This is a genomic window from Roseivivax sediminis (assembly GCF_900112685.1).
In the GTDB taxonomy this organism is placed as follows: domain Bacteria; phylum Pseudomonadota; class Alphaproteobacteria; order Rhodobacterales; family Rhodobacteraceae; genus Roseivivax; species Roseivivax sediminis.
In genome coordinates this window covers 1-52,616 of record NZ_FOMS01000020.1, presented here as the reverse complement: position 1 = coordinate 52,616, position 52,616 = coordinate 1, and the positions used below count along the sequence as shown (strand labels likewise).

56 protein-coding genes and 1 pseudogene are annotated in these 52,616 nt (G+C 61.4%); 25 read left to right on the top strand and 32 right to left on the bottom strand.

Annotated elements, in window-relative coordinates; translation table 11 throughout:
* Nucleotides 1-89: 89 nt before the first annotated feature.
* From F3H57_RS20975 to F3H57_RS20960, 4 genes are all read left to right on the top strand, one after another.
* The gene (locus F3H57_RS20975) at nt 90-971 is read left to right on the top strand and encodes an ArdC family protein (RefSeq protein ID WP_149758718.1); all 882 of its coding nucleotides are present in this window, start codon (nt 90-92) and stop codon (nt 969-971) included.
* A gap of 615 nt (nt 972-1,586) precedes the next feature.
* Nucleotides 1,587-3,185 (top strand): RcgA family putative transporter, encoded by a 1,599-nt coding sequence (locus F3H57_RS20970; RefSeq protein ID WP_394349848.1) that lies wholly within the window; start codon nt 1,587-1,589, stop codon nt 3,183-3,185.
* The gene (locus F3H57_RS23020) at nt 3,169-4,119 is read left to right on the top strand and encodes an alpha/beta hydrolase (RefSeq protein ID WP_149758714.1); all 951 of its coding nucleotides are present in this window, start codon (nt 3,169-3,171) and stop codon (nt 4,117-4,119) included. Before F3H57_RS20970 ends, F3H57_RS23020 begins: the two co-directional genes overlap by 17 nt.
* Nucleotides 4,120-4,364: 245 nt before the next feature.
* On the top strand, nt 4,365-4,844 hold the full coding sequence (locus F3H57_RS20960) for a hypothetical protein (RefSeq protein WP_149758712.1): 480 nt from the start codon (nt 4,365-4,367) through the stop codon (nt 4,842-4,844).
* 28 nt (nt 4,845-4,872) lie between these two features.
* Here F3H57_RS20960 and F3H57_RS20955 read toward each other — a convergent pair whose 3' ends face one another.
* Both F3H57_RS20955 and F3H57_RS20950 read right to left on the bottom strand, forming a co-directional pair.
* Complete coding sequence (locus F3H57_RS20955; protein ID WP_149758710.1) at nt 4,873-5,577, bottom strand: hypothetical protein; 705 nt, start codon at nt 5,575-5,577, stop codon at nt 4,873-4,875.
* Entirely contained in the window at nt 5,577-6,356 is a 780-nt protein-coding gene (locus F3H57_RS20950) for a ParA family protein (protein WP_149758708.1), read from the bottom strand. Before F3H57_RS20950 ends, F3H57_RS20955 begins: the two co-directional genes overlap by 1 nt.
* Nucleotides 6,357-7,060: 704 nt before the next feature.
* Here F3H57_RS20950 and F3H57_RS20945 point away from each other — a divergent pair.
* On the top strand, nt 7,061-7,663 hold the full coding sequence (locus F3H57_RS20945) for a plasmid mobilization protein (RefSeq protein ID WP_149758706.1): 603 nt from the start codon (nt 7,061-7,063) through the stop codon (nt 7,661-7,663).
* Nucleotides 7,660-9,534 (top strand): relaxase/mobilization nuclease domain-containing protein, encoded by a 1,875-nt coding sequence (locus tag F3H57_RS20940; RefSeq protein WP_149758704.1) that lies wholly within the window; start codon nt 7,660-7,662, stop codon nt 9,532-9,534. The genes F3H57_RS20945 and F3H57_RS20940 overlap by 4 nt, the downstream gene beginning before the upstream one ends.
* A gap of 68 nt (nt 9,535-9,602) precedes the next feature.
* On the opposite strand, the gene F3H57_RS20935 is transcribed toward F3H57_RS20940, so the two are convergent.
* The 14 genes from F3H57_RS20935 to F3H57_RS20870 are packed head-to-tail and all read right to left on the bottom strand — an operon-like array spanning nt 9,603 to nt 23,065.
* Nucleotides 9,603-11,696: a type IV secretory system conjugative DNA transfer family protein gene (locus tag F3H57_RS20935; protein ID WP_149758702.1), complete on the bottom strand. Its 2,094-nt coding sequence runs from the start codon at nt 11,694-11,696 to the stop codon at nt 9,603-9,605.
* A gap of 14 nt (nt 11,697-11,710) precedes the next feature.
* Complete coding sequence (locus tag F3H57_RS20930) at nt 11,711-12,706, bottom strand: ATPase, T2SS/T4P/T4SS family (RefSeq protein ID WP_188129787.1); 996 nt, start codon at nt 12,704-12,706, stop codon at nt 11,711-11,713.
* Nucleotides 12,706-14,238 (bottom strand): TrbI/VirB10 family protein, encoded by a 1,533-nt coding sequence (locus F3H57_RS20925; protein WP_149758700.1) that lies wholly within the window; start codon nt 14,236-14,238, stop codon nt 12,706-12,708. Before F3H57_RS20925 ends, F3H57_RS20930 begins: the two co-directional genes overlap by 1 nt.
* Before the next feature lies 1 nt (nt 14,239).
* Nucleotides 14,240-14,974: a TrbG/VirB9 family P-type conjugative transfer protein gene (locus tag F3H57_RS20920; protein WP_149758698.1), complete on the bottom strand. Its 735-nt coding sequence runs from the start codon at nt 14,972-14,974 to the stop codon at nt 14,240-14,242.
* Between the two features lies 1 nt (nt 14,975).
* Nucleotides 14,976-15,629, bottom strand: coding sequence for a virB8 family protein (locus tag F3H57_RS20915; protein ID WP_149758696.1), 654 nt, complete (start codon nt 15,627-15,629; stop codon nt 14,976-14,978).
* Between the two features lie 22 nt (nt 15,630-15,651).
* Entirely contained in the window at nt 15,652-16,671 is a 1,020-nt protein-coding gene (locus tag F3H57_RS20910) for a type IV secretion system protein (RefSeq protein ID WP_149758694.1), read from the bottom strand.
* Nucleotides 16,671-17,153 carry a hypothetical protein gene (locus F3H57_RS20905; RefSeq protein WP_149758692.1) on the bottom strand — a complete coding sequence of 161 codons (483 nt, stop codon included), beginning with the start codon at nt 17,151-17,153 and terminating at the stop codon, nt 16,671-16,673. Before F3H57_RS20905 ends, F3H57_RS20910 begins: the two co-directional genes overlap by 1 nt.
* Nucleotides 17,154-17,211: 58 nt before the next feature.
* The gene (locus tag F3H57_RS20900) at nt 17,212-18,033 is read right to left on the bottom strand and encodes a type IV secretion system protein (protein ID WP_149758690.1); all 822 of its coding nucleotides are present in this window, start codon (nt 18,031-18,033) and stop codon (nt 17,212-17,214) included.
* Nucleotides 18,026-19,180: a lytic transglycosylase domain-containing protein gene (locus tag F3H57_RS22910; RefSeq protein WP_316633890.1), complete on the bottom strand. Its 1,155-nt coding sequence runs from the start codon at nt 19,178-19,180 to the stop codon at nt 18,026-18,028. Before F3H57_RS22910 ends, F3H57_RS20900 begins: the two co-directional genes overlap by 8 nt.
* Nucleotides 19,155-19,388, bottom strand: coding sequence for a hypothetical protein (locus tag F3H57_RS20890; RefSeq protein ID WP_149758688.1), 234 nt, complete (start codon nt 19,386-19,388; stop codon nt 19,155-19,157). Before F3H57_RS20890 ends, F3H57_RS22910 begins: the two co-directional genes overlap by 26 nt.
* Nucleotides 19,385-21,700 (bottom strand): VirB4 family type IV secretion/conjugal transfer ATPase, encoded by a 2,316-nt coding sequence (locus tag F3H57_RS20885; RefSeq protein WP_188129786.1) that lies wholly within the window; start codon nt 21,698-21,700, stop codon nt 19,385-19,387. The genes F3H57_RS20890 and F3H57_RS20885 overlap by 4 nt, the downstream gene beginning before the upstream one ends.
* A 46-nt stretch (nt 21,701-21,746) precedes the next feature.
* A complete protein-coding gene (locus F3H57_RS20880) occupies nt 21,747-22,022 on the bottom strand; it encodes a type IV secretion system protein VirB3 (RefSeq protein ID WP_223163181.1) in 276 nt (91 codons plus the stop codon).
* A 57-nt stretch (nt 22,023-22,079) separates the two neighbouring features.
* Nucleotides 22,080-22,403, bottom strand: a complete 324-nt coding sequence (locus tag F3H57_RS20875; protein WP_149758682.1) for a TrbC/VirB2 family protein — start codon at nt 22,401-22,403, stop codon at nt 22,080-22,082.
* A complete protein-coding gene (locus F3H57_RS20870) occupies nt 22,400-23,065 on the bottom strand; it encodes a lytic transglycosylase domain-containing protein (protein ID WP_149758680.1) in 666 nt (221 codons plus the stop codon). Before F3H57_RS20870 ends, F3H57_RS20875 begins: the two co-directional genes overlap by 4 nt.
* Before the next feature lie 597 nt (nt 23,066-23,662).
* Between F3H57_RS20870 and F3H57_RS20865 the strand changes: the two genes are divergently transcribed.
* From F3H57_RS20865 to F3H57_RS22385, 5 genes are all read left to right on the top strand, one after another.
* A complete protein-coding gene (locus F3H57_RS20865; protein ID WP_149758678.1) occupies nt 23,663-24,226 on the top strand; it encodes a recombinase family protein in 564 nt (187 codons plus the stop codon).
* 104 nt (nt 24,227-24,330) lie between these two features.
* The gene (locus F3H57_RS22390; RefSeq protein ID WP_188129785.1) at nt 24,331-24,492 is read left to right on the top strand and encodes a hypothetical protein; all 162 of its coding nucleotides are present in this window, start codon (nt 24,331-24,333) and stop codon (nt 24,490-24,492) included.
* Nucleotides 24,493-24,587: 95 nt separating this feature from the next.
* The gene (locus F3H57_RS20860; RefSeq protein WP_149758676.1) at nt 24,588-25,346 is read left to right on the top strand and encodes a hypothetical protein; all 759 of its coding nucleotides are present in this window, start codon (nt 24,588-24,590) and stop codon (nt 25,344-25,346) included.
* 320 nt (nt 25,347-25,666) lie between these two features.
* The gene (gene repC / locus F3H57_RS20855) at nt 25,667-26,899 is read left to right on the top strand and encodes a replication initiation protein RepC (protein ID WP_149758673.1); all 1,233 of its coding nucleotides are present in this window, start codon (nt 25,667-25,669) and stop codon (nt 26,897-26,899) included.
* A gap of 487 nt (nt 26,900-27,386) precedes the next feature.
* Complete coding sequence (locus F3H57_RS22385; protein WP_188129784.1) at nt 27,387-27,542, top strand: hypothetical protein; 156 nt, start codon at nt 27,387-27,389, stop codon at nt 27,540-27,542.
* Between the two features lie 91 nt (nt 27,543-27,633).
* Here the strand turns inward: F3H57_RS22385 and F3H57_RS20850 are convergent, their stop codons facing one another.
* The 5 genes from F3H57_RS20850 to F3H57_RS20835 all read right to left on the bottom strand — a co-directional run bounded on the left by F3H57_RS20850 (nt 27,634) and on the right by F3H57_RS20835 (nt 31,969).
* Nucleotides 27,634-28,608: a cytochrome c oxidase assembly protein gene (locus F3H57_RS20850; protein ID WP_223163180.1), complete on the bottom strand. Its 975-nt coding sequence runs from the start codon at nt 28,606-28,608 to the stop codon at nt 27,634-27,636.
* Nucleotides 28,609-28,945: 337 nt separating this feature from the next.
* The gene (locus F3H57_RS22380) at nt 28,946-29,113 is read right to left on the bottom strand and encodes a hypothetical protein (RefSeq protein ID WP_188129783.1); all 168 of its coding nucleotides are present in this window, start codon (nt 29,111-29,113) and stop codon (nt 28,946-28,948) included.
* Nucleotides 29,110-30,684, bottom strand: coding sequence for an apolipoprotein N-acyltransferase (gene lnt, locus F3H57_RS20845; RefSeq protein ID WP_149758720.1), 1,575 nt, complete (start codon nt 30,682-30,684; stop codon nt 29,110-29,112). The genes F3H57_RS22380 and lnt overlap by 4 nt, the downstream gene beginning before the upstream one ends.
* 11 nt (nt 30,685-30,695) lie before the next feature.
* On the bottom strand, nt 30,696-31,181 hold the full coding sequence (gene lspA / locus F3H57_RS20840; protein ID WP_149758669.1) for a signal peptidase II: 486 nt from the start codon (nt 31,179-31,181) through the stop codon (nt 30,696-30,698).
* 5 nt (nt 31,182-31,186) lie between these two features.
* Nucleotides 31,187-31,969 (bottom strand): ZIP family metal transporter, encoded by a 783-nt coding sequence (locus tag F3H57_RS20835; RefSeq protein ID WP_043843764.1) that lies wholly within the window; start codon nt 31,967-31,969, stop codon nt 31,187-31,189.
* 230 nt (nt 31,970-32,199) lie between these two features.
* On the opposite strand from F3H57_RS20835, the gene F3H57_RS20830 reads away from it, so the two are divergent.
* Nucleotides 32,200-32,871 (top strand): L,D-transpeptidase, encoded by a 672-nt coding sequence (locus F3H57_RS20830; RefSeq protein ID WP_043843762.1) that lies wholly within the window; start codon nt 32,200-32,202, stop codon nt 32,869-32,871.
* Nucleotides 32,872-33,301: 430 nt separating this feature from the next.
* On the opposite strand, the gene F3H57_RS20820 is transcribed toward F3H57_RS20830, so the two are convergent.
* The 7 genes from F3H57_RS20820 to F3H57_RS20790 form a co-directional block, all read right to left on the bottom strand.
* Nucleotides 33,302-33,757 (bottom strand): DUF411 domain-containing protein, encoded by a 456-nt coding sequence (locus F3H57_RS20820; RefSeq protein ID WP_149758667.1) that lies wholly within the window; start codon nt 33,755-33,757, stop codon nt 33,302-33,304.
* Nucleotides 33,758-33,760: 3 nt separating this feature from the next.
* Complete coding sequence (locus F3H57_RS20815) at nt 33,761-35,134, bottom strand: M23 family metallopeptidase (protein ID WP_149758665.1); 1,374 nt, start codon at nt 35,132-35,134, stop codon at nt 33,761-33,763.
* On the bottom strand, nt 35,131-35,760 hold the full coding sequence (locus F3H57_RS20810; RefSeq protein ID WP_149758663.1) for an SCO family protein: 630 nt from the start codon (nt 35,758-35,760) through the stop codon (nt 35,131-35,133). Before F3H57_RS20810 ends, F3H57_RS20815 begins: the two co-directional genes overlap by 4 nt.
* Nucleotides 35,760-36,188 carry a copper chaperone PCu(A)C gene (locus F3H57_RS20805; protein ID WP_223163182.1) on the bottom strand — a complete coding sequence of 143 codons (429 nt, stop codon included), beginning with the start codon at nt 36,186-36,188 and terminating at the stop codon, nt 35,760-35,762. Before F3H57_RS20805 ends, F3H57_RS20810 begins: the two co-directional genes overlap by 1 nt.
* 75 nt (nt 36,189-36,263) lie before the next feature.
* Nucleotides 36,264-36,923, bottom strand: coding sequence for a DsbA family protein (locus F3H57_RS20800; RefSeq protein ID WP_092696155.1), 660 nt, complete (start codon nt 36,921-36,923; stop codon nt 36,264-36,266).
* Complete coding sequence (locus F3H57_RS20795; protein ID WP_092696156.1) at nt 36,920-37,345, bottom strand: disulfide bond formation protein B; 426 nt, start codon at nt 37,343-37,345, stop codon at nt 36,920-36,922. Before F3H57_RS20795 ends, F3H57_RS20800 begins: the two co-directional genes overlap by 4 nt.
* Complete coding sequence (locus F3H57_RS20790; RefSeq protein WP_149758659.1) at nt 37,342-37,950, bottom strand: SCO family protein; 609 nt, start codon at nt 37,948-37,950, stop codon at nt 37,342-37,344. Before F3H57_RS20790 ends, F3H57_RS20795 begins: the two co-directional genes overlap by 4 nt.
* A 175-nt stretch (nt 37,951-38,125) precedes the next feature.
* On the opposite strand from F3H57_RS20790, the gene F3H57_RS20785 reads away from it, so the two are divergent.
* The 4 genes from F3H57_RS20785 (at nt 38,126) to F3H57_RS20770 (ending at nt 40,738) form a co-directional block, all read left to right on the top strand.
* A complete protein-coding gene (locus F3H57_RS20785) occupies nt 38,126-38,554 on the top strand; it encodes a MerR family transcriptional regulator (protein WP_149758657.1) in 429 nt (142 codons plus the stop codon).
* Between the two features lie 3 nt (nt 38,555-38,557).
* Entirely contained in the window at nt 38,558-38,884 is a 327-nt protein-coding gene (locus tag F3H57_RS20780) for a YnfA family protein (protein ID WP_092696159.1), read from the top strand.
* Nucleotides 38,885-38,960: 76 nt separating this feature from the next.
* A complete protein-coding gene (locus tag F3H57_RS20775; RefSeq protein ID WP_149758655.1) occupies nt 38,961-39,695 on the top strand; it encodes a cytochrome c biogenesis CcdA family protein in 735 nt (244 codons plus the stop codon).
* Nucleotides 39,696-39,793: 98 nt separating this feature from the next.
* Nucleotides 39,794-40,738 carry a cation diffusion facilitator family transporter gene (locus F3H57_RS20770; protein ID WP_149758653.1) on the top strand — a complete coding sequence of 315 codons (945 nt, stop codon included), beginning with the start codon at nt 39,794-39,796 and terminating at the stop codon, nt 40,736-40,738.
* Nucleotides 40,739-40,824: 86 nt separating this feature from the next.
* On the opposite strand, the pseudogene F3H57_RS22660 reads toward F3H57_RS20770, so the two are convergent.
* Nucleotides 40,825-41,026, bottom strand: a pseudogene (locus F3H57_RS22660) (YnfA family protein); the annotation flags it as partial.
* Between the two features lie 110 nt (nt 41,027-41,136).
* Here F3H57_RS22660 and F3H57_RS20760 point away from each other — a divergent pair.
* The 9 genes from F3H57_RS20760 to F3H57_RS20725 all read left to right on the top strand — a co-directional run bounded on the left by F3H57_RS20760 (nt 41,137) and on the right by F3H57_RS20725 (nt 49,330).
* On the top strand, nt 41,137-43,425 hold the full coding sequence (locus F3H57_RS20760; RefSeq protein ID WP_149758651.1) for a heavy metal translocating P-type ATPase: 2,289 nt from the start codon (nt 41,137-41,139) through the stop codon (nt 43,423-43,425).
* A 530-nt stretch (nt 43,426-43,955) separates the two neighbouring features.
* On the top strand, nt 43,956-45,401 hold the full coding sequence (locus F3H57_RS20755; RefSeq protein WP_092696162.1) for a multicopper oxidase family protein: 1,446 nt from the start codon (nt 43,956-43,958) through the stop codon (nt 45,399-45,401).
* A gap of 30 nt (nt 45,402-45,431) precedes the next feature.
* Nucleotides 45,432-45,893, top strand: a complete 462-nt coding sequence (locus tag F3H57_RS20750; RefSeq protein WP_092696163.1) for a DUF411 domain-containing protein — start codon at nt 45,432-45,434, stop codon at nt 45,891-45,893.
* 72 nt (nt 45,894-45,965) lie between these two features.
* On the top strand, nt 45,966-46,088 hold the full coding sequence (locus tag F3H57_RS22840; RefSeq protein WP_262504529.1) for a hypothetical protein: 123 nt from the start codon (nt 45,966-45,968) through the stop codon (nt 46,086-46,088).
* A gap of 198 nt (nt 46,089-46,286) precedes the next feature.
* Entirely contained in the window at nt 46,287-46,862 is a 576-nt protein-coding gene (locus F3H57_RS20745; protein ID WP_092696165.1) for a DsbE family thiol:disulfide interchange protein, read from the top strand.
* Nucleotide 46,863: 1 nt separating this feature from the next.
* A complete protein-coding gene (locus F3H57_RS20740; protein WP_092696166.1) occupies nt 46,864-47,379 on the top strand; it encodes a TlpA family protein disulfide reductase in 516 nt (171 codons plus the stop codon).
* Between the two features lie 35 nt (nt 47,380-47,414).
* A complete protein-coding gene (locus tag F3H57_RS20735; RefSeq protein WP_149758649.1) occupies nt 47,415-48,113 on the top strand; it encodes an SCO family protein in 699 nt (232 codons plus the stop codon).
* Nucleotides 48,110-48,589, top strand: coding sequence for a hypothetical protein (locus F3H57_RS20730; protein ID WP_092696168.1), 480 nt, complete (start codon nt 48,110-48,112; stop codon nt 48,587-48,589). Before F3H57_RS20735 ends, F3H57_RS20730 begins: the two co-directional genes overlap by 4 nt.
* Nucleotides 48,590-49,330: a cytochrome c biogenesis CcdA family protein gene (locus F3H57_RS20725; protein WP_177190537.1), complete on the top strand. Its 741-nt coding sequence runs from the start codon at nt 48,590-48,592 to the stop codon at nt 49,328-49,330. It begins immediately after the preceding gene.
* 499 nt (nt 49,331-49,829) lie between these two features.
* On the opposite strand, the gene F3H57_RS20720 is transcribed toward F3H57_RS20725, so the two are convergent.
* The 3 genes from F3H57_RS20720 to F3H57_RS20710 form a co-directional block, all read right to left on the bottom strand.
* Nucleotides 49,830-50,285: a hypothetical protein gene (locus tag F3H57_RS20720; protein WP_149758648.1), complete on the bottom strand. Its 456-nt coding sequence runs from the start codon at nt 50,283-50,285 to the stop codon at nt 49,830-49,832.
* A gap of 195 nt (nt 50,286-50,480) precedes the next feature.
* The gene (locus F3H57_RS23015; protein ID WP_149758646.1) at nt 50,481-51,011 is read right to left on the bottom strand and encodes a thermonuclease family protein; all 531 of its coding nucleotides are present in this window, start codon (nt 51,009-51,011) and stop codon (nt 50,481-50,483) included.
* A gap of 65 nt (nt 51,012-51,076) precedes the next feature.
* Nucleotides 51,077-51,874 carry a hypothetical protein gene (locus tag F3H57_RS20710; RefSeq protein ID WP_188129781.1) on the bottom strand — a complete coding sequence of 266 codons (798 nt, stop codon included), beginning with the start codon at nt 51,872-51,874 and terminating at the stop codon, nt 51,077-51,079.
* Between the last annotated feature and the right edge of the window lie 742 nt (nt 51,875-52,616).

The window sequence follows — 52,616 nt, the reverse complement described above, 5'->3', positions numbered from 1 at the left end:
TTTTCGGTCGGATCAGGTGGCCGAGGCGCAGCCCATCGGCGGAACGAGGGCACCTAGACCCCGCCGCCTCACCACGAAGGAGGCCACAAATGGCTAAATCAAAATTCGATGTTTACCAGCACGTTACCAACGAAATCATTGCGCAGATCGAGGCAGGCACGCCGCCGTGGCGCAAGCCGTGGACCGGCGGCGGTGGTGGCGCGCATATGCCCTTGCGGTTCAACGCCGAGGAATATCGCGGCATCAATGTCCTGATGTTGTGGGCGACCGCTTCCGCGAAGGGCTACACGTCCGCGCGCTGGATGACCTACCGGCAGGCGCAGGAGCTTGGCGGGCAGGTCCGCAAGGGCGAGAAATCCGCAACGGTGGTCAAATATGGGACCATTGAGAAGGAGAACGAGGACGGCGACGAGCAGCGCATCCCCTATTGCCGCGCTTACCGCGTTTTCAACGCCGACCAGATCGAAGGCTTGGCCGATGAGTTCTATATCCGGCCCGAGCCGCCGCGCGACCTTGGCACCGAGGCCGACCCCGAGCTTGAGGCTTTCTTTGCCCGCTCCGGTGCGGCCATCGAGACGAGCGACCAGCCGCGCGCCTTCTACGACCTCCGCCGCGACGTGATCCACATGCCGCCAATTGCAACCTTCCACGCCGCGCAAGGCTACTACGGGACGCTAGCCCATGAGCTGACCCACTGGACCGGCGCCGACAAGCGGCTGGAACGCTTCAAGCGGTTCAATGACCGGAAAGCCTACGCCTTCGAGGAATTGGTCGCAGAGATCGGCGCTTGCATGTTGGGCGTGCAGATCGGTGTTGAACCCGAGTTCGACCAGTCCGCCGCGTATGTCGAAGGCTGGCTGCAAGCCATGAAGGACGATAAGCGCGCGATCTTCCGAGCCGCGTCCGAGGCTCAGAAGGCCGTGGATTTCATCATGTCCAAAGGCGAGGTTGAAACCAAGGAGGCCGCGTAAGCGGCCCCCTCTCCCTGTCCCTACAGGAGCCCCGCTTTCGGCGGGGCTCATTTTTTCGCGGGTTGGGGTCAGCGTCTACGCCGCCGACCCCAACCCGCGAGGGCCGGGCTCATGCCCGGCCGGGGCGGCTGGGATCGGCTCTTCCGCGATCGTCCCCGCCTTGAATGAATCCGGCCGTTCCCACGCCACTTCGGACTGTCCGGTGTTCCATTGGAACCTAGTTCCCAGGAATGTCCTTTCGCCCGTCCGATGCAGCTCGAACACTTTCGAGACCGGAAAGGCGTACATCTTTGGTGGCAGCATCATTGACGTCCCTTAGTCGAAGCCTCAGCGCCCGGCGGCTCCGGCGCTCCTGACGGTGCGCCGGGGCCGCTCAGGCACTAGGATCGGTAGGGGGTGCGGTCTGAGGACCATCGGCCGAGCCTAAAGCCCGGACTTCCTACGCTGACCGCGCGCGGGCACTTGGTTGCCATGCAACCTTTCGCGGCCGCCGGCCGTACTAAGCGGACCACCGCCACTACCTTTCCTGCGCGATGGATGCCTTGTGACACGTTGCTAGATCACGTAACACAACGAAGGGTTGCGAATTAGAACGAAATACCGTCGTGCAAAGCCTTGATAGTAAACGGTAAATATTATGTAGCTCCGCCTACCGATGACCCGGACATCAAGGAGCTTTTGAGGCGTTTGGCCGCCGCGGGAGCGGGGCGCGACGTTGATGCCGAAGGTTTGCCACCAGGACCGTGGACACCAGAGCAACTTGCGGGCGCCATATCCCAGATTGGAAAGAACCGCTCAGGCATTGAGCTGCGAACAGTACAGCTTTGGTTTCAAGACAACCAAAAAGGTATAAGCGCCCAAAACATCCGATGGCTCGCTAGAATTTTCGGTTGCGGCGACACTCATGCGACCAGCGAATGGCAGGTTGCTCTTTCCGCCGCTCAATCGAGAACGACGTCCAAGCGCCGGGAGAAACGCGCTGCCAGCCCGACCCCGGAAACCGTTGTTGATCGTGAGAACAGACAGACACCAGATGCGATCAATGATGTGGAAACGCCCCGTGGCGAAGCAAAAAACCTCGCTTTAATAACGGACGAGCTTTTTAAAGGACCTTCACTAACATTACCTATCATCGTTTGGGTGTGCTGTGGAACACTATGGTTCGTAGCATATGCCGTGGGCACTCATGATATTACATATAGAGTATCTGATAGTTTCCCTAAGCAAGTTGGTTTCTTTTGGTCGCCTTCTTGGATCATTGGAGAAATGATCCTCCTTCCGATGGTCTTGATGAGCGTCAGTGATACGCTAAAGAGTTGGACAGGACCATCGCGAAATAGTTTGCTGAGCGCTATAAACAGTTCGCCACAGTCCTGGGGACGTCGACTTGTAGAACACTCTCTAGCCTTCAAGCTAATTCTCGTGGTCTGCACCGTCGGTATTTTCTTCTTGCAGTGGGCGGGTGTTTACCTGCTCCCCTTGCTCGATGGCGAGACTGACTCGTCAATGATAGACTGGTTGCTGGTCGCAATAAAGCGTCCGGATGTGATATCAACACCTGCAGCGATCATGGTATCCTTTCTAGCCTTCTTGTACTCTGGCTTACTATATTGGCTATACTTTTCTTCGCTCCTGCTCTTGTATGTTGTTGTGAGCGACTTTTCCGATATCGTTGCTCTAAGAAGTTATCGCGAACTGGCGACTGTATCGGATTATGAAATTGGCGAGCACATACTATTAAGCCTATTTCGGTGTGCGGCCTTGGGATCGTTAATTGCACTAACAATCAAGGTTAATGCAGCATATCTACTAACTGATGCTGCGACAATCACGAAGTGGTTTGTCCATGACGCACAATACGCACTCGGATGGCATGAAGAGCCTTGGCGTTTCATTCACGACGATGCTTCGCCATTTTTTACAAGCTTTCTACTTTTAGTTCTAACCTGTAGTGTTTTTATGATATGTGCGAAACGGCTGCTAAAATCATTCGTGGCAGCGGATATTACAGGTGCTTATAATGCTTTAATGCGACGACAGCTTAGTTCGACGCTAATCAAGATGGCTTGCGTTCTTGGAGTATTAGCGCTTGGCTTCGGCAGCGCTGGCAGGTTCTATGGGTTCTCCATAGTCGTCTGTATAAGTGTAGTAACAGGTTTGTGGAGCTTGTCATGGAAACCTCGAATATCGGCAGAGGATGCGTATGGTGACTAAAGAAGCTCCGCTACATAGTGAGCTATCGGAGGCCCCGAATGACGGTCGTGCTTCCTGGTTGCAATCTGGCGATGGCGTGCACTTAAGGTTCGCCACGTGGAGTAACATTTCCAGTACCCTCGGCACCGTTTTTATATTCCCCGGTCGGTCAGACTATATCGAGATGTTCGGAGCTGCGGTCTCCGATTTTGTCGAGGAGGGCTATGCAGTTGCAGTTGTCGATTGGCGTGGGCATGGGTTGTCCCAACGTGTCGCTGAGGATCCATATGTTGGACATGTTAGCTGCTTCTTAGATTATCAAACTGACGTTTCTGCGGTTGTGTCATCGGCAAAGGAGCTAGGCCTCCCCGAGCCGTGGTACTTGATCGGTCATTCAATGGGTGCAGCTATTGCGCTCCGATCACTTAGTAGCGGCATGCCTGTAGCGGCAAGCGTTTTTACTGCTCCAATGTGGGGAATTAATCTTCCTTGGTATGAGAGGCTTGTTGCCAAGCCCGCTAGTTGGTTTGCAAAGCAGCTTGGTAAGGGAGAGGCTTATGCCCCCGGCGTTTCTAGACAAAGCTATGTTCAGAGAAATCCCTTTGAGGGCAACAAGCTGACGACGTCCTTAGACAATTATAACAGATGGGCCGCTCAAGGCGAGTTAGCATCTGAGCTGCATACCGGAGGCCCGAGTTTCGGATGGCTATATGCCGCACTCGGCGAGACACGCAAGTTGTCAAAGATCGCGTCACCATCTGTTCCTTCCATTGCGTTCTATGGTGACGAGGAGGCGTTTGTTAGTGTGCAAGCGATTCATGACCGCATGGCACGTTGGCCGAACGGTAAACTAGTACCGTTGGCCAACTGTAGGCATGAAATACTGTTAGAAACGCGGGAAGTGCGACAGGAAGTAGTACGTCAAGCCTGCGGCCTTTTTGCGGAGCATCGATAGTGCTCGTCTATGCCGCCGAGACGATGGACGGCGCACGACCGTGCTTAGACGACGCTGGTGTATATTAGACGACGCTGGTGTATAGGAGCAGCGGGACTAAAGGTGGCACGGTTTTGCGAGCACAGACCCTATAGTGGTCGCGGCTGGCAGCCAGGTCTCTCTCGCCCCTGCCCTGCTCTATTTCTTTTCTAGCCGTGATGCCCTAATGTCGGAAACATATGTTTCGTGTCATAAAGGGACGCCCAATGTGTAAAGCATCATTCTTGTCCCTCGCTCTTTGTTCTCTGCCGCTGGTCGCCACCGCCCAGCAGAACGGGTCAGACAGCGGGGACAAATCGACATCCAGCGGCCCGTTCGTCATAGAAGACGCCGCGTGGTCCGATAGTGTTGAACGGGGTCTTTCCGTTCATGATCTTGAAGCTTCCGGAGCTGCTGTGCAGCTCGTCTGTGATCCGGATAGAGTTTTCGGGCCGAAGTCCAATGGATCATTCGCGGTCGCCCTGCCCTCTGGGGCTCAGCCGACACAGATCGTCGTTCTGGCTCAGAACGGAGAGCAAGCTGCCCTTCAACTGACTGAGAACCGGGCTGCGCAAATGGATACCAACCCGGATCAGTGGTCCGCGCTGGTTGCCATCCTCCAAGAGAACACCGAGTTCGCGGTTGTCAGCTCGGACGACGCCGTGACTTGGCAGGTTGAAGCACCGATCAGCGGTCCATGCGAGTAAGGACCAGTGCGCTGCTAAAGAGGCGGCGCTACGACGCCGCCTCTTTCTCCCATTCTTTCAACGCTTCAAGCGCCAAGTGCCGGAACACGGCCGACACAATACGGTAGTCCGAGATCAGATTTAGCCGGTCGTTCATCCCGGTTCGGATGGCAGCGAAAACGGCCTCCGATGCGAAGGCGTTCGCTCTGATACCAGAAGCGCCCTCCCCTTTTGTTGCATCCAGTTGATGCTTGCTTTCTGACCCCAGCGTCTCGGCTTGCTGCACGGTCATCCCGTTGAAGCGGTCTCTTGCATTCTTCAACAGAGCTTTCTCGACGTCCTGCCACGGTACTTCGAGCCGATCCGCAACGGCTTGAAGCTGCGCCCGCTCGGCTGGCAACCATTGCACCAACCCGTTGCGCTTCTTCTTGGGCCCAAGCTCCGTAGCCCGCTGTGCGCCGCGCCGCGAAGGCCCAGGATTCTCGACGGCCTCGGGTTTTGTCTCTGCCTCGGGTGTCTGCGCTACCTCTGTCGATCCTTGTCGTTTGGGCTTTCGGTTCACCGCCGGCGCTTGGCTCTCGGCGGCCTCCGACGTTTTCGTTGGCTCGGCGTTCTGTGCCGCTGCTTTCTCATCCCTTCCGGCCTCCGACGATATATAAGCGCGTGCACTCTCTTGCCGACTCTTCACCGCGGAGAGTTCCGATTGGTTCTTTGCTGCATAGCTGACACGCCGAACGGGCTTGGTCTTAGCCATTATGCTTCCTCCGGCTCCGGAACCGTCGCAAGAAGCTCGTCCAGAAGAGCTTCGGCAGCGGCGATTTGATCTCGCATGTTTCGAGCGGTCAGTTTTCCGCTCGACTGAGCTGCTGCTGCATCGGCCGCGATACTTAGCGGGCCCCAAGCGGCAATCTCGATCCAATACTTCGAGTAAGGAATGATGGTGGACGCATGAGGAAGCGACGCAATGGCGTCCAAGACCTCTCTGTCTCGGGGGTTGAGGGCGGAAATATCGAGATCGCCGGTTAGCACGGCCATCATCTTCGACTGTACGGCCGTCAGCACCGTTCGCATTTGTGGGGCATCCGCCGCGTTCTCAAGCGTGTCCACAATCGCCGCGAACCATTCGACCGTCTGTTCCGCCTTCTTGAAATCGGCCTGCTCTGGCCGGGTCGGGATAAGAACCAGATCGGTTGCCAGGATCAGGTCTTCCGTATCCTGATGCGCGCCGGGTCTGGTGTCGATGAGGAAGAGATCGCATCCCTCCCCTTCTTTCTGTGCGATGATTTCATACAGTTCTTCGATGGTCGTCGGCGGACCTGCCACGGTCAACTTGTCAGACGGCCATTCTGGTTTCTCCAAGTTGCCCCAGGGGGCGGTACGGAACCGCTCGGGCCAGTCCGACGCCTGCGGGTCGGTGTCCATGTCGATCAAGTGCACCTTCATGTTCTTCGCCAACGCCGCAGACGCCAGAACACGGATCAGTGTGGTCTTTCCCGATCCGCCCTTCATCATCATGGTTGAGATACTTTTCATGCTCGATCCCTCTTAGCGGTTTCCGATGCCTGCTTTCCGCTGTTCGGCTGTTCTGGGCGTCCGTCGTTCCGGTTCCGTGCGGGTCCGCCCTTCCGCTAATACGAGTATCAGTTATTCGGCGTGTCCGCTAGTCAGTAAGTCAGCTTTTACGCGGTTCCGTGTATCCGTGTATCCGTGTATCCGTGTATCCGTGTTTCCGCCGTTCCGCTAGTCCGTGCTTCCGCATGTCCGTTACTGCGCTCGTCCGCTTATCCGCGTCTCCGCGTATCGTGCATTCCGATATTCCGTTGTTCCGTTGTTCCGCGTATCCGCTGTTCCGTGAAGTTGTCGGTCGGGTTGTCCGCGTGGCCGTGGTTCCGCGCTTCCGCTAGTCCGCAGTTCTGTTGTTCCGCCGTTTTACCTCTCAGAATTGCCCGTGTGGCGACTAAAATGACGCTGCGCGCCCTTGTGGCGCGGAGCAGCCGTAATGACCCTCATGGCGTCTCTGCGGCGCTCTCGCGCCCCAATCCGCCATATAGGGGCAGTGTGGTCCGCTGACGGCCCCGGTCGCAGCTCTCGCGGTGCGAGATTGCGACCTCCTGGCCTGCGGACCACCGCGCCCTGTCTAAGTGCCCTCAAGAGGGCACCGGGCGCGAAACGGAGACCATGAAGGCTATCCGGTTTTCGCAAGCGAAATCCCCCCGAAGGGGCGAAAACCGGCCTTTATGGTCGGTTGGCTGGAACGGTATTGTGTAATACAAGTTTATAGCACATTCCTTAAACGCTTCGACATGCCCAAAAAGCCACGCCTCACCGCTAAGGAAATTGCCGAGATCCAACGCCTCGTTTCCGAGGGTTGGAAAGATGGCGAGATCGCCAAACGGCTTGGCCGATCCCGCCAAGCGGTGTCGCGCATTCGGCACCAGGCCGTGCCAAGGCACACCACGACAGATGGCGAAGTCATCCACGTTCGGGTCACGAAGGAGGAACACGAAGCGTTCCGCGCGCTCGTAGACGCCGAAGGTTTAACCCCGTCCGATGGCGTTCGGCGGCTGATGAGGCACGCTGTGGGAGCCCTCGATCTTCGCTCCGAAGAGATTGATGCTCTTGCTCAGACCCGCCGAGAGCTTGTCGCCGCCGGTCGCAATCTGAACCAGCTCACTCAACTCGCCAATTCCGGGCGGCTCAAATGGAACGCTCGGGATGCAAAGACCGTGCACAGGCTTGATGAGCGCGTGAGCGATACGGTCGAGGCGCTGACCACCTTTATCAACGTGGCTCGCCGCCGGACGCTGGCGAATGCGGCTTTTCCGGGGGATGACACGTGAGCGATCGGCCGCTTTCCGTCCAAGACGCACTGATCGGCTACCCGCTCGATGAGCTTGGTCGCCGCAGCCGCAGCGGCGATGACGGCACGCGTATTCGACAGGATAAGAGCATTCAGTCCCGCGCGATCCGCGCTTTCTCTGGAAACGCTCGCCGCTCGCCTCAGTCGGTCGTGAAGCGGATCAAGGCTGGCGGCTGCAACAACAAGAAGGAGCTGACGCGCCAGCTTCAGTATATCACTCGCGAGGATGCCGCTCACGCCACCTGGACGAACTTCGCAGGCGTAGATCGAGACCTACGAGGAAACACCATCGAGCGCGCCGCCGAAGACTGGTCCTCCGCGTGGCGTGGTGCCCCAAAGCGCGGCCATACCGACCACATCATCCTGAGCTTCCCAAAGGGCACGAACATCGAGCAGGCCGAGGCGGTCGCGCGCGAGTGGGGGCAGGCCATGTTCGCGAGTGGCGATTATGGCGACCAGTGGCGCTATGTGGCGGCGGTTCATAAAGACCCCGACCACATTCATGCACACTTCGTGGTCGATAAGGTTGGATGCGATTGGGGTGATTTCCTCAGCATCAGCATGAAGTCCGAGCTGAACTATGACGTGATGCGGGAGCGTCACGCTGAGATCGCTCGATCCCACGGCATCGACATGGTGGCGTCCAACCGGCTTTCGCGAGGCATCGTCGAACACGCGCCAAGAGAGACCGAATACCGCGCGGTCCATGCCGAAAAGGGCAGGGGGGATGACGCCTCGATTCCCCCAATGTCCGACAGCGAACGCGAGCGGCGCGAAAGCATCGTTCAGGGCTTTGCCCGCCAATACGCCAGCCTTGGTCAACTCGCGGCAATGTCCAGTTACGGCAACTCCTTCATGGAGAAGCTGTCCGAGGCGTTTTTCAGATCGTCAGACACCCTAGAGAAAGGAGGAAGCCTCATGGCTGAACCGGATACACTTGCCCCACCGGATAACTTCGACCCAGCCGTCGCAATGACGGAAGCCCACGACCAGATGGTCTCTGACGCGCGGCAGGCATGGGACAACATTCAAGCGATGGACGCCGGCCCCGAGCGGGCACAGATGGAAGCTGAGTTCTCCCGAACCAGCACCGAGCTTCTTGAGGCCACGCAAGCCGAACCATTCTTTCAGGACCACGCCGCGACGGCCGACGCTTCGAACGATATGTTCTCGAGCCTCGCACTCGCATCCGCGCAGCATGTGCGCTCCGACCTGGACCCCGAAGACCCACGCGCAAGCCAGATCGACAGTTACCTGGGCGATGTCCGCGACGCCCTGACGGCCGAGTTTGCCAAAGACCCGGACCTCATGGTTCAGATGAACACGACGCCGGAGGAAATGGCCGAGTATGCCGTCCAAGGTGAGCATTCGGTCGCTCAGGCCGAAGCGTGGCAGGATCGAGCCGAGGCTCTGGATGAGGCCGGTTCCGAGCGTCTGAGTGCGCTGATGGACGAGGGCCACCGGATCGTTGATGACACATGGGTTCCGCGTGATCTCGAAGAGCAAATGGCGCTCGATCAGATCATGACCGCTGATAAACACCACCAGCTATCCGACGTTCCGGCCATCGAAAGTCTTGTAGACCGCATGGAGGAAGAGCTGTCCGACGACGAGGTGCAGAAGGTCATCGACGGCGACAGTACGCCGCTACAGGATGAAATCAGCGACCCCGCTGTTCGTGCTGCCGTTGCTTCGGAAATGCGCAACGAAGCGGATCTATCGCCAGAGGCATCGGCCGAGCGGGAAACCGTCGAGGCATACAAAGATATGGCGCGGGAGCATCAGGCCGAAGTGTCCCATGACCATGCCGTCGAGCGCACAGCCGACCTTGAGGACGGCCACGAGCTGTAACGCGATGAAAGCCGCCCAACGAAAAAGGCCCCGGCGTCAGAGCGCCGGGGCCTTTTTCGTTGTGTACCTCACGAAGATCGACGGCGAGGCCCGCGACGACTGCTCTTCTGCATCGGCGCTGCATCCACCGCAACTTTTGTAGGCGCGGTTCTCGGAGGCCGTCGGTCCGAGCCCTTGCTGCGTGATGCCTGTCCAGCCTCAGTCGACTTTTCCGCAATGGCGTTCGACGCCTCATCCTCCTCGTGGAATCGGGAAAGATCAGTTTGAGCGGAGCGGGCAGGGCGACTGCGAGATTTTTTGGCGGCAGCTCCGTCTCCCGAGGAGCCGGCGTTCTTGGCACGTTCGGCCAGGTCCGCATAACGCGCGCCGAAGCGTTCGTACTGCTGCGTCTTCTTCTGCGCCTCCGTGACCTGCGCCAGCGTCGCGATCTTAGGCCCTTCGTCTTCCGGCAAAGGAGGGTAGGGCAGATCGTGCCCGGTTTTGGCTGCGTCGATTTTGCGGAAATGGTGATCTTCGTAATAGCGTATGTGATGCGCTTGGATGGGGTGCTGTCCTTCCGGGAGGATCAGCACCCGGTCGAGGGGGTAGCGAAGCAGTTTACTTGGCGAAATCAACGGCCGTTCTTCGCTACGGCGGCTGATATTCGCACTGTCGTCCAGCTCCCGGATGCGGCTCTGGCTCTCCGTCTTGGAAACGACCGTGTGCTTCCCGAGCATGTCCGAGAGAACGGTCGCAGTGCGGTCCTCTTGAGGCGTCATGAAGACCTTCACCCCAGCCCCGGCCATGAGCGCGCGGCGGCCAGCTTCGCCGTAGAGCGACGGCGCATCAAGCCCGGCAATCGACTGAGTGATGATGAAGAACCGTCCGCCGAAGGAGCGGATCGTTTTGATGCTGTTCTCGACCAACGGCTGACGGCCGAGCTGGTCAAATTCGTCCATCAGGAACATGACCGTGTAGGGTTCGTCCGATCCAGGTTCGGCACGTTGAAGCGATGCGATGGCCTCCGCGAACAAGAGCCGGACCAGCGGTGCCAGGGTCTTTAGGTGCTCCGCTTGCATCGTGACATAAAGCGATTGAGCCGAGCGGCGGAACGACGTGAGATCGAAGTCGCTAGCGGTCGTCGCACGTACAACGGATGGATCATCCCACAGCTCGAACCCCGCGCCGTTGATGACAGAGCGGTAGCTGTCAACGATTTTCTGGCTATACCCAGCCATCTCGGTGAAGGCCGAGGCGACGGTAGGAATGTCCGTCGTCTCGGCATACTGCCGATAGTTCTCTTCGGCATTTCCGCTTCCCCCGAACACTTCTTTCGCAAAGCCCAGGTTGGGATGACCTTGCTCAATGGCATACAGCGCCGAAGCGACGAACAGCCGCTTCCCGGCTTGGTAGAAGCCTTTGGCCTCGTTGCCTTCCACAACGAGAAACTGGTCGGCAAGCGTGTTCAATGCCGTGTATTGCTGCTCATGCGATGACATGGCGGCAATGCGAGCAAGCGGATTGAAACGGTGCGTTCGGGTTGTTGGTCCGTCCGACGTCTCGATGTAGTCGAACGGCGAGAAGTACCAGATCGCGTTGCCGAGCCCCTTTTGCCGGTGAACGGCGGTCTGCTCGAAGTTCTCGCCCTTCACGTCGAGAATGATCGCGCTGCCGTTGTGATGCAGCAGGTTCGGTATCACGAAGCCGACGCCTTTACCCCGGCCGGTCGGAGCGATCATCATCGCATGCGGAAAGCGGTCGGGTGTTGCCGAAACATACAACCCTTTCCGTCCTGGGCGAGTGGTCTTGCCGAAGACGAAGCCGTTCTCCGAGATCGGGGCGACCATGCGGTTCTTCCGCAGCTCGCGCCGGGTCTGGAAATGGGCGTCGTCATAGCTCGTTAGTCTGCCGCGATAGACACCTGCCACACCAACCGCGACCAGCGCGAAGGCGACGCTTCCGTTGATGAGGTAGATCACGTTCAGCGCATCGGGATTGCGGGCAAGAAGCGACCACGACCACCGAAGGAACCACGGCTCAAGCGGTCCAATGCTGTTCAAACTCTCTTGGAAAACGATCGCGCCATAAATCGTTGCAAGCATGGCCCCAATGTAACCGCCGGCCATGAGGCCGGCGATCACTGCCAAAGGGTAGCGCCATACAGTATCTAGGTTCTGTATCATGGACTAGCCCTCCCTCACTCGGATGCGCCCGGCAGAAAAATCTCTGCGATTCCGCGTTTCCCATCCGCGCGACCCAGCTGGATCACAGCGTCGATGCTGTTTGCGCAGTAGCGACGGACTTCCTCGAAATCCATGTTCAGGCCGGTCCCAAGAACCATCATCGCCAAGCGGTCAATCGCCTTCAGAGCCGTGTCCGCGTGGATCGTCGTAAAGCTCCCGCCGTGTCCGGTGTTGATTGCCTCTAAGAAAGTCGTGGCCTCACCGCCTCGCAGCTCGCCCACGATGATCCGATCCGGTCGCATCCGCAGGCTCGACTCCAAGAGCTTCGCCGGTGATTTTTCCGAACCCGGTATCCGCTCCGACTTCATCGAGACGGTGTTGGCATGGCTGGGGAACAGCTCGAACGCATCCTCGATGGTCACGATTCGCTCGCGCGGATCGACCATATCCAGCAGGGCGCGCGCGAAGGTAGTCTTCCCGGTCGATGTGCCGCCCGAGACGACCACGTTCAGCCTGTCCTCGATGCAGAGCTGCATCGCCTCGGACACCTTACCTTCTCCGGTCAGCTCACGAACGGCTTTGGCCCGTTCGCGCCGCCTCTGGTCGAGATCCACCAGTCCGTCATGAAGAAGGCCGATGTTTTCAATCGCCAGCTTCGATTGAGAGTAGCGGCGGAAGGTGATCGAGGGCTCCCCCTCGATCACCGGATGAGCAACAACCTGGGCGCGCAGAGGATCGCCAGCCAACTCGATCTTGCCGGAGACGATGGGCTTTTTCGCGCTCAGTGGAACGTCCACATCGCTCGCGATGGACTTGGCAAGGTCAGCCGCGTGGTTCGGCCGAAACCGCGGCGGTTCGACCTCTTCCATGTGACTGTCGCCTTGCCTCTCAACCCAGACTCGGCCATCCGGATTGATCGCGACTTCGACCATGTTCGGGTCGGCAAGGTACTCCTGCAACGGCGCAAGGTAGCTCGCCAGAAACGAGGCTTTGGGAGTAGGGCGGTTCATCAGAAGAACTCCAAGTCTCGGTCCACCATGACCGTGATCGAGCTGCCCTGTTCCACCGAGATTGTCGGGGGTAGGGTGGCATACTGAGCGGCGGCTGAAGTCGTGGCATCCGAAAGGTCGTTGCCAATATCGTTCGCGACTTGAGCCGACGCTTCATCATCAACCTGAGCGGCGGCAATGCTCGGACCTGCGCCGATCAGAGAGATGAGCGCCGCATTTCCAAACCGCGTCCCGAACCTCGTATCAACGTTTCCCGTGATGCCTGACCTCCCCATTTGGTCGCCACCGAACGCCGACAGCTCGACCGACTGACCGTCGGGCGTGACCAGCCGGTTCCACCCCACGAGGATGCGGCCCTGGCCGATCTGAACATCCGAGCTGTAGGACCCGAAGAGGCGCGAGCCGGACGGGATCAGAACCTGAGAATGATCGAAGGACCATACCGGGTAGTTGACCACCGCCGACACGTTGCCTGGCAGGCTTGAGTCCACGGCATTTTCCAGTGTGGCTTGTATCATGGTGCCTTGGAGGACCGTGTTTTCCGGATTGGCAATCTGTTGCGCTTGCTCGGTGCTGACGGGCCCGCCGCCACCGCCGTTGCTCACAAAGTCGCGCAAAATCCCGTCACGAGATTGCCCACGCGGATTCAACTGCGCCACGGCCTCGCTAGCACCGCTGGCAGCGCCGTCGCTACTGCCCGAGTTGCTTGCGCCACCGCCGGAGCCGTTGTCGAAGATCACCGCCTCGGAGTTGACGCGGGCCTCAAGCTCTTCCTGTCGCTGCCGCCGACGCTCAGCCAGCTCGGCTTCGCGCTGCTGCTGTCGCCGACGCTCAGCCTCAGCATCGCGAGCTTCTTGGGCAGCGTCTTCGGTGGCAGTCGTGATCTCCGTCTGGAGAGCTTCGTTTTCGCGACGCAACGCTTCCAAGCGTTGCTCCTGCTGGTTCATCCGGTTTTCGTTCTCCGCTTGCAGCGATTGGAGCTGATTGCTGAACTCGTCGCGCATCTGCGCCACCAATTCGGCATTCTGCTCCTGCGTCTCTTCGAGAGCTTGCGATAGCTCTGTGACGAGATCGTTGTCTTCGCTCCCCGCGCGGTCGGTCAGATCGGCCAGGTTGCCTTGGAGCTGTCGAACCTGCTGTTGCAGGTTCTCGTTGCGCTCTTCGAGCGCCGTGCGCTGGTCCTCTAGCTGATCCTGAATGGGGCCGAAGTCGAACCCTTCGTCTTCCTCCGGCTCCGAGGACCGAGGCATACCTATATCGCCAAAACCACCGCCGTTCGTCCCACTCTGGAACTCTCGCGCGTCCGACGTTTCTACCGAGCCGCCGGTCTCGTCTTGGGCGACCATGGCATACCCCATCATCGCAAGGATGCCGACGACCACGATCCCGAAGACGACCTTGATGCCCGTGGAGCTATTGCCACTCACGAACCGCCGAGAGTGTCCTTCGACAACATACTCTTTTTCCTCCGAACCGTTCTCGAGCCCGCTTTCATCGGCTTGGTTCCCATCAGCTTGATGCTTGTCGGCCATGTCAAAACTCCTTCTGAGCGAGGCTGCGGACGATGGTTTGTTGAGAGGTGCGCCCGCCCTGGGTTCGACGGATGCAAATCACTTCGTCTCCAATCCGGACGGTGAACTCGTCAGCCACCCCCGAGACGCGGACCACGTTGTTACGGGTCTGCGAATTGACCGTCATTTCGTAGCCGTTGCTGTCGATTGCGAAGATGCTCGGCCGGACCCCTTGCCGGAACTCGAAGTATGTGGCGGTGCCGTCGTTCCAGACCGCCAAGGGCCGCGCTTGACCGGCGCCCGAATACTCGTAGCCGGTATCGCGCACGCCGGAATCTCTCTGCACGGTCTTCGTGGGTTTGCTGTCATCGGGATACTGCACCGCCACACGATATGTCGGCGTCTGGCTACGCCCTTCCGTGAGCAGAAAGGCGATGACCCGGCGCGAGGTGTAGATCGTCATGTTGCTGTGTGCGCCGTCGATCACCGGTTTCACCGAAACCGTGTGACGGTTCGACAGGACCTCAACATCGAATGCCTCGGAGTCACCGAGCAACACTTGCTCGATGCGTTCTCCACGACCCAACTCGACCGCAGTATTGGTCCGAAGGTTCGTATCCACTCGGATCACGTCAGATGGATTATACCAAACCGAGCGAACACGGGCGTCTTGACCCATCGTCTGAGGCGCGCGCTCTGCAACAGCAGGCAGTGCGAGGAAGGAGGCGGATAGGATGATTGCGAAGGTGGTTTTCATGTCAGTCTCCCAGCGTCTCGGCGGACACGTTGAACGAGGTCACGGTGAAGCCGAGCGGGTTTTCCCAGACACGTTCGAGCGACCGTTCTTCACGGGGCTCGAACTCGAAGCCGATGACGGCGACGAACGGGCGGGTGACGGTATCCTGGCGTGGTAGTCGAAGGGTCTTCTCGTAGCGCACCTGCGCGACGTTCGGCTCAAGGAACGTGATCGTCTTAACTCTGACCGTCACTTCGGCGCCTTGACCGTAGACGCGCGGAGGATACCGCTCGTTATCGCTGTCGTCGTTCCAGACTCTCATTAAAGAGCGGCGCGCAGCGCCGGCGGACCGGCGTTGAACGCTTTCCAGCCGTTCCTGAATACCGGCCCTGATGAACGACTCCCGGTCGGACAGGTAGGAAACCAGAAGGCTTTCCTTGACCGCCTGCTCGTCATCAATGCCGGTCGGTTCGACCTGCATGACCCGCTCAGCCTCGCCGGTGTCCCGATCTACAAGAACCGTGAACACTTCCGTGGTCTTGAGCGGCATCATCATGGCGATGGATAGCGCCATCACGACTGAGAGCCCCGCGGCGACGCTCGCCACAATCCACGCCCTCTTTTCGCTACGACGCGGTGCCATGATGACATCCGTATCGAAGTGATCTTCTCTCAATGAACGCTCCTTCCTTTGCTACTCACTTGCCGCCTTTGCCGACGGATTTCTGAGCCAGCGACACGGCCATCTTCGCGGCCGAAAGAGAGCCCGCCCCAACAGCGTGTCCGGCCCGCCGACTTGTCGAGCTGGTGATCCGGTTCGGCGCGGCTTTTCCGGCCGCCCCTTCGAGCGCGCCACGACCGCCCGCAGCCGCGCCGTAGGCTCCACTTTTCGCTTGCTGGTATGTACCTGCCGCCGCCGCCCCGAGACCGATGGACGTGGCCGCGAGCGACTGTGCCAGTGTCGGAACCATGAACATCAACCCGGTCCCGAGCATCATCACGACCACGAAGCCAATAATGTCCCCGATGGTCTCCGCCGCGTCCGGATCGGGGGCGAGCATTTCGCTCGTCGCGATGGTGAACCCCGCCATTGCCGCCGTCAGGAGAGGCACAAAGGCAAAGCCCATCGCCATCTTCACCCATGCCTCGAAGACGGATGCCGATTGCTTGAACATCGTGCAGGCAATCGCCAGCGGCCCCAGGACTATGAGGACTGCGATCATCAGTTTCGCCGCGCAGATGACGATGATCGAGACCGTCGCCATTAGTGCCGCGATCACAAACATCACGAGGCTAGCCATAGCTCCGCTGATGTAGCCGCCGTTCTCGGAAACCGCCTGGCCGAGATCGAGAGCTTGACCGTAAAGCTCATCTAGGCCGCCGTAGAGATCGGTGACTGTAGCCCCGGTGGCGGCTTCAAGGACCGTTCCCCCGAGCTGGCTCGGCGTCTCCGCGAGTACACCATAAATCGCGTCGAAATTCGCGTAGGAGGACAGGAAGATCCAGACGAGCGCGATCCGGGTTATCAGGCTCAAGCCATTGCGGAGCGTCATCGGCACCGCCTGAATGGCGAGATTGATACCAGTCATCGCGACCAGCAGGACGGCTCCGACCCGGAACACGGGAATGACGGCTGCCGCAACATCGTTGTAGGCCGTTGAGCCGACCGACGACGCCGTGGCATCCACTGCCGTCAGCACATCCGCGATGATTGCCATCAGTATTCTTCCCGGCAACTGGTGTTGCGGAAGGTCCGATAGGCGTCTGCCACCGTGTTTTTCCGATCTTGGTTGTATTCCCGCAGCTTCGCCATGTGCGCTTCGGTCATGCGCTCCGGCGTGACCCCGAGAAACTGCACCGAGAACTCCTGAAAGGACCGCGCGGCCTGCGGACAGGTGCAATCCTGATCTTCCACCCGCTGTGCCTTGTTGAAGGTCTGATACGCCGTGCGCGCGGTCCCGTAGTTGAAACCGGGTTTCGCCAGGACGCCGACCTTCGGCGGCTCTCTTCGGCACAGAACTTCATCGCCCTCGAAGAAGAACATGCGGCGGCGCTGCATTTCCTTCATGATCGCCAGCAGCTCGCCGCCTTGTCCGGCCTCGACGGCGGATTTGGCTCTTTCGGTCAACTCTGCGGCTGTCGCGCTACCATATTCGTTCGCATGTGCGCCGCTGGCCGCCGCGACGATCGCCAGTACCATTATCACCCTAGAGAGCATGTGATCCTCCGTGTTCTGACTCAGCGGCGACACGCGCCGCTCACTCGACGCCCGAGTAGTCGAAGAAGCTGCGTTCCTTGGCCTGCTCGGCGGCCCAATTTACGCCCGACTGGCCCTGCGCGAGACCGGCCGCTGCATTCATCCGCCACATCTGGCCGAGCATGAAATTCGTCTCAGCCGCCATACGGGTGTTGAGATCGACGCTTGCCTTGAGCGTTTCCTGATTGGCGATCTCGTCGACCAGCCCGTTGACACGTTCGAGGCTGGACGCGGCCTCCTCGTAGGAGAGTTGTGCGGCAGCTACCGCCGTGGCGCTGGACCCGGCCGTTTGTGCAATCGTCTTCTCTTGGGGGTTTTCCGAAGAAGACAGCTCGGACAGGCGCTCGGACGTGAAACCCGCTGTTTCCAACGTGTCCTGCATCTGTTCTGCGGCGTGCTTGTCGCCCATCGTGACTTCACTATCGAGCAGGCTGTCTAGCAACGCATCGAAGTCACCCATCGCCAAGGCGTCGGAGAACCCGGAAAGGTCCGTGATCTTTGCAGCACGGTCGCGAAGATCCTCGGCATCATTGTAGAGCGTCGCAATGTCGTTCAGCCCGGAGAGTGAGTCTCCGATGAACTCCAAGTTGGTGATCTGCTCCATCTGGAGCTCGATCTGCTCCCGCAACCTGTTGATCTGCTCGATCTGATTTTCAGCATCTTGCAACGCCTGTTGAAGCTGTTCGACGTTCTTCGCGAGGTTTGACCCGTCGATAACAGGGACACCTTGAGCGGTTGCCCCTGTGGCGTTGAGCGACACCACGGCGACGGTCGCCATCATACCAAGGCGGCGGAGCATAGCTCCGGAGGTCCATTTAATCATCGCTGTAATCCCAGAAGTCAGTGTTTTGGAGGTCTTGAGCTGCGTCGTTCAGACCGCGAGCGGCTTCCACCTTCACGTGCGCCGCTCGCAGGCGAACGGTCAGAGCCATGAGGCGAGCGCGCTCCGCCATCATGTACGTGTTGTGATCGACGGCTTCTTTTTGAGTGGCCGGCTCGGCCTGTTGCAGAAGGCCGTAGACCCGCTCCATCGCTTGATCGATCTGACCGTTGACCCGGCCGCTGTAATCCATCGAAGCGTCGGCCCATTCGCCCCATTGGGCCGAGGCACCATCAACGCCTGCCAACGTTCCGGTCTGATCTTTCCCGGTGATGATGCTCAGATACTCATCGAAGTATCCCCTGATCCGCCGCACGTAGTTCTGAGTTTCCTCGAACGGCGGCACGCCCCCGTAGTCGTCCACGTTGCCGGGGCCCGCATTGTAGGCCGCAAGTGCATGGTCGATGCGCCCGTACTTGTTGAGCTGCGTCAGGATATACCGTGCGCCGCCGTCAAGGTTTTCCCAAGGATCGCGAGGATTTACGCCCAGGTCCGAGGCGGTCCCCGGCATGAGCTGGCAAAACCCCATAGCCCCGACATGCGAGACTGCCGCGTTGTTGAACCGGCTTTCCTGCTTAATAAGCGACTGAAATAGGATGCGCCATGTAAGCGGCGTGAGTCCTGCGGCTGAGACGCCTGCGTGGCCCTCATACTTCGCTGCCGTCTCGATAATCATACGCTCGACGCCGGCATCTTCTCCGAAGAGCCTTTGGGCCTCCGCGCTGTCATCCTCGGTGACAGGATACGTCTCGTCAGCCGAGGGAAGCCCTGTTGCGCCGCTCTCGAAGCCGGAAATGTCAGTCGAGCCTGTGGTCTGATCCAGGAACCGCTCGAAGGCTTCAAGCTGCTCTTGGTGAAGGTCGCGCTGCTCTTCCCGCTGTTCGAGCTTTTCCTGCTGGTTTTCGTAATCCCGCTCACCCTCTGCGATGCGCGAGATCGCGTTTGCGAGGTTCGACCCGTCGATTATCGGGACGCCCTGCGCTTGCACCGAACAGGTCATCACGGCCGCGACGCCTATCGCCCCGACGAGCCGCGAGGCCATCGGATGCCGAACCACGCGACCCTTAGAAAGAGGTGAATTGGCAATCATCACTGGCTCCCGCTGCGAAGCTCATCCGGTTGGGCGAGGAGCTGTTTCGGCTGACAACCCCGCCGCTTGCGGTGGTCTGGGAGGCGACGGCGTAGCTTCCGTCGGCACTCGACTTGCCAGCGCAAGGCGATTTACGACCTGTCGAAACCCCACCGGCGCAGCCAGCGACGGTCGCGGTCAGCACGATCATGCAGACGATCTTTTTCATGCGATTTCCTTCCAGAAGTTGGGGTTGTGCCGCCAATCGAACGGCGCGGCGTCCTCGCCCTTCGCGCCACCGCCGAGAACCGTCACCAGCTCCCGTCCAAGGCCCGACAGGTCGAAGTTTGCAAAAAGGCTGTCGCCAGCGGACCGCACGAGGGCGAGGCGCATGCCTCCCGTGCTTTGCGACACAAACTCCGCCTCCTGCTGGTTGAGCCGCAGGATGCGGTAATCCTCCGGATGGGCGGACGGATTTGGGAACAGGATTTGTGTCGAGACCATTTCCGAAATGATCGACCCAACGCTGGACTCCGCGAGGTGGCCCGGCGTCTGGGTCAGCATCATCACCACGCAGTTCTTTTTCCGCATGGTGACGAGCCATTCGTGGAGCCGCTTCACGAACATCTCGTCGTTCAGCATCTTCCACGCTTCATCAATGACCAGGATCGTCGGCCTGCGATCCTCGATCACACGCTCGATCCGCCGGAAGAGGTATGCCAGAAGGGCTGTTCGTTCGGTTCCAAGGTCGAGGATTTCGCTCATGTCGATCCCGACAACATCCTCGCCAACCTCGATGCCGTGCTCGGCCTCTTCATCGAAGAGCCACCCAAACCGTCCGCCCGAAGTCCACTCGCGCACTCTCGAGACGAGATCCCCGTCGTCATCGGTCTGGTTCACTGCCGACGCCAAAGCGGAGAAGCTACGCAGCTCCGGCTCGGCCGACACCACGCGGCGGATCGCGTCATTCAGTGCGACGGTCTGATAGGTCTCTAATGGGCGATTGTTCCTCGATAGTATGTCGGCCACCCAATCGGTGAGCCACGCCGCGCCGCGATTGTCCGTCTCGGTCAGAAACGGGTTGAACCCTGTCGGCTGACCGATCCGAACGGAGCTATATGTCCCCCCCATTGCCCGCACGGCCATTTCGAGGCCCAAATCTTTGTCGAACACCACGACGCGCGCGCCCACGCGGCGCGCTTGGGTCACAAGAAACGCTGTCCCAAGCGTTTTGCCCGAGCCTGGCCGTCCCACAAAAAGGGTGTGCCCGGATGTGGGTTCCGCAGTGCGCGATCCGGGCTCATGGAAGTTGAACCGGTACTGGCACGACGAGACGGTAGGCAGCACCGTGATATTCTCGCCCCATGGACTTCTTGTCTTATCACGCCCCGCGCTGGCCGCATGAAAGGCGGCAAACTCAGAGAAGTTCTGCGACGTGATGAGCGACGCCCGAATGCGGTAGTTCCAGTTTCCCGGTGCCTGACTGTAGAACATCGGTCGGCAGGCAAAGCTCTCGCGCGTCAGCGTTGCACCGGAGTCCTGCCCCGCACGCCAAACCTCGGAAGCAGCCTCTTCCAGCTCTTTTTCAGAGTCCGCCGTCACCATGATGGTAAGCTGGTGCTTACCCAGAACGCTCCTGCCGGACGCCACATCATCGCGAAGCTCGTAAAGACCCTCGCGCAGTGACTGAGCTGCGTCTTCGGTCGCCCCCATCTGCCGGGCGACTCGACCTATCTTTTCTTCTGCCTCGTTGTTCCGAACCGGCGTGAAGCTGTTCGTGATGACGATATCGTAGGGAAGTTCGAGTGCGTCGAGGACGTTCGCCATCGTCTTGCTCGGATAGGCTTTCACCCCGAACATGGCGCCGAACCGGCGCTTCATCCCGTTGTCGATGACGAAGCTCTTCCGCCGAAACAGGTATTGCGTGTTGGTCATGGATGCTGACAGGAATTGCCCCGGCATCGCGTGCATGGGCTGGTATTCCTGCCCCTGGATGGTCCCGAAATACCCCAGCCAATCACCGTCCGACACGCGGAGCCGCCGGAAGCCGACGCTGTGGTACATGGCTTGCAAAAGGCCCATCGCTTCACCGATGCGCTCTTTACGCTCCGCCAGGTCTTGCTCGAACGCCGACCTGACTGCCTTCCCAAGTCCTAGCTTTTGCGTCGCGCTCGGACGAATAGCGACGGTCAGGATCAGCACCCGCCGCTTCAAGTCCTTTTCTTCGATGGCCTCGCGCCAGCGCCGATCCACATTGGCCGCGAAACCGTCATCATCAAACTTCGCAAGTTCGATAGAGGCAGGGATAGTGACCTTGTTCACGTAGAAGCCGAACCGCTCACCGAGTTGCCCGACGAGGCGAGCAAAGCCGTTCGTCAGCGCCTCGATCTCCGAGGTTTCAGCCGTGAAGCTGTCGATGCCACCGATCACCGCTGAGGCAAGCAGATCGCCCTGCCGGGTCAGGATCAGATCGTCTTCGCGCGCGGAGAGGTAGGGCAGATGCCGCGCCACTGCTTCTTCACCGAACAGGCTGTCAGGCACCACGGACCGTAGGATGGGATTGTCCTGAAACAGAGCGGCAACGCGATTACGCGACATAGCGATTGCCCCCATTTATCTTGAAGTTTTTCGTGCGCGGAGTGGTCGAGAAAACACCTGCGACCACCTCGAACAGATGCGGGTTGCGGTCAGCTACGAGCCACAATGGCGGGTAGGCGATGATCCCGATTGCGAGAAACCGCGGATCATCAAGGCCGACAAACGGAATTACCGTCCCAAGGGCTAGTCCAATGAAATAGCCCACGGGCAGACCGAAAAACTTGGGAGGCCGAGTAAGACCGAGGAAAAGCGGTGTCTCTTGCATTGGCATGTCCCTTAAAGACAAAGCCCCCCGGTCCTCGGACCGAGGGGCCTTTCTGGATCAGGTTGCAGTTGCGAAGCCGTCGATGATCGTCGCCGCCGAGAACACCAGAACCACGCCGAAGAATATCGCGAGGAATAGCGGCCAATTCAGCCGCCCGGTGAACATCATGTAGCCAGCCGCGACGACAGCGAGGATCGCGATCAATCGACCGATCGGACCTGTGAGTGCGTCCACGACCGTTTGCAGCATGTTTTCGAGTGGATCGAGGTCTTGAGCCAGCGCCGGCTCAGCCATCACCGCGAAGACCGGGAGCAGATAGACCAGACCTTTCCAGTTGATGCTCCCCAGCCGTTTCGACAGCTCTGCTTGGAGGTATTTCATGTGCTTTCCTTACCGGTGGTTGCGAAGTAGACTTCGAGCACTTTGCGAACGTGCCCTTGAGTCTCCCGGTACGGTGGGATGCCCCGATACCGGGAGACGGCATCTGGACCGGCGTTATAGGCGGCCAGCGCCAACTTGACCGATCCAAATTTTTGAAGCTGTGTAAGGAGATACCGCGCGGACCCTTCTAGGTTTTCCCGAGGGTCATGCGGATCGACACCGAGAACTTTCGCAGTCCCAGGCATGAGCTGCCCCAACCCAATCGCACCGACATGCGATCTGGCGGACTGCCGAAAATTGCTCTCGATGGCGATATTGGCGCGGAACAGGGCAACCCACTCGACAGGGGAAATGCCTGCCCGCCGAAGACCGGGATGCCGCGCATACTCTTGGGCGACGGTCGAGATCAGACGCTCGACTTGAGGCGTCCCGTGCCGACCACCTAGCCCCGACCGCGACGGCGCAACCGAGGCCGGTGCGACCGCCGCTGGTTCCGCCTCTTGAGGCGTTTCCCGAGGTTTTCCGAAATCAAGAACCGAGGACGTAACCCGTCCCGAGTTATTCGACCCGCCAAGGTCAATTACTTCTGCATTGCTCGCGCTCGCATGAAAGACGAGGGCAGCAATTGAGAAGAGCGTACTAGTCTTTTTCAGTGTCCTCATAGACTTTCCATACCGCGCGCTCATCAGCGTGACGCGGAACGGAAATCGGGGAGATTCCTAGATCAGCAGCGAACGAATACAGGCCAGTAAGCGTTCGGACGATCTTCGGTTTTATATCCCTGCCATGCACCAGAAGAAGTCGATGTTGAGTGCCCTTAACGTCAGCCAGAACATAGAATTTCCAGCTACCGCGATACTGATTACTCAGCCTCTCAGGCTTTTCTATACATTCGACTTCAATCGTTCCTCCGGCTTCTAGGGCTTCCCGCAATCCCGCAAGCGTTATCACTGGTGAAACTTCTCTCATTTGCTTGCCTCGCCCCTAGAGCCTTCGATTTGTCGAAACGACGGGGGGCAGGCTTACACAACTTCGGGGTAGCGAGAAATATGCCTCGGTTCAATACATAACTTTCAAACACGTAAGATATTTCGCGCTCCTAGAGCGTATGGCCCGTGTATGATACATATGTTACGTGCAGTTCAAGGCCGCTTAAGCAAAAACCTCCGTTTGAGGGACGCGCCGAAAATTGTTGCAAAACCCGTCGCTACCAGCCCTTTTGGGACGAATCTCAAAACCCGTAAGAAGTGAGACTCCCTGTGACTACCTACGGCTATGCCCGCGTCTCGACGCGGGACCAGAACCTGCAAGGCCAGCGCGACGCCCTCACGCAAGCCGGATGCGATCTCATCTTCGAGGACGTGATTTCCGGTGCGAAGGACGAGCGGCCTCAGCTCGCGCGCTTGGACGCCCTGGCCGGGCAAGGCGACACTATCGTTGTTGTAAGGATCGACCGGCTCGGCCGCTCTGTCCCAGACCTTGTTCTACGGGTGGCAGGCTACCGAGAGCGCGGGGTTGGTTTTCGCTCCCTGCGCGAAGCCATCGACACCAGCACCGCCGAAGGCCGCTTTGCTCTGAATCTGTTCGCCACCTTGGCCGAGTTCGAGCGCGATCTTATCCGAGACCGCACCGCCTCCGGCCTAGCCGCAGCACGCGCTCAAGGCCGTATTGGAGGACGGCCGACCGTCCTGACGCCGGCGAAGCTCGCCCAAGCCGAGACAGCTATTGCAAATGGATACTCTACGACAGCCGCTGCGCGCCTTGTCGGAGTGTCCCGGTCCACTCTCTACAGGAGGCTCAACAAATCGCCCGCATCTTCTTAGCGTCTGCCGTCAGCGCCGTGGTTTCAGCCAGCCCAGGTCTCCCCCAAACGACGGCTCTCGACTGCGTGCCCCCTCCGGCATCAGACCCCAACCTTCCTGATGACGTGATCGAGGAATATCGAGACGAGCTGGGTATGGAGTTCTCGGACTATTTCACCGACGCACAACGCTACCTCCAATGTTTGCAAGCCGCCGAAGAAACCGTGCGCGATGAGATCGACAGCGCGCTGGAAGACTACGAGCGCCTACGCTCTGGGAATAACTAGGTCGTTCAAAAGTTATGTTTTGAGCATGATAGTGACTGGACGTTTCCGCTAATGATGTGATTAGTTGACCCCGAACGTCAGCGGGAGCTTGACCAATGCAACATCGTTTCAGCACTGCCGCAACCGTTGCAGCGAGCGTCACAGCAGGCCTCGCACTGACAGCGCCGCCGGCCCGCGCATATCAGATCGACTGCGCGATCCTTCTTTGCCTGTCTGGCGGCTGGCCCACATCAGCACCTTGCACGGCCGCTCGGGCAGAGTTCATCCGGCGCATCACGCCTTGGCCCATTGAACCCCCGCTCCAAATCTGGCGCTGTCCGATGGGCGTTGCCTTCCGTCCTGACGATACGAAGGCACCATCACAACGGCTCTATGAGATCGCCTTTGACGCGGATGCTGCCCCCCTTCAATCACGTCCAATGCGGGCACCCAGCCATGAGCCACTTCCGGCCATCCTGACCCGTGCTACCGAAGGGGACTTCGACGGCGACGCGCTCCTGCACCGGATCGCGGATGACTACACCTCCGACAACGGCATAGCTGACATCGACATCAGCGACCCGGCCTTCGACTTTGTGCGCTCCATCACGGTCTACAGTGTCGAACGCCTCCACCAGCGCGAAGCCGGTGGGGATGACGACGAATATTGCCTTCGCTACGAAGACGTTCGTATCGGACGCTACGGCTTGCAGGGCGATTTCTACTGGCAGAGTGGCGAGCCTTCGGACCTGCCCGACGCTTACGTCGGTGACGAACGCTGGGGCGATCACTGCCCGACCGTCAACAACCGTGCTGTCTTCGTGGAATGGTCCGACTACCAGGGCAACTTCGGCTATGAGCAGGTGAATTACTAATCGTTGTACCGCGCGCGTGGCGTGCCACCAGAATTGCGAGGTGCATCGAAACCCTGTATGTCTCAAACATAACAATGCGACCACAGAGTCGCGAGCAGAACGAGAGGAGCAGGCACACCCCCAGAAAAGCGAAACCCCGCGAAGGCGGCAACCTTCAACGGGGAGCTTTTAAGAACCTAGGGTCGGCAAACCCGAAGGACTGTGCTGTTACAGTTGGTTCTATCAGCTTCCCAACAGAGCAGGCAAGCAAAAAACGCACTCGTGCGAACGGGTGAAATACGCCTGCGGCCGCCTCGCCTTCACCATGCGAGGAAGAACCAATGCACGTTACCGACGCCCTGCCGGACACCCGGCAACGCGGGCTCAAACCTACCCTCCCCAAAGGCATGGAGCGTGACGGCTTCATCGCCCTCATCGACGCCGTAGCCCCAGTCTTAGGGGTTGGGAATGCCGCCCTCGCGACGTTCCGGGCAATGGTCAGCACAACACGCCCCTCGGCATTCAAGAGCGCCCAGGACGAGCCCTGCTGCTACAAAAGCCAGACTGAAATCGCCAAGGAGCTTCACAAAACTGCTGCCCGCATCCGCGAGCATGAGCGTGAGCTTCAACGCGCCGGGCTGATCGAGCTTCGTACCATGGCGAACGGCGCCCGCTCCGGATACGCTAATTGCGGTGTTTTCTTTTCCGTAGCAATTGCCCGCGTCGAAGAGTTCATCGCCATGCGTCACGAGATCGAGGCTCGCCGCCGAGAACATGGTCGGCTTCGTGGTCTGCGCAGCTCCCACCTACGTCATATCAAGAGCTGCTTGGCCGAGCTGATCGAGAGGTACGGGCAGTGCGCCGAGGTCACAGCGATTATGCAGTCTTTCGAAGACTGGCCCTCTCACGACCGACTGCACCGGATGCCGCTCGAAGATCTGGCGGACCATGAAGCTGACGCCGATGCTCTATGCGCTGCGGCCTTGGATCTTCTTCAATCAGGCCCAGAATCGAGCGCCGAACCGCATGAAAACGAGCGGTCCTATATACAAGATACAACCCAAGATTCTATTAACGTAGTCTGTAACGCGAGCGATAAGACGAGTGCGGACAAGTCCGCACACTCTACATCAAGTGACGATCCGCCTAACGGCGTCTCGTCCTGCAAAGAAAAAGATGATGAAGGCGTCGAGCGAGCGCACAACTCCGAAATCCTCTCCAAGATACCCCTACAGCATTTTCTACCTCTCGCCTCAGAAGATATGAGGATGCACCTGGACATACGCCGTCAGGGTCGATCGACGTTGCACCTGCACGACTTCACTGTTGCGGCACAGCATCGACTTCCTGAGCTTGGTATTAGTTCGTCCGCATGGACCGACGCCGTAGCAACAATGGGCGAAGAGACTGCCACTTGGTGCGTCCTCATCACTGACGCGAAATCAACCGGCCCAGCACCCGAAGTCAGCTCACCCGGCGGGTATCTGCGCGGGATGACGAAGAAGTACCGCGAAGGACACCTGAACATCGTCGGTAGCTTGATCGGCCTGTCCGAGCGAAGCGCGTGTCACTAGCAATCGCCCGAGGCTCAGAAGCAGATCGGCCGGAACCCTTACGGGCCCCGGCCTCACCTTCGCAGCCATCGGCATCCCTGCCTGTGCTGCTCTACGGAGCCTAGCGCACTCGAATAATCGGTCGCAATGTCGTCGCCAGCTTTTTTTCAAGGCGCACCGGTAGCCCGGAGAGGAACAGGATCGCTTCTCACCTTCGAGAAATATCTACCGTGTGGTGTTGGTCAACGTCCTAGCCGGACGTTAGCAAGGGCATCGAGCGTGGAGACACTAAATATCGGAACGCTCGATGCCCTTGCGGATCACAAAGAGCTGCCGTTCAGGCTTGGCGCAGCGAAGGTCGGTAGCGAGCCCGTTGCGGAAGTGCCAAGTTCTCGCTGTGTGCGTTGGCGGAAGCATGCATGCTGTGCTGCGGCATCTTTCCACGCCGCGCCACACTCACAAATGCGGTCGTTCGTGATTAGCGCAGTGAAGTCTTCGGATCGCCTTGATGTGTGGCGCGATCGCGGCCGATGTGGGCGTTTCGCTGCTGGTCGTCGCCAATGCCTTGCGGCTGCTACGCGCGACGTCGGAGGCCCCGACACCGAAAGATGGCAAAAGAGTGGGCGATCGAATGGCCGAGGGCGTGCTGGCGCATGGCCACTGACGTCGGCGAATGTGTAGCGGACGCGCCGGCATTCCATCATCCGGGGGGCAAGTGACGGTTGGCTCGCGAGGCGCGGCAAGCCTTCATGCCTTCACCCAAGTGACACCACGGTGATAGCCGTCACCATGACGACGACGAACATCGAAAGCGCCGCCACGGCCAGCGTACGGCCTAGGTCACGGTTGGGCCGCGTGACCTTGAGCCGAAGTTCTTGGGCAGTTTCGGGAAATTCGAGAGCGGCCGAGTTCGACTGCTGCATCAACGTATGACGCGCGTTCCAGCGGCGTTCCTCGGCCCGGTTCCAGCCGTTGAACACCAGAACGATGGCGGCGATCATGATCATCGAGGACGGCACCCAGATTGTGTAGCCCCCGATGGTCTCATCTGTCAGCGGTGTGAAGCCGGCGCCCGGGTCTGTCGCGCCGTAGAGCACGACTTCTTTCAGTGTCATCAGCGACCCCAGCAGGATATTCGAGACGATGACGACGATCCCGCAGAGCAGTCGCGCGCCACGTCGCATCCCCTCGGGGGGATCGCGCGGATCGAGCAGCAACGTGAAGAACCAGAGCCCCGCCGCGGCCATGCCGAGATGCGCCGTCAACTCGACGGACGGGACCCGCTGCGCAAGACCGAATACAACCGGCACTTGCCAGACGTAGAGGGTAGCGACGAGCAGAGCGGCTGCGCTCCATGGGCTTCGCAAGGCGCGCACGAGCGGTTGGCGCGACAGAGCGTCGATCTGCTGTCGCAAATTCCGCGGCACTCCCGCAGTCCAGACGCCCCATGGCTGCGCGACAACGATCAGCAGAGGCCCGAGAAGGCGCACAAGAAGGTGATTGATCTGATGGACGGAAAAGAGCGAGTGACCGAGTGGCGAAAGCGGCGCATTGAAGGCCAGCAGCAGGCACCCGAGACCGGCGAAGAAGAGCCCGGCTTGCCAGGGAGCAGTTTGCGGGCGAAGGCGCCTCGGCCGCGCGAGACCTCGCATGTAGAGCCCAGCCAGCGCGGCGATCACGAGAAGCGATGCCGGAGAAAGCTGCGCCCCGAGGGGATCGAAGGAGAGCATGTTCGTCATCTACGCATCACCGGAGCCTTGTCGTTCCTGCGCGACACCATCGGCGCACCGGCACGGCTCGAGTCACTGCGACGGAGCGCCTCGGACATAGGCCTGGATTTAGCCTTGCCGATTGGTGGCAGGCGGTCGAGCTTGGAACAGTGACCATCGACGCGCCATAGCTGACGGGCGGACCGCTGCGCGCGGCATTGGCATGTTATCGGGCTCGGTCTCAGGCATTGTCGAAAGTCGCCCTTTTTAGTCGATGGTGTGGCACCACGACGGGCCACGCCTTGCAAGGCAAGCCGTCCGCGACAAATGATGGCGGCATCGGTCAGGCGTCGCGCGCTCATGCCGCGATACGCTCGAGAAAGATAATTACGAAGAGCGACAGCAGCCCGAAGGCCACGGCGAAACCCGTGGCGTAGTGTGCGATGTCCAGCCGGTTTCCACCACGTTTCTTTGCCAGTCGGGCGCCCAATCCGGCACCACCGACGAATGCTGCGATCATGATCATTCTGACCTCCTTGAGATGAGACGGCGAAAATCGTTTCGGCGTGACGCACGCCGATCCAGTCCGAGCGCAAGCAGCCACACGGCGATGCCGAGAGGCGGAAGCACCCAGTCACCCGCGCGGGCGTAGAGCGTCGCAGGCAAAGCCGCAGGCAAGCTGGCATCGATGATCTCCGTCTTTTCCAGCCCGAGCGCCCGGATGATGCTCCCGTTCGCGTCGATCACCGCCGAGATGCCTGTATTCGCCGCGCGGATCACCGGCAGCCCTTCCTCGACGGCGCGCATCCGAGCCGACGCGAGGTGCTGCTCGGGGCCGATGGACGTCCCGAACCAGGCATCGTTGGTGGCGTTGAAGATCCAGTCCGGCCGGATCTCATCATCGACGACATGGCCGGGAAAGATGATTTCGTAGCAGATTGCAGCAGCCAAGACCGGCAAACCCGGGACCGCGAGTGTTCGCGGCCCGGGTCCGGGCGTGAAGTCACCAAGCCCCGCGGTCAGGCGGTCCATCGACAACCAGTCCCCGAACGGAACATATTCGCCAAAGGGCACGAGGTGATGTTTGGCGTAGCCTGTGAGGATTGTGGCAGACCCGTCGTAAGCCTGGATCGTGTTGAAGTAGCGCGGCTCCGCCCCCCGTGCGGTCCGGTCGGGGGCGCCGGTGAGCAGAACCCTTCCGCCTCGAAGAGCTTCTGCTATGCGGCGTTTCGCATCCTCGTTCTCGTCCAGAAAACCCGGATAGGCCGTCTCCGGCCATAGCAGGACGTCGACGGGGTCGCCTTGCGCGGAAAGCCGGAGGTATCGCGTAAGCGTGGCAGGGGCGCTCCCCGGCACCCACTTGGCTCTCTGCGGCACGTTGCCCTGCACGATGCGCAGCGAGATGCCGGTGGATTCCGGCATCGGCCGAGAAATGCGAGCCTGACCCGAGACCCAGAGGCCACCGACGACGAGCGCGAAGAACAGGAGCGTCAGCCAGCGGGATGCACCTCTCGCGAGGATCGCGTGTGCCGGAAGCACGCTGGCGAGGATAACGAGGAAGCTCAGACCATAGCTGCCAAGCCACGCGGCGGGTTGGCGGAGCGCATCGAAATCCGCCAGCGCATAGGCTGCAAGGTTCCACGGAAAGCCCGTCAAGACGTGCCCGCGTAGCCATTCCGCACCGGCCCAGCACGCCGCAAACAGGAATGCCGCGACCACACCGCCAACAAGCCGACGTCGACGTAGAAGCACGAAGAGGGTCATAGCTAGGGCTGGAAAGAGCGCAAGGAGCGCGCTGAGCCCGGCAACGGCGGGGATCGCGAGCGCGCCGAAACGCTCGGCTTCTATCTGGAAGCTTTCGGCGATCCACGACAGCCCGAAGCCGAAATAGCCCAGGCCGAAAAGCCATCCAATCGCACCGGCTACCAACGGGATGCGGTCCCGCACTAGCAAAAACAATGCGCCGTAGGCGGCGGGACCGAGTGCGAGGATCGAAAAGGGAGGTAGCGTCAAAACCGCTGCAGCACCCGCTATGAAAGCCCCGACGCCATGTAGCAGAACCGAATGACGGATGATGTGTTGTGAACCAATCCGCATGAGACGTTTGATCAAGTGGCCTCGTTCTGTCCCCGGAGGTGGAGACGGGGCCAGAACAGAAGCACCACCACGCCGAAGACGATCGCGGTATCGGCGAGGTTGAAGGCGGGCCAGTGCGACTCACCGATGTAGAAGTCGAGAAAGTCTGTCGCGCCGCCGAACCGCACCCTGTCTGCCACGTTGCCAATCGCGCCGCCGAGGATGAGCCCGTATCCCACGGCATCACTTGACCGTTCAGTCCGGAATGCGAGGACCGCAAGCCACGCGGCGATGACCAAGGCGAGCGCCACCAGTATGAAGGGGGACACGTCGCTGAGCATGCCGAAGCTGACACCGGAGTTGCGATGAAGGACGAGGTTGAAGCCGGGTAAGACGCCGAGACCGCCGGCAAGGGCTTCGGCATTGGCGCTGACCAGCGCCTTCGTTGCCTGATCGGTTACGAATGCTGCAACAGCGATGCAGCCTGCAACAGCTGAGGCAAAGGTGGGACGCTTCATTGCTCTCATCCCAGCCAGACGTCGAGGAACAGCATCAGGACCAGACCAACGGCCAAGCCAAGCGTCGCACGGTTCTGATGCCCGCTGCGATGCGTTTCGGGAATGATCTCGTGGCTGATGACGTAGAGCATCGCGCCCGCGGCGAAGGCGAGACCCCAAGGCAGGAGCGGTTGTGACAACGTGATGATTCCGGCGCCGAGAAGCCCGCCGATCGGCTCGACGAGACCAGTCAGGGCGGCGATGCCCCATGCACGGAACTTCGGGTAGCCCTCGCCGAGGAGCGACACGGCAACCGCCAGCCCCTCGGGTGCATTCTGCAGCCCGATACCGATAGCGAGCGGCAGGCCGCCGGAAAGCCCGTCCGCACCGAAACCCACGCCGACGGCAAGGCCTTCAGGGAAATTGTGGATCGTGATCGCGATGATGAAGAGCCAGACGCGCCTGAGCGACGCGGCTTCTGGTCCCTCTCTCCCCGTCCTGAAGTGCTCGTGCGGCAAGCGCTCGTTCATCAGCGCAACCGCCCCCATGCCGAGCAGGATCGAGATGCAGACGATTAGCGCCGGCATGGCACCATTCTCGAACATCGGCTCGGCCGCATCGAGCGCAGGAATGATCAGTGAGAAGAATGACGCCGCCAGCATCACACCAGCTGCGAAGCCGAGCGCCATGTCCCGCGTGGCACGCGACGGGACCCGGCCAAAGAGCACAGGGACCGCCCCGACCGCGGTCATCAGACCGGCGGCGAGGCTGCCAAGGAAGCCGAGCGCGATCGGAGACAACTCGATCATGGGCGCTCCTGATAAAACACTGAAATCGAATGAGGTGGCGAGGCGCGCATCCCGCGGCCCCGAAATCCCTGCACGACGGACCAGCTCGCGAAGCAATGTTCGGCTGTGACCTGTTGCGATGTCACACCCATGTGACCGAGCAAGACATTCGGTGATGTCTTGTCTATTCTTGCCAACGGCTTCCCAGGAAGCTCTGAAAAACCAAAGACTTCCGGGAGTGACCTTTCGCAATGCTCACAAGACGCCATTTTATCACCACGACCGCCGCGATGTTCTCCGCACCGATCGCCGGCCCCCTTCTTGCAAACACTTGGCCGACGGAGGAGCAGAAGGCCGCCTGGGACGCGCAAGTGACGCCGGCGAACTACGACCCGGCCACGACGAACCCTTGGGGTCTGCACCCGCGACTGCTGCCGCAGCGAGTCGAGGCGCGGCCCGGTCTCGTGCCTGGCGACATTCATGTCGATGCCACGGCACGCTATCTCTACCATATCGAGCCGGGCGGCACGGCGATGCGGTACGGTGTGGCCATCGGTGAGGGCGGGCTCTACGAGCCGGGCACCTACACGATCCGCAGAAAGGTGAGATGGCCGCACTGGACGCCGACGCAAAACATGATCCGTCGGGAGCCGGAAGCCTATGCGCAGTACGAGGACGGGATGGAGCCCGGCCCGAAGAATGCGCTCGGTTCGCGGGCGCTCTATCTCTATATCGGTGATCGCGACACCTACCTTCGGATCCACGGCACACCCTACCCACGCTCTATCGGCTCCCGCTCGAGCTCGGGATGCGTGCGCATGGTCATGCCCCATATCAACGACCTCTATGAGCAGGTCGAAACCGGCGTGACAGCCGTCCTCTATCCGGCTGAAAACGACGGTCCCGTGACGGCGCATAGTTGATCGCCTTGCGAGCCCACGCGAACGGCGGTTGGGATAGTCTCCCACGTCCCTCCCGGCCCACGGGGGCTGAAGGCACCGCCGGTCATTCAGGATCGCCCGCCGTGAGGGTACTAAACACATCCTGTCAGCTCGCAGCCTGCGCCCCACGCTCTGTGCAGATCGGGCGCCCTTCCGGAGTGCGGAGTGGCAGCATTGTTGTCTCAACCGGCCCGACATGGCGGTACCAGTAACAGCCGTCTTGTGGCCGCAGTTCTACGGTTTGCACATTTTGATATGGGGCGGCCATGGCGCTCAAATGAGCCATCATCTCATCCGAGATCCCCGGCTCCGGTTGAGGAGTCTGGCCAACAGGAATGGTGCAGGCTCCGAGCGTAAGCAGGCCCGCGAACAGAAGGGTTGCCTTGCCGGTGGTGTGCGCTTGCGGCATTAATCAGTTTCCTTTGTAGCTTGCGAAGACCTCAGTCGAGCCGGCATCGCTTATAAGAAAGATATCGTAGGCTTCCCGTCGCTGGCCGAAATCCATGCCGGGGGAACCGAGAGGCATCTTCGGTACGGCCAGGCCGACGGCTTCCGGACGTTCCTCCGGAAGGCGGCGAATGTCGCTCGCCGGCACGTGTCCCTCGATCACGTAGCTATCCACGAGCGCCGTGTGGCAGGATACCATCCGCTGCGACACGGCATTGTCGAACTTGAAGCGAATGAGCCCGCCACCGAACATGTCCTGTCCGGTCGGCGCGAAGCCGTTCTCTTTCAGATGCTCCATCCATGCGAGGCAGCATCCACAGCCGTTGGTCTTGCGCACGTCAATCGAGGTCGCTTCTGCCAAAACCTCGGCGGCAGGAAAAAGGGCGATGGCAGTCGTCACCGCGGTGCTCAGCTTTCCCATCGGTCAGAGCCTTTCGGTGGTGTTGGATGCAAGATCGCTGGCGAGCGCGTCCTCCAAGCGCTCACGCGCCTCAGTCAGCCGGTCCAGGCCTGCGTCGCCTTGCGCTTCGCCCTCAACGGCTTCCGATAGGCGCTCGTCAGAAAGTGGATCGGTCGGGCGGCCGTCCACGCGCACCTCGTAGTGCAAATTCGGCCCCGTCGCCGTGCCGGTTGCCCCCACCCGTCCAATAGTGTCGCCGGCTAAGACGCGCTGACCTTCTGCGAGGCCGTCGGGCACAGCGCTCAGATGTGCATAGCGGGTCATGGTCTCCGTGCCGTGAGTGATTTCAACAACGCGCCCGTAGCCGCCCCGACGCCCGATAAAGGCGATGCGCCCCGGCGCCGTTGCGCGCACCGACGTTCCGCGCGGTGCCGCGAAATCGACGCCGGTATGCATGCGCACATTGCCGTAGATGGGGTGCTTTCGCCGACCAAAGACGGAGCTAAGCCGAGCCCCCTTCACGGGCTCGGCGAAGACGCGAACCACTTCGCCGTTGAGGTACATCGTGGCGCGACCCGTGCCGTCCTCGGGCCAGACAACCTCGTAGAGTGCGTCCCCCAAATCGAGCGAAGCGAAGGCGATCTTGGGTTGTCCTATGGTATCGCCTTCGACACGCGCCTCGCGCCACAGAAGGCGAAGGGTCTCGCCCCCGCCGAGGTCACGGCGGAAATCCACCGTACCCCCCAACATCTGCGCCAGATCGACCGCGAAACGCGGCGGTATCCCGGTGTCTTCTAGCGCGGCGAAGATCGAACTCTCTATCTTGGTCGTGCCGGCCAACACCACGATCTTGGGCTCGGGGGACACGACGCGGGTCGAGAGCGTATCGCCGAACGTCGCTTCGACCCGCACGCCCTCGTCCACATCGAGCGCCACGCGGCGTGGACTGCCATTGGCAGACATCTCGACTGTCAGAACGTGCCCAGGACGCAGGCGACGCAGATCGTATTCTGCGCCGAGCGCCAGCGACGTCTCCGCGCGGTCCGGCCCGGTGAGGCCGGCTTCGGCGAGTAGACCGTCGAGCGTATCCCCAGAGGCGATTTCACGAGACCATACGGCGAGGGGCGGCTTGATCACAGGCAAGGGAGCATTCGCCGCCGCTGCGGTCGGGAGAGCCGGAGCTGAAGCACTGGTAGGCGAAGCTGAAACCGCGGACACAGCGTGGGGCACCACCAGGTTCGCCTCCACAGGCGATGTGAAAGGCTCGGGGCGCCAGCGGCCAGCCTCGGTCAAACCCGATGGTACCGGCTCGTTCGCCGCCACACTGGACAAGGCAATTGCCGTTACCGAGACGCCGCCCGCCATCGCCAATGCGGCCGCCCAGTATCCCAACCTCATGTTGCCCCCTCTGCGTCTTTTTCATTCATTGCACGACGGAGTTTCGGAACCGCGAATTCTCTCGGTTCGTGGTAGTCGATAGTGGTCACGAAGCGTCCCTCGGCGTCGAACAGGAAGACGCTCGCCGTGTGGTTCATGGTGTAGTCGCCGCTGTCAGTCGGGACCTTTTCGTAGGTCGCGCGGAAGCCCTCGACCGCCAGAGCAATCTGCTGCTCCGGGCCGGTCCAGCCACGGATCGCCTGATGGAAATAGCCGACGTACTCCGCCATCGCATCGACATTGTCCCGCTCCGGATCGACGGTGATGAAGACAACGTTCAGTTGTTCAGCATCCCCTCCCAAGGCGTCCAGCCAGCCGGAAATGTCTGCAAGCGTCGTCGGGCACACATCCGGACAGTAAGTAAAGCCGAAGAAGACCATTGAGGGCGCCCCGACCAGCGTATCCGGTCCAACCGGACGTCCTTCGTGATCGGTGAGGTCGAACTCCATCGCGGTGAGCGGCAACGGCCGTCCGTCGTCCGGTACAGGCGCTCCGGGGCCGTCGACCTGCCACCAGCCGACGAATAGAGCGAGCCCGAGCACACCCAGCGCCGCGGCACCGTAGCCGAGAACTGATCTGCTCTGCATCAATCCTCCGGCCCGCGCGCTGCGATCCCGAGGATCGGCACCTCGACCGTTGTCTCTCCGCCATCGGAGAATGTCAGCGTCAACGGAAAGGTCTCGCCCTCTTCCATCGGGCGCTGAAGCTGCATCAGCATGGCATGCAGGCCGCCGGGCTCGAACGCGACGGTCTCGCCAGGTGCAATGACAATCTGGCCCGCCGGAGACATTGAGCTCACACCCTGCTCGTCCGTCGCGGTCCGGTGAACTTCGGGCATCATGGCGAGATCTGTTCGGAGCCCGGTCAACGTGACCGGCTCGTCGCCCGCATTGTGGACTTCCATATAAGCTGCGCCGGGGCGGGAGGTGCCGATCGAGGCCCGCGCCCAGGCGTTTTCGACGACGACATCGGCGGAGCCGGCCATTGCCGACGTCGCAAGCATGAACGGCAGCATCAGGACTGAGCACGTGGCGTGGATGGTGTATTTCATTGCAGCTCCTTCTCGATTCTCGATTGCGCGCCCGTCGGATCAGATCCCGGCGGCCTCCACTTCCGACGCGACCAGCGCCCGGAGTTGCGCCTCTCCGAATGGATCGAGCGGCTTGCCGTTGACGAAGAAGGTCGGCGTCCCGCTCACGCCGACGGTCTCGACGTCTGCTCGGTCCTGGTTGAGTATGCCGATGACGTCAGGAGCCATCATCTGCGTCTCTGCGGCTTCAGCATCTAGACCCGCCGTGGCGGCGACCTCGAGGATCAGCCCCGGTTCCGGCGCGCCATGCGACGCCCAGCGTGGTTGCTCGCGCAGGATGGCCTCCAAAACGGGCTCATAGACACCCTGCATCCGGGCGGCTTCCAGGACGCGAATGGCCTCTTCCGAGGCTTCCCCATGGAACGGGGTGTAGCGGATCGCGAGACGGACGGCATCGCCATGCTCAGCCATGATGTCCTTCACCACGGGATAGAAGGCACGGCAGGCCTCGCAGGCCGGATCGAAGAACTCGACGATGGTGACCGGCGCCTCTTCCGGTCCCAGAACCGGCGAATAGGGGCGCAGTAGGGCCTCCGCCTGTTCCGCCGGAACCGACGCGGTCTGCGCTACTGGCGCGGGACGGGTGGCGAACCAGGCAGCGAGCGCGAAGCCGGCGAGGGCAAGCACCAGGACTGACAGGACGAGTGATTTTCGGTTCATGAATGTGGTTCCTTCAAGGAAAATGCCGACAGCCCGGCGACCAGCACGAAGGCGATGAGCGACAGAAACGGGATCGGGATGCCGAGAACCAACTGGTTGTCGTCGGTACAGGAAGGACCGGTCGCTGTGCATGGCTGGATCGGTTCGGGAACGAGACCGACGTAGAGACCCGAGTGCCAGAGCGCGATCGCTGCTCCGCCAAGGCCGAGAGCCATGCCGTAACGCCCGATCCGGCGGTCCTGCCACCACAGCCCGAGACCCAGAACGACGGCCAGCGGGAACATGAACGCGCGCTGGTACCAACACAGAAGGCACGGCATCTGACCCAGCACCTCGCCGATGAACAGGACGGCGAGCGATGCAGCCAGCGCCACGATCCATGCAGCGGCGAGTGCTGTATCGGCGGAAACTCTCGGCTTCATCTGGTGATCCGTTTACGCAGATCGGCGAGGATCTCCTCGGCTGGCGTCCCATAGCTCCAGGTCGTGACAAGGCCCGCATCTGGGCCGAACAGGAACAGGTGTGACGTGTGGCTCATCGTGTAACCGTCCGGCGCGGAGGCCTCCTCGATTTTCTCGTAGAAGATGGGGAAGTTCTCGGCCGTTCGTTCGATCTGGTCGGGCGTTCCGGTCAGGCCGAGGATGCCAGCATTAAAAACCGGCACATAGTCGGCAAGGTTCTCCGGCGTGTCGCGCTCCGGGTCGATCGAGATGAAGAGCGGCTGAACCTGCTCCGCGTTCTCCCCCAGACCGTCCATGACCGCGGCAACCTCGGAAAGGGTGGTCGGGCAGATGTCCGGGCAATTGGCGAAGCCGAAGAAGATCAGCATCCACTGGCCCGCAAAATCCTCCTGGGTGCGGACCATCCCGCTGTGATCGGTCAGCTCGAAATTCGCTCGGAAAACGGGTTCCGTCTCGGTGCGTGCACGATCGGCACGATAATCCGCCCAGAGAAGAAGCCAGACCAATGCCAGCGCTGCAACGCCCACCGAGGCCCAAAGTACTTTTCGAAGGAATGTCAGCGTCACGTAAACCGCCTGCCTGCCGTTTTTGATAACGGCGCGGATACATCCTCTAGCCACTAGAGGTTCAACTCCTTTCACCGCGGCTGCCGCACTTTGTCACATGCATGTGAAAGCCATGGCGTCGTTGCCAAAGCGGCCGATCGAATCTACCACGACTGTACGTTTGATGGAGGCGTAGATGCTCACGATCGGCAACTTGGCGAAGAAGACCGGCACCAAGGTGCAGACCATCCGCTACTACGAGCAGATCGAACTTATGCCCGAGCCGGGCCGGACCGAAGGCGGGCAGCGGCGCTATGGCGATGCCGAGATCGACCGGCTGTCCTTCATCCGCCATTCGCGCCAGCTTGGCTTTTCGCTCGATGCCATTCGAGAACTCCTGGACCTCGGCGACCATCCCAACCGGCCCTGCCATGAGGCCGATGCGATCGCGCGGCGGCAATTGAAGCAGGTGGAGCGGCGGATCGCTCGGCTCGAGGCGCTGCGCACGGAGCTGAATCGGATGGTGCATGAATGCAGCGGCGGGCGGACGGCCGATTGCCGCGTGCTCGAGGTTCTGCGCGATCACGCCGCATGCTTGACCGACCACGACGGGATCGGGGCGTGAGGCATGGGCGCGGCGATCGCCTATCCTCTGGCCGCGTTGGCCGAGATCGCCGGTTGCTTCGCGATCTGGGCATGGTGGCGCCTCGGGACCTCGCCGCTCTGGTTGGCCCCGGGTCTTCTTGCGCTTGCGCTCTTCGGGTGGTTACTCGCCCAAGTCGAGGCCACCGCGGCGGGGCGCGCTTTTGCGGCCTACGGGGGCGTCTATATCGCGGCCTCGGTTCTCTGGATGTGGCTGGTCGAGGGACAGCGGCCAGACAGGTGGGATGTGATTGGCACCGCGATCTGCCTTGTCGGGGCAGCGATCATCTTGGCGGCGCCGCGCCAAGTCTAGGAAATTCTCTTGAAGCTAAACCCGTCGTAGCCCTTAAAAGCCCGTTCGACTGAGGTGCAGGAAAGGCGGCAACTGAATGTTCGAAATCTCCGGTGTGGGAATCATCGCAGCCTTTTTGGGCGGGACGGTCTCGTTTCTGTCACCCTGCGTTCTGCCACTGGCTCCAGGATATGTCTCCTATATCGCGGGGCAACCTGCTCTGGCATCGGGAACGGCGACAGCCATCGGCGACCGGGTGCGCAGTGTGATCCTGAGCCTCTGGTTCGTGCTCGGGTTTTCCACGGTCTTCGTGGCGCTCGGGGCCGGGGCAAACCTTTTGGGCGGAATGCTGCTGCGCTGGAAATACGAACTGGGTCTTGCGGGGGGCGCTCTAATCGTACTTTTCGGGATGGTGATGATGGGGGCGATCCGGGTCCCCGCGATGATGCGCGACACAAGGCCCGATGTCGCAACGAAAGGCGGCAACGCGGTGGGGGCTTATCTTCTGGGTCTCGCCTTTGCCTTTGGTTGGACGCCCTGCATCGGGCCAGTGCTCGGCTCGATACTCGCGGTGAGCACGACATCGGGCGCGGATGGCGTGGCGCTTCTGGCCATCTATTCCGTGGGTCTGGGCGTGCCGTTCCTGCTGATCGCGCTCTTTACCAATGAAATCGCGGGCAAACTCAAACGGATCGGAGCGACAGGCCGGTGGCTCTATCGCATTGCGGGCGGGCTGATGGTGCTGATGGGGCTCGGCGTGATGACCGGCCAGATCAACCGTCTTGCCTTTTGGTTGCTCGAAACCTTCCCGGTCCTTGGCAGCATCGGATAGCCGAAGGCCCAATGTCTCGGTCGGAAGTAGTTAAAGGCATTGAAGCTACAGCCACTATAGCAACTAAATTGCTCCTCGACCGATTCGAGGAGCTTTCCGTGCCGCACGATCATAGCCATGCTCATATCGACCCAAAATCCGGCGACCGCCGCGTGTCTGTCGCGATCTGGGCTAACGGACTTCTGACCGTCGCGCAGATCGTCGGCGGGATCCTTTCGGGCAGCCTGGCGCTGATCGCTGACGCGCTACACAATTTCTCGGACATGGCGTCGCTTGTGATCGCCTTCGCCGCGCGCAAAATCGCCCGGCGACCGGCGGATGAGCGCATGACCTTTGGCTACGGCCGGATCGAGATCGTCGCCGCGCTGATCAACTACACCACGCTTATTCTGATAGGTTTCTACCTGATCTACGAGGGCGGCATGCGGATGATCGACCCACCAGAGGTTCAAGGCTGGACGGTCGTGATCCTGGGCGGTGTCGCACTGGTCGTGGACACCCTTACCGCGCTGCTGACCTATTCCATGCAAAAGGGCAGCGTGAACATTCGCGCCTTGTTCCTGCACAACCTCTCCGATGCGCTCGCGTCGGTCGCTGTGATCGTCGGCGGATCGCTCATCATTCTCTATGACCTGCGTTGGGTCGACCCGGCGATTACGATCGGAATCGCTCTCTACATTCTATATCTAGCCTTCACCGAGATAGGCGGCCCGATCCGAACGCTGATGCTGGGCAGCCCGCCTGACCTCGATTGCGAGAGTGTCATAGACACAATGCGCGGCACAGAGGGGGTGGCCGACGTCCACCACGTCCATCTGTGGCAGATGCAAGAGCACCAAGTCGCACTCGATTGCCGTGTCGTCCTGACGGGGAAAGGCTGGGCGAACATCGAGTCAACCAAGAAGCGCATCAAGGACACGCTACAGGACCGCTTCGGCATTGCTCATTCGAGTCTCGAGTTCGAGCACGAGGATTGTGCCCATGAGGATGCCGATCTCTATGGGCACGGCACGGCCAACGAACATGTCGGGCATTCGCACTGACGTTGATTGCCGTCACATGGTCCATTGCAAGACCCGACCGTCGCGTCTGGCCGCCGCAGACCTTTGGGCCGACGGTATGGGTCGTAGGCGGCGAGATAGACGCTGTCATAGGCAGTATAGGCCCGACCGGCAAGCTCGGTGTCGACCTGCGCGAGCAGCCAGCCGAACGCAGCAAGGCTTGCAAGTCCCGGTAATAGCCAGAGGTTTGAGGCACCACGCCCAGATGGCGAAGCAACCGGCAATCTTGGCGAGTGCAGCGATGGGATAGATAAGACCGCCGCTCCAGATAAAGCTCGGAAATCGTTCGAGTTTAGTGAAATTGCTATTTGCCCTTGAACCTACAGCGGCTGTAGGTCGTATATCGAGTTCCGATCGAGGACTCACCACGGAGAGCCATCATGGCAGACGTAAGCGCAGGCCACCGCGAGTGGCGCGTGACGGGCATGGATTGCGGATCATGCGCCGCCAAGGTACGCGGTGCGGTCGAGCGCCTGCCTGGCGTCGAGGATGTCGATGTGGCTCTCATGGCCGAGCGGCTGCGACTAACGCTCGATGAGACGCAGACACCGCCCGAGAGGATCGAGGAGGCCGTGCGCGGCGTCGGCTTCGGCATCGCGCCCAAAGGCGCGCGACCGGAAAAGCCCAAGGGCGGTTTCGTCCTTCCGGATGGCGCGTTTCCAGATGCTGCGGAGAGCTCGGAGACAGACAGCGAGACGGGGGACATGGACGAGCCGGCCGACGACGCGCCGAGTTCTTGGATGGAATCCTCCAAGGGCCGTCTGGTGCTCGGCACCGGCGCACTGCTTGCCGCGGCCTGGGCGTCCCACCTCGTCTTCCCGGCAGAGATCGCCCAATGGGCGTTTGTCCTGGCAACGCTCGTTGGGATCGTGCCCGTGGCGCAGCGTGCCTTTGCCATGACGCGGGCGGGCATGCCCTTCACCATCGAGATGCTGATGACCATCGCCGCCGGCGGCGCGCTGGTGATCGGCGAGCCGGAGGAGGCGGCGCTCGTCGTCTTCCTCTTCGCCGTTGGTGAACTCCTGGAAGGCGTGTCGGCCGGCAAGGCGCGTGACAGCATCCGGGCGCTCTCGAAGCTCGTGCCCAAGACGGCGCGGCTCGAAGTGGGGGGCAAGACACGTGAGGTCCCGGCGGAGAAACTCGAGGTCGGCCAGGTCGTGCAGGTCCGCCCCGGCGACCGCGTTCCCTGCGACGGCGAGGTGATGAGTGGCACGTCGGGCGTCGACGAGAGCCCGGTGACCGGCGAGAGTGTCCCGAGCCTCAAGGAGCCGGGCGCAGAGGTCTTCGCGGGGTCGATCAATGCCGAAGCGCTCCTGCGCGTGCGGGTCACGAAGACGGCCGAGGACAACACCATCGCCCGCATCGTCCGTCTCGTGGAAGAGGCCGAGAGCGCCCGCGCACCGACCGAGCGGTTCATCGACCGGTTCAGCCGCATCTACATGCCCGCCGTCGTGGGGGCCGCGCTCCTGGTGGCAGTCGTCCCGCCTCTGGCCTTCGGCCTCGCATGGGGCGAATGGGTCTACCGCGCGCTGGCGCTGCTGCTGATCGGCTGTCCCTGTGCGCTGGTCATCTCGGTGCCCGCATCCATCACCTCGGCGCTTTCCACCGGTGCGCGCAACGGCCTGCTGATGAAGGGCGGCGCGGTGATCGAGGCGACCGCCCGCACCACCCGTGTCGCCTTTGACAAGACCGGAACGCTCACGCACGGCAAGCCTCGCGTAACGGATGTCGCAGTGCTGAGCGGACGCGAAGAAGACCTCTTGGCGCTCGCCGCCGGCGTCGAGAGCGGCGCGAGCCACCCGCTCGGCCAGGCGATCTGCGCCGAGGCCGAGCGGCGAGGCGTCGACGCGGCGGCGGCGACCGGCGGCCGCGCGCTCCCCGGCAAAGGTGCGGAGGCGTCCATCGAGGGCGCGACCGTCTGCGTGGGCTCGCCGCGGCTGGCGGACGAGCGCGGTGCGCTCAAGGACGACCTCCGGACTCGCGTGTCGGCGCTGGAAGCCGACGGCAAGACGGTGGTTATCGTCTTGCGCGATGATGTGCCCCAAGGCCTCATCGCGCTGCGAGACGAACCGCGTGCCGATGCGGCGGACGCTGTCGCGCAGCTCCGTGCGCTCGGCATCTCTTCGATCATGCTGACCGGGGACAACCCGCGCACGGCGCAGGCCATCGCCGACGGTCTCGGAATCGAGCATCGCTCCGAACTCATGCCGGAAGACAAGGTCACGGCGATACGCGACCTGACGACGGACGCCCGGGTGATGATGATCGGCGATGGGATAAACGATGCGCCCGCGCTCGCCGCCGCCCATGTCGGCGTCGCCATGGGCTCGGGCACCGACGTCGCACTGGAGACGGCCGACGCGGCGATCCTGCGCAACCGCGTGACCGATGTGGCCGCAAAGGTCCGCCTCGCCCGGGCCACCATGTCGAACATCCGCCAGAACATCGCGATAGCGCTCGGGCTCAAGGCGGTATTCCTGGTGACCACCGTGCTCGGGATCACCGGCCTCTGGATCGCGATCCTCGCGGATACCGGCGCCACGGTGCTGGTCACGATGAACGCGCTCCGGCTACTCTTCTTCCGGCCCACCGGCACGCTTGAACCTACGGGGCGTTTCAGTCTGAACAGCGGGAAGACCCGCCCCGATCATGCATCCGCAACGACCTGAAAGTAGACACCGATGATCCTTACTCGCCGCGCCATGATGGCCCACGGAGAAGTGATCTGTCGTCGATTTACCTTCCAGCACCGGAAGCCCCATTTTCGCCTTCAATGATGCGTTCACTGATTCTCCTTCTTGTGCTGTCGCTGACGGTCAGTCTTCTGGGGCCGCTTGGACCAGGCGGCGCGGCTGCGGCAGTGCCCTCGGAGACGATGCAGGCGATGTCCGACTGCGACGACTGTGTCGACGCTCCGGTTACGGAGTGTCAGCTCACCTGTCTTGCGCCTTGCGCGGCGGGTGGTCTGATGGCCTTGGCAACTAGCCCAATGGTTCTTGTCGAAAGTGAACAGGCACGCGGGCTGCTTTTCGTAGTCGACCGGCCGTTGTTGTCGGGCGGCAGCGCTCCCCCCGAGCCGTCACCCCCCAAACTGTCTCTCTGAAGTTTCCGTCATCGGTCAGACCGTTCTTGGCTGATCGGTGCAGTGCGTCCGCGTGTATTCTGCGCGATGCTCCCTCTTCAGATAAAGGCAGACTCCATGTCCTCTTCTGTCCTTCTTACCCGGCGCGGCCTGCTGCGCCTCGGCGGCGCCGCGTTTGCAGCCGCAACGATGCCGATGCCCGGCATCTCCCAACCGGCTTCGGAGCCCATGCGTCTACGAGCTGCTCCGTCGCGAGTTTATCTGTCCGGTGGGCCTAAAAACTCAAGTGCAGTCTGGGCCTACAACGGTGGCGTGCCGGGCCCCGAGATCCGGGTGCGCCAGGGCGAGCGCATCCGCGTGCGGGCGGAAAACGGCCTCGCTGAGGGAACGACCATGCATTGGCACGGCATCCGCACGCCGAACGCCATGGACGGTGTCCCGCATCTGACCCAGGCGCCGATCCCGGTTGGCGGCGAGTTCCTCTACGAGTTCGACGCCGTCGACGCCGGCACGTTCTGGTATCATCCCCACCAGCGTTCCTCCGAGCAGGTAGGACGCGGCCTCTACGGGCCCCTCATCATCGAAGAGCACGATCCGATCCGGGTCGATCGGGACCTGACCTGGATGCTCGACGACTGGCGTATGACCGAGGCGGGCGAAATCTCCGACGATTTCGGAAACCGCCATGATGCGGCGCACAACGGGCGCGTCGGCAACACGGTGACGATCAATGGCACCCTTCCGGACCCTGTCGAGGTGCGTCGCGGCGAGCGCGTCCGCTTGCGGCTCATCAACGCGGCCAACGCGCGGATCTTCGCGCTGGACTTCGGCGATCTGGAGCCGGTCATCGTCGCGCTCGACGGACAGCCGGTCACGCCGCACGCCCCGGGGGAGGGCATCGTCGTCATTGGCCCGGCCATGCGCATCGATCTGGTGGTCGACATGGCCGGCCGCACCGGAAGTCACACGACGTTGCGCGACATCGCCTACCAGGGCCTCGAGTATGATCTCGTCGACATCCGCTACGACGGAACACCTCTCCGGAAGACCGTTCCGGACTGGTCGCTCGAGCTACCGGCGAACCCGCTCCGCGAGCCGGACCTCGCCGCCGCCACGCGCCACGAAGTGGTCTTCAATGGCGGCATGATGGGGCAGATGATGATGGGCGACGAGGCGGGCTCCATGATGCAGCAGATGCGCAACGGGGCGATGTGGTTCATCAACGGCAAGGCGGCCGATGGCCATGTGATGGACCCGCTCATCTCGATGCCGATCGGCACGAGCCACATCTTCGTAATGGACAACCGAACCGCCTGGCATCACCCGATCCATCTGCACGGGCATTCCTTCCGGGTCATTGCCCGAAACGGCGTACCGACCCGGTATCGGGAATGGCAGGACACTGTGCTCGTCGCGCCGGAAGAAAGGGTCGAGATCGCGTTCGTGGCCGATAACGCCGGCGACTGGATGTTCCATTGCCACATCCTCGAACACCAGGCCGCCGGAATGATGGCTGTCGTCCGCGTGGGCGACAGCACGGCCCGGCACAGCGAATATCACTGAAACATTCCTGTCCAGGAAAGGACGAAGAAGATGAAAAAGGCCCTAGTTGGACTGGGCGGCCTCGCTGCCCTTGCCGCCGCCGCCACCTTTGCCCTCAGCCTCGGCGCGACCCCCGTCGCCGCTGGCGAAGAGGTGGTTCTCTACAAGAACCCGCAATGCGGCTGCTGCGAGAATTACGCCGACTACCTCCGCGACAACGGTTTCGAGGTCGAGGTGAAGCCGACCCACGAGCTGTCGAAGATCAGCACCGAGGCCGGCATCCCGGAAGACCTCATGGGCTGCCACACCGCCTTCCTCGGCGACTATGTCGTCAGTGGCCACGTTCCGATCGAGGTGGTCGACAGACTCCTTGAAGAGAAGCCGGAACTCACAGGCGTTACCCTGCCGGGCATGCCGCTCGGCGCCCCCGGCATGGGCGGCCAGAAACAGGAGCCGTTCACGATCTACGGCATCGCGGACGGCGAAGCGCCGTCCGTCTACGCCGTGAAATGACCATGCGGGCAGCTCCGGCAGTCATGCTGGAGCTGCCGGCTCTTTAAGGAAACTTGAACAAGGATGAATTGCATGATGATGAACGGCGGAATGATGGGCCCGGGCATGATGCTCGGAATGGGCGTGATCTGGGCCCTGGTCCTGGCTGTGCTGGTGCTCGGGATCGTGGCCCTGATCAAGTATCTCCGTAGCTGATGAGATCTTGGCCATGTTGACCGAGCTGTCCGACGGTGTCCGGCAGTGGGACTCGCTTCTGCGACTTGGGCTGCTCTGGGCCGGCTGTCTCTTAATGGTCCTGGCGCTGCTCGTTCTGCTGACCACCTGCTGCGTGCGGCTCCGCACACGCGGAGCCGCACGACGTCAGAGCGCCGAAGCCGGCGAGAAGATGCGCCGATGACCAATGTTCCGAAAATCTCACGGAAACCGCGTCTCTCCTTGCTGGTGGTCGTGCCGCTCCTGGCGACCCTGCTGTTCGCGGTCTTCGCCTGGGGCCTCTTCAACAGCTCCGAGGAGCTGCCCTCGGCCCTCCTTAACAAGTCAGTGCCGGAGTTCGATCTGCCGCCGGTCCAGGGGCGCGAGACGGGGCTCTCGACGTCCGACCTCGCGGGTCACGTCTCTCTGGTCAATGTCTTCGCCTCCTGGTGCGTGCCCTGCCGGCAGGAACACCCGATCTTCATGGCCATGAGCAAAAGGGGCGAGGTGCCGATCTATGGCATCAACTACAAGGACCCGCCTGACCAAGCGGCCGCCTGGCTTGGCGACCTCGGCGATCCCTATACCCGTATCGGGGCGGATCTTGATGGACGCGTCGGGATCGAATGGGGCGTCTACGGCATCCCCGAAACTTACGTCATCGCGGCCAACGGGACCATCGCCTACCGGCACGTGGGGCCCCTCACGCAATCCGACATCGACAACACGATGCTGCCGCTGGCCCGGGAACTGCAACAGCGGCAGAGGAATCAATAGAATGAAACATCTGCTTCTGGCGGCTGCCGCCGCCCTCTTCTCTGCAACAGCGGCGCTGGCCGGCGGGCCGCAGGGCTTCACCCTCCATGAGACCCCGCAGGAGGTGCCGAACTTCCGCTTCGTCACGGACGAGGGCAACCGGCTCTATCTCGAAGACTTCCGGGGCCGCACGGTCCTGCTCAATGTCTGGGCCACCTGGTGCCCGCCCTGCGTCGAGGAGATGCCGACGCTCGACGCGCTCGAAGGCGCGCTCGGCGGACCGGAGTTCGAGGTCGTCGCCGTGTCGATCGACCGGGCGGGCATCCCCGTAGTGCGACGGTTCTTCGACGAGATCGCCGTCGAGAATCTCGACATCTACGTGGACTCGACCGGGTTGACCGCGACAGCCCTCAAGACCTTCGGGCTGCCTGCCACCCTGCTCATCAACGCCGATGGCAAGGAAGTGGGGCGCCTGATGGGCCCGGCGGAATGGGACACCCCCGAGATGATCGCCTTCATCGAGGACCACATCAAATGACGGTGCCTGTGCGCCCACAAGAAGTGGAAGAAACCATGCTGAAACAGACGAGCCGCCGCCTTGTCCTTGCCGGTGCCCTGGCGATGGCTGCATGGCCCGCCCTCGCCAATCATCCCGGCGAAAATCTCGACGAGCGCATGCTGGAAATGGAGAAATACTTCCAGCCGATCGAGGGCGAACAGGCGCCCGGCTTCAAGCTTCAGGATGCCGAGGGACGACCGGTCGGCCTGTCCGAGCTCCAGGACAAGGTCGTGGTGCTGCATTTCATCTATGCGAGTTGCCCGGACGTCTGCCCGCTCCATGCCGACAAGATCGCGACGATCCAGGAGTCGATCAACGCCTCGCCGATGGGAGACATGGTCGAGTTCGTCTCGATCACCACAGACCCGGCGAACGATACCCCGAACATTCTGCGCGACTACGCCGGCTGGCACGACCTCGACACGGCAAACTGGACCTTTCTGACCACACGTCCGGACCAGCCCGAGGATACGACCCGGGCTCTGGCCAGCGATTACGGCGTCGAGTTCACCATGTCGGCCGAGAGCGACGCGATGATGCACGCGCCGGTGACCTTCGTGATCGACCGCGGCGGGCGCCTCGCGGCCAAGTTCCACGGCATGGAGTTCCAGAACGCCAATCTCGTGCTCTACGTGAGCGGGCTGATCAACAACGCGCAGCACAGGCACGAGGAGGAAGGCTGGTGGCATACGCTGACGAACGTCTTCCGATGAGCCAGACACGCAGCTCCGGCGCAGAGCGACCGATGCTGTCTCTCGACGCACTGCGGCGGTATTTCGCGGTCGTGATCCCGGCCCATCTGGCATGGGAGTTCGGTCACATGCCGCTCTACACGATCTGGCATGAGGGAACGGCGGGCGAGATCCTGTTCGCGGGGCTGCACTGCACCGGGGGGGATATCCTGATCGCTCTCAGCACCCTGGTCGGAGCGCTTCTGTTGTTCGGACGGGAATGGCCGGCGGATCGTCTTGCGGCGCGATGGGTCGCCATCGTCACCGTGCTGGCGGGCATAGGCTACACGATCTTCAGCGAGTGGCTGAACGTGGAGGTGCGCGAGGCCTGGGACTACACCGCGCGCATGCCGACCCTGCCGTTGGTGGGCACCGGTCTTTCGCCTGTACTGCAATGGCTGATCATCCCGCTCCTCGGCTTCTGGTGGGCCGCCAAGCCATTTCGCAAGGAGGCATAGATGTTGGAAATTTCGGGGATCGGCGTCTTCGCAGCCTTTCTTGCTGGCGCCATCTCGTTCCTGTCGCCCTGCGTCCTGCCGCTGGTGCCGGGCTACGTCTCCTTTATCGCCGGTCAACCCGGCCTCAGGACCGCGCAACATGTCGGTATGCTGGCCCGAAGCCGCGCCCTTGGCCTGAGCGCCTGTTTCGTCCTCGGCTTCTCGACGGTCTTTGTGGCCCTGGGCGCCGGGGCCAGTGCGCTTGGATCGCTGCTCCTGACATGGAGGACGGAACTCAATTTTGTCGGCGGGGCAATCATCGTCCTGTTCGGCCTGGTCATGCTCGGGGTTCTCCGCATCGGTGGTCTCGCGCGCGACACCCGGTTCCATCTCGATGTGCCCGGCGGGCGCCCGATAGGAGCCTATGTCCTTGGTCTTGCTTTCGCCTTCGGCTGGACGCCCTGCATCGGTCCGATCCTCGGGGCGATCCTAACAGTAAGCGCGAGTGCGGGCAGCCTCTCGAACGGCGTCTGGCTGCTGGCGATCTATTCGATCGGGCTCGGCGTGCCCTTCCTTCTGGCGGCCCTGTTCACGGACGCCATAGCAGCGCGCGTCAAACGGATCGGACAAGCAGGACGGTGGCTCTACAGGGGCGCAGGCGGGGTAATGGTTCTGATGGGGCTTGCGATCATGACCGGTCAGCTTTCGCGCTTTGCCTATTGGCTGCTGGCGACCTTTCCGTCCCTTGGCCGCATTGGTTGAGAGGCCGCACCCAATCCAGTCCATCCGCAGAGGAACGGCGGCGCTGCCAATGCAAGAAAGTTGTCGAGATGGCGGGCTGTGGCACGGCATTCCTTCGACGAAGAAGTCCACCTCCCGCTCAGCGCAGTATAAGTAGAGGGGACTGAGCATTTGCAGCGAAAGGCAGTTCCGTCCCGCAATTTTGATCCGGTTCCTCCACGCAAGGCCGTCCGCTTAACGGGGCGAAGGGGTCGCCCCCAACCACGGTCTCGGCCGGGGACCGAGCTGCGTGGCCGGGCGATCCCCCTCCCCTTGGCAGGTCGTGTCATCCACGGGAACAGCCTCTCGTTTGAGATCTACAGCTCAGCCTTTTCTAGCGGCTTGGGATCAGCTAGGCATGAAACTGTAATTTCTTCGTGGTGAAGAAAATCCTAGCCCCGCTTCGGCGGGGCTTCTTTTTTTCTGAACCCGGATCGGCTGGACTGGCGCTGTTCGCGCAGAAGCCGCTCACGCGGCTGGATCAAACAGAAGCCGCTCGCCGCACTCTCTTCTGTTTGGCCCAAGATGCGACGTTGACGAAGAGCGCCATGCCAGCAATCGCCCCTAGGATAACACCAAGGATCATCCACGTTGCATCCTCGATCAGATGCAGCTCCCGGTATGCCAAGTAGCCGCCTTGGACAGCCCCTACAGCACCGAGAATGAGACTTGGCACGCGCCTGAATATTTCCAGGAGAAGCCATACGTTCGCCGCGAGAACGACGGCAAGTATCGCAATCACGCCCACCAGGTGAAAGCCGGTCGAGCTTAGAACGTCGCCAACCCAATAGACGGGATAGAGCCACGGGAAGGCGATCACGCCGACAACCCCGAGGACGACCGCGAGCGACATGAGATCAGCGGGGGCCTCGTCGGACCGTGCGTGTGCTTCGCGCAGACCATCCTCGCGACCGACTTCGTATAGGTGCATGTCCATGTCGCCCTCCTTGGGTCTGCCTAGTCCTTTTCCGCCCGGCCGTATGGGAATGCCGGACCGTAGCTCACACCTCGTTCGTCACGTCCGGACAACCCAGCTCGATGTAGCGCCGACCGGGCAAGTAGCTTGCGCAGGCGGCACGGCATCGGGCTGCTAGTATACCCTAAAAAGTAGGCTTTTTTTGCAAAATCGGTCTCACTTTGTTCTCCAATCACTCGGAGCCATGAAATCGGTTGCCCAAATGCCACGACGCTGCTGCTGCGCAGCCTCTTCTTCCGGAACATACAGTCGCGAGTATTCCCGGTAGGCGACTGCCAAACCTTCTCGCACAAGCCAGCGGTTTACTTCCGTTTGCCCGACTTCGCAGATCGCGACAGCTCGGCCGTAGCGATCCGTTGATCGCACATCGCACACAATCTGCCGACCGCGCACCTTTCCTGCTAAAGCGGCCGTCGCCGCTTGTCCGCATCGCCAGAGTGACCCATCGGGGCGTCGGCATGTCTGGTCGGATTCCGGCGCGTCGATCCCGAACAGCCTTATTCGCCTATCGCCAACGTCAAGCGTGTCGCCATCTATCACTGTAGGTCGCGCGGTTGCCTCACTCTGCGGATTTGTCCCGGTTGGTATAGCTTGCTCGATCCGATCAGTGACCGGATCGAGCCACGCCCAGGCTCGATCCTGCTCGATCCCTGCTGTCGCGACCACGACGCCAACCACGATGACCATAGGCAGCGTTGCCCGCGACTTTCCCCGGTACTTGCCGCGATACCGCGATCTTCGCTTCCACCGCCTCATTCGAGCGCATCCAAGGCTTTCTGATACGCTTCGACCGCCTCGGAAACATCGCCCGCCTGCGCGTCAATCTCTTCGAGATCGACCCTCGGCGGTTCCGGTATCCGGACGAAGCCGAGCCCAGCCCTGTCCGGTAGCTCGAAGGATGCCGCCTCTTGCTCAAACCGTTCGAGCTGTTCCCATTTGTCATCCAGCGGACCCGACGACGATCCCCCACAGATGAAAGGCAGACCTTTCAGGAAGAGCGAGTTTGTCTGGTCCCGCGCCTTTAACTCGCTTCGCATGTCTTTCAGCTTCGCGCATTGCGGTGCGAGCGCCTGACGGCGCTCTTGCAGCTCGACCTTCAAGGTGTCTCCGCGATCAATCGCCTCCGCCAGCTCAGCCCGAAGCGCTTCCCGTTTTTCCTCGTCACTCGCGCGTTTCCGCGCTGCAAGCGCGCTCTCTTGAGCCGCCTCAAGCTCGATGATCCGCTCCGCCAGGGCCTCACGCTCGAAGTCTTCGATTGTCAGCTCAGTGTCGTTTCGCGATTCATCGCTCAGTCGCCGCGTCAAAGTCGCTTCGCACTCGGCAATGAGCTGGTCCCGCAGCTCTTGGGGCATGTTGTCCGCGCCGTCGGGTGCACGGCCCGACATGAGTTGCGCGCACTCGCGCGTCTTAGTCGTGATCTGTGCCGGCGTCGTATTGTCACCGAGCAAGCGCAAAAGCTGCTCATCGGTAATCTCGCTGAGATCCACTTTGCACCCCGTCAACATAGCTAACGTTGCGGTCGCGACGACTATCTTGCCTGCATACGTCAACGGTCCCTCCGTGCTTTCGCCTAGCTCACTACTGCATTGCGACCTTGAGTTGAATCGGCACGGCACTTCGTGAGTCCCGAAATCGCGAACCGTAAGGGGACCCATCCCGTCCGTTCGTGACCTCGTGCGTTCGCTCGAGGACACGCCCGGCCGGGACCGCGCCCTAGTCGTCCCTTCGGTCCTCCCCGAGCCTGCCCGTCCCGTTCTCCCTGCGGCCCAGGTGCGCCGGCGTGCGTCTCGTCCCGAGCCGCCCGCTGTCGCGGCCGTGATGGTCGCCCGGGCCGGTCCGTGTCGGCCCATTCGGGTGACGGTCGCTTGTGCGACGCCGCCACTTTGGCGGCTGAATAGTCGGGAGAGAGCCGCGCGGGGCGCGCGGCTCGCATAAGATCAGGAGACAGGGCGGGGGATCGACGGGCTACGCCCGCTCACCCCCGCCCTGCCATCTTCTTATCAGTTGGTCCGCCCAACAGTCCTGCCCCGGAAAGTCAAAAGACAAGCGCCGCCTGCGGCGTCGTCTCCGCCGGGGGCCGTGTCCTCGGCTTCGCCTGCGGGCCGCACCAACCCCCGTCTCCGATCCTTTGACTTTCCGGGCCAGGACCGTGGGTCGGGCTTCGCCCTCTCCCACTCTGTTCCGCCGAAAACATGCGTTTTCGGTCGGATCAGGTGGCCGAGGCGCAGCCCATCGGCGGAACGAGGGCACCTAGACCCCGCCGCCTCACCACGAAGGAGGCCACAAATGGCT

Bases quoted from the DNA above. Each gene is read 5' to 3' on its own strand.
- F3H57_RS20910 (WP_149758694.1), bottom strand. From the start codon at position 16,671: ATGGCAATCATCGCGGATGTGCTGACGGCAGTGGATGCCACGGCGTCG.
- F3H57_RS20760 (WP_149758651.1), top strand. From the start codon at position 41,137: ATGGCAGACGTAAGCGCAGGCCACCGCGAGTGGCGCGTGACGGGCATG.
- F3H57_RS20795 (WP_092696156.1), bottom strand. From the start codon at position 37,345: ATGAAGCCGAGAGTTTCCGCCGATACAGCACTCGCCGCTGCATGGATC.
- F3H57_RS20740 (WP_092696166.1), top strand. From the start codon at position 46,864: ATGAAACATCTGCTTCTGGCGGCTGCCGCCGCCCTCTTCTCTGCAACA.
- lnt (WP_149758720.1), bottom strand. From the start codon at position 30,684: ATGCGGATTGGTTCACAACACATCATCCGTCATTCGGTTCTGCTACAT.
- F3H57_RS20900 (WP_149758690.1), bottom strand. From the start codon at position 18,033: ATGATTAAATGGACCTCCGGAGCTATGCTCCGCCGCCTTGGTATGATG.
- F3H57_RS20905 (WP_149758692.1), bottom strand. From the start codon at position 17,153: ATGGTACTGGCGATCGTCGCGGCGGCCAGCGGCGCACATGCGAACGAA.
- F3H57_RS20875 (WP_149758682.1), bottom strand. From the start codon at position 22,403: ATGAAATACCTCCAAGCAGAGCTGTCGAAACGGCTGGGGAGCATCAAC.
- F3H57_RS22385 (WP_188129784.1), top strand. From the start codon at position 27,387: ATGTGTGGCGCGATCGCGGCCGATGTGGGCGTTTCGCTGCTGGTCGTC.
- F3H57_RS20820 (WP_149758667.1), bottom strand. From the start codon at position 33,757: ATGGGAAAGCTGAGCACCGCGGTGACGACTGCCATCGCCCTTTTTCCT.
- F3H57_RS22380 (WP_188129783.1), bottom strand. From the start codon at position 29,113: ATGATCATGATCGCAGCATTCGTCGGTGGTGCCGGATTGGGCGCCCGA.
- F3H57_RS20955 (WP_149758710.1), bottom strand. From the start codon at position 5,577: ATGGCTAAGACCAAGCCCGTTCGGCGTGTCAGCTATGCAGCAAAGAAC.
- F3H57_RS20775 (WP_149758655.1), top strand. From the start codon at position 38,961: ATGTTCGAAATCTCCGGTGTGGGAATCATCGCAGCCTTTTTGGGCGGG.
- F3H57_RS20810 (WP_149758663.1), bottom strand. From the start codon at position 35,760: ATGCAGAGCAGATCAGTTCTCGGCTACGGTGCCGCGGCGCTGGGTGTG.
- F3H57_RS20725 (WP_177190537.1), top strand. From the start codon at position 48,590: ATGTTGGAAATTTCGGGGATCGGCGTCTTCGCAGCCTTTCTTGCTGGC.
- F3H57_RS23015 (WP_149758646.1), bottom strand. From the start codon at position 51,011: ATGGTCATCGTGGTTGGCGTCGTGGTCGCGACAGCAGGGATCGAGCAG.
- F3H57_RS20730 (WP_092696168.1), top strand. From the start codon at position 48,110: ATGAGCCAGACACGCAGCTCCGGCGCAGAGCGACCGATGCTGTCTCTC.
- F3H57_RS22910 (WP_316633890.1), bottom strand. From the start codon at position 19,180: ATGATTGCCAATTCACCTCTTTCTAAGGGTCGCGTGGTTCGGCATCCG.
- F3H57_RS20780 (WP_092696159.1), top strand. From the start codon at position 38,558: ATGGGCGCGGCGATCGCCTATCCTCTGGCCGCGTTGGCCGAGATCGCC.
- F3H57_RS20920 (WP_149758698.1), bottom strand. From the start codon at position 14,974: ATGAAAACCACCTTCGCAATCATCCTATCCGCCTCCTTCCTCGCACTG.
- F3H57_RS20950 (WP_149758708.1), bottom strand. From the start codon at position 6,356: ATGAAAAGTATCTCAACCATGATGATGAAGGGCGGATCGGGAAAGACC.
- F3H57_RS20850 (WP_223163180.1), bottom strand. From the start codon at position 28,608: ATGCTCTCCTTCGATCCCCTCGGGGCGCAGCTTTCTCCGGCATCGCTT.
- F3H57_RS20815 (WP_149758665.1), bottom strand. From the start codon at position 35,134: ATGAGGTTGGGATACTGGGCGGCCGCATTGGCGATGGCGGGCGGCGTC.
- F3H57_RS20880 (WP_223163181.1), bottom strand. From the start codon at position 22,022: ATGCAAGAGACACCGCTTTTCCTCGGTCTTACTCGGCCTCCCAAGTTT.
- F3H57_RS20830 (WP_043843762.1), top strand. From the start codon at position 32,200: ATGCTCACAAGACGCCATTTTATCACCACGACCGCCGCGATGTTCTCC.
- F3H57_RS20755 (WP_092696162.1), top strand. From the start codon at position 43,956: ATGTCCTCTTCTGTCCTTCTTACCCGGCGCGGCCTGCTGCGCCTCGGC.
- repC (WP_149758673.1), top strand. From the start codon at position 25,667: ATGCACGTTACCGACGCCCTGCCGGACACCCGGCAACGCGGGCTCAAA.
- F3H57_RS20805 (WP_223163182.1), bottom strand. From the start codon at position 36,188: ATGCTGCCGTTCATGCTTGCGACGTCGGCAATGGCCGGCTCCGCCGAT.
- F3H57_RS20800 (WP_092696155.1), bottom strand. From the start codon at position 36,923: ATGAACCGAAAATCACTCGTCCTGTCAGTCCTGGTGCTTGCCCTCGCC.
- F3H57_RS20870 (WP_149758680.1), bottom strand. From the start codon at position 23,065: ATGAGGACACTGAAAAAGACTAGTACGCTCTTCTCAATTGCTGCCCTC.
- F3H57_RS20930 (WP_188129787.1), bottom strand. From the start codon at position 12,706: ATGAACCGCCCTACTCCCAAAGCCTCGTTTCTGGCGAGCTACCTTGCG.
- F3H57_RS23020 (WP_149758714.1), top strand. From the start codon at position 3,169: ATGCGTATGGTGACTAAAGAAGCTCCGCTACATAGTGAGCTATCGGAG.
- F3H57_RS22840 (WP_262504529.1), top strand. From the start codon at position 45,966: ATGATGATGAACGGCGGAATGATGGGCCCGGGCATGATGCTCGGAATG.
- F3H57_RS20860 (WP_149758676.1), top strand. From the start codon at position 24,588: ATGCAACATCGTTTCAGCACTGCCGCAACCGTTGCAGCGAGCGTCACA.
- F3H57_RS20785 (WP_149758657.1), top strand. From the start codon at position 38,126: ATGCTCACGATCGGCAACTTGGCGAAGAAGACCGGCACCAAGGTGCAG.
- F3H57_RS20945 (WP_149758706.1), top strand. From the start codon at position 7,061: ATGGTCGGTTGGCTGGAACGGTATTGTGTAATACAAGTTTATAGCACA.
- F3H57_RS20975 (WP_149758718.1), top strand. From the start codon at position 90: ATGGCTAAATCAAAATTCGATGTTTACCAGCACGTTACCAACGAAATC.
- F3H57_RS20720 (WP_149758648.1), bottom strand. From the start codon at position 50,285: ATGGACATGCACCTATACGAAGTCGGTCGCGAGGATGGTCTGCGCGAA.
- lspA (WP_149758669.1), bottom strand. From the start codon at position 31,181: ATGAAGCGTCCCACCTTTGCCTCAGCTGTTGCAGGCTGCATCGCTGTT.
- F3H57_RS20960 (WP_149758712.1), top strand. From the start codon at position 4,365: ATGTGTAAAGCATCATTCTTGTCCCTCGCTCTTTGTTCTCTGCCGCTG.
- F3H57_RS20745 (WP_092696165.1), top strand. From the start codon at position 46,287: ATGACCAATGTTCCGAAAATCTCACGGAAACCGCGTCTCTCCTTGCTG.
- F3H57_RS20835 (WP_043843764.1), bottom strand. From the start codon at position 31,969: ATGATCGAGTTGTCTCCGATCGCGCTCGGCTTCCTTGGCAGCCTCGCC.
- F3H57_RS20935 (WP_149758702.1), bottom strand. From the start codon at position 11,696: ATGATACAGAACCTAGATACTGTATGGCGCTACCCTTTGGCAGTGATC.
- F3H57_RS20925 (WP_149758700.1), bottom strand. From the start codon at position 14,238: ATGGCCGACAAGCATCAAGCTGATGGGAACCAAGCCGATGAAAGCGGG.
- F3H57_RS20750 (WP_092696163.1), top strand. From the start codon at position 45,432: ATGAAAAAGGCCCTAGTTGGACTGGGCGGCCTCGCTGCCCTTGCCGCC.
- F3H57_RS20890 (WP_149758688.1), bottom strand. From the start codon at position 19,388: ATGAAAAAGATCGTCTGCATGATCGTGCTGACCGCGACCGTCGCTGGC.
- F3H57_RS20735 (WP_149758649.1), top strand. From the start codon at position 47,415: ATGCTGAAACAGACGAGCCGCCGCCTTGTCCTTGCCGGTGCCCTGGCG.